The following is a 42958-nucleotide window of genomic DNA, read 5'->3' as shown; positions in this document are numbered from 1 at the left end:
GGTGAATCCGTCGCTGGGCAGGTAGTCGGCATAACGACGCGGCATGCCCTCCGCACCCAGCCAGTGCTGCACCAGGAAGGTGGTGTGGAAGCCGATGAAGGTGGTCCAGAAGTGCCACTTGCCGAGGCGCTCGTCCATCATGCGGCCGGTCATCTTCGGGAACCAGAAGTAGATACCGGCGTAGGTGGCGAACACGATGGTGCCGAAGAGCACGTAGTGGAAGTGCGCGACGACGAAGTACGAGTCGGTGACATGGAAGTCGAGCGGCGGGCTGGCCAGGATGACACCGGACAGACCACCGAACAGGAAGGTGACGATGAAGCCGATCGAGAACAGCATGGGCGTTTCGAAGGTCAGCTGGCCGCGCCACATGGTGCCGATCCAGTTGAAGAACTTCACGCCGGTCGGGACCGCGATCAGGAAGGTCATGAACGAGAAGTACGGCAGCAGTACGGCTCCGGTGGCGTACATGTGGTGCGCCCACACCGCGATCGACAGCGCCGCAATGCCCAGGGTCGCGTAGACGAGGGTGGTGTAACCGAAGATCGGCTTACGCGAGAAGACCGGGAAGATCTCGGACACGATGCCGAAGAACGGCAGCGCGATGATGTACACCTCGGGGTGGCCGAAGAACCAGAACAGGTGCTGGTAGAGCAGGATGCCGCCGGTGGCCGGATCGTAGATGTGGCCGCCGAGGTGGCGGTCGTAGGCCAGGCCGAACAGCGCGGCGGTCAGCAGCGGGAAGGCGAGCAGCACCAGAACACTGGTGACGGCGATGTTCCAGGTGAAGATCGGCATCCGGAACATGGTCATACCCGGCGCGCGCAGGCAGACGACGGTGGTCAGCATGTTGACGCCACCGAGGATGGTGCCCAGACCGGAAACCGCGAGGCCCAGGATCCACAGGTCGGTGCCGACACCCGGCGAGTGCAGGATGTCGGTCAGCGGCACATAGGCCGTCCAGCCGAAGTCCGCGGCACCACCGGGGGTGATGAAGCCCGCGGTCGCCATGGTCGCGCCGAATGCGTACAGCCAGTAGCTGAAGGCGTTCAGTCGCGGGAAGGCGACGTCGGGGGCGCCGATCTGCAGCGGCAGGATGATGTTGGCGAAGCCGAACACGATCGCGGTCGCGTAGAACAGCAGCATGATCGTGCCGTGCATGGTGAACAGCTGGTTGAACTGCTCGGGCGAGAGGAACTGCAGACCCGGGCGGGCCAGCTCACCACGCATCAGCAGGGCCATCAGACCACCGATGAGGAAGAACGCCATCGAGGTGGTCAGGTACATGACACCGAGGACCTTGGGGTCAGTGGTGGTGACCATCTTGACGATGAACGAGCCCTTCGGCCCGGTCCGAGCCGGATACGGCCGAGTCGCTTCCAACTGAGGGACTGGCTTTGGCTCTACGGCAGTCACTGATCCTCCTGAAAGGTGCCTTTAGGTCGCTCCGCAGGCTCCGCTGCTCGCATCCGTCCCACTACCGGGAGCAGACGAGGAGTTCGCTTGCGCTCTTGAGATCGTAAACCGTGCTGCCGCAGCATTCCGCACGGGTCCTACTCAGCGTCGTATTTCCCGGTTCGGGCGCCACTGCCTGCGCATCCGGCAATCATGAAATCGGCACCGCCCGAGCCGCTGCATCCGCGTGACCTGCCAGCAGTCACGACCGATGACTTTCCTGGGCGGCCGACGTCTCTACCGGTGACAGCGTTCCACCTGTGCTACCTCCAAGGAGACCGTTATGAGTACAGCATCGCGCAGCGATTCGATGAGGGGTGATGGTCGGGCGACGGGCGGGCCCGCACCGAAGATCGGCGACCCCTGCTGGGTCGATATCTATACCTCCGATCCCGATCGGGCCATCGATTTCTACGGCCAACTGTTCGGCTGGACCGCCGAGCGCGCGGGCGCGGAGTTCGGCGGCTATATCACCTTCCACAAGGACGGCAAGGCCGTCGCGGGCGGCATGGGCAAGACGGCCGACAGTGTCGAAGGCCCGGATCAATGGACCGTCTACCTCGCCTCGCCCGATGCCAAGGCCACCGCCGACGCGGCCACTGCACGCGGCGGCATGGTCGTGGTGCCGCCGATGGATGTCGGCGAACTCGGCGTGATGGCCGTGCTCGGCGATGTCGGCGGCGCGGGCGTCGGCATTTGGCAAGCGGGCCAATTCGCCGGTTTCGAAACCATCGGCATCGTCTCGGGCGGCACGTGGAGCGACCATGCGGGCAGCCCGTCCTGGTTCGAACTGCACACCCGCGACTACGCGGGCGCACTCGCCTTCTATCGCGAGGTGTTCGGCTGGAGCGATACCTTCACCATCTCCGACACCCCGGAGTTCCGCTACACCACCATTCACGCCACCAGCCCGATGCTCGGCGGTGTCATGGACGCCTCCGCCTTCCTGCCCGAGGGTGTACCGGCGGGTTGGACCATCTACTTCGGCGCCGACGATGTCGACGCGGCGGTTGCCAAGGTCGTCGAACTCGGCGGTACGGTGCTGTCCCCGCCGCAGGATTCCCCCTACGGGCGATCGGCTCAGGTCGCCGATCCCACCGGTGCTCGCTTCAGCATCGGCGGCAACAGCAAATGAGCTAGGACGACGACCGCGCGGAATCACCCACCCGACAGTGGGATTCCGCGTGGTCGCGGCCGCATATCCGGAGGTGGTCGGCGCGCCGTGGTGGCCTCGCGTCCCGGGACCCGCGGCACCCGGTACCCTCACCCGCATGCCGGTGAGCGCCCTTGTTCGCACCCGAAACCGCACCGCTAGCGACTGCTTGCAGGTCGCTCGAAACTGCGCTGCCTCCTCTCGATCCGGCACCGCCCGGCATCGCCGGCACCGGGGTACCGCGGTCGCCCTACTCTGCGCCGCACTGCTCGTCGCGGGCTGCAGTCAGCAGGACGACGCCAGCTCGATCGTGCGCACCACGACGAATATCGCGGGTGCGGGCGTGGTCGGGCTCGACCGCGACACCTCGCAGGCGTGCCCGTTGCCGAGCGCGCCCGATCCGTCGAACGGCAAGACCCGCACCGTCACCCACGCCGCGGGCACCTCGGAGGTGCCCGCCGATCCGCAGCGGGTTGTGGTGCTGTCCACCTCGGCACTCGACGCCACCTGCGCGGTCGGCCTGTGGGAGCGCGTCGTCGGCGCGGTGCCGATCGACGGACCGCGCCCGCAGCCCATGTATCTCGGTTACGGGGTGCTGAAGATTCCCGCGGTCGGTTCGGCCGCACAGCCCGATCTCGGGCAGATCGCCGCCCTGCATCCCGATCTGATCATCGGCGATACCTCCGCTGGCGCCAGCGGTTTCACCGCCCTGCAGGCGATCGCGCCTACCGTACTCGCCGATCCCGCCGGCAGCTGGCAGAGCGAATTCACCACGCTCGCAGCGGGTCTCGGCCGACGGGGGGCTGCGGCCACCGCACTGGACAACTACCGCGCGGAGGCTCGGGAAACGGGTAATGCGCTGGCCGCCAGCCAGAGTCAGGCCTCGGTGGTGCGCTTCACCGCGGACCAGATGCAGGTCCAGGGCAGTAACAGCTTCGCGGGCCAGGTGCTCGGCGACGTGGGCGTGCAGCGCCCGACCGCCCAGCGCGGCACCTCCTTCGATGTGACCGACAAAGACCTGATCAAGGTCGAGGGCGACATCATCTACGTCATCTTCGCTGGCGAGTCGGGCGAGCGGTACGGCAGGACGGTGCTGCGCGGCGATGCCTGGAAGGACCTCGGCGCCGCCACCGATAAGCGGGTGTTCGCGGTGGATGACACCGTCTGGCACGGTGACGGCCCGACGGCGGCCAGGGCCCTGCTCGCCGATCTGCGCGGCAGCCTCAACGGGTTCGTGACCGACTAATACGCACACCTTGGGTGGGGATTCACTCACCCTTGGAGTGCGCTGCTCAGCGCTTGGGTAGCTGTCGCCATCCCCTCCCGACAGCGAGATTAGAGAGGTACCGAGAGCGCCTACCTGCGAGGGGACACCCAATGAGCATCACACTGGTCGAATCGCCCGCCTACAACGTCATCCAGTTGCAGCCGCACCTGCGGAACGCGGCCGAGCTCGATCAGACTGCGGCCGCCACCAACTCCGGGGCACTGGCAGATGTCGAGATGGATCGCTGGGCGAACCGGCTGGCCCGAGTGCTGATCGCCCGTGGCGCCGCGGTGAACACACGGATCGCGCTGGCGGTCGACCCGCAGATCGAAGCGACGGTCGCCGCCTCCGCCGTGGTGAAGCTCGGCGCGACTCCGGCAGCGATGGCCGAGGACGCGGTCCCCGGCGCCTACCTCGGTATCACCACCAAGGCCCGTCGTCCCGAGCTCACCGATGCCATCGACTGGCTGATCCTGGACGACCGCTCGACACTGCAGCGCTACCTGGTCAGCTCCGATGCGCCGATCACCGACGCCGATCGGCTGACCGTCCGGAAGTCTGCCTGACCTGCCATTTCGCCTGCGCGCCCGAACCGGCGAAGTTCGGGCGCGCTGCGGCGTGAACGACGCGCCGGGGGGCGATAGCGCAACGAAACCACCTAGGAACCCGGGAACGCCGCCGATCGAACACAGTGTGATGAATACGCCTTCGGTCGGCCCGGCACCGGTCCAAAATGAACTTGCTACTACGCGACGGTCGGGACCAGCGGTGCACAACCGCGCCAGACGTCAGAACGCAGGTGTGCTTATGCAACAGCCATCGTCCTCGAACGGAAAAATAGGCACCGCACCGCCCGACAGCGCGTTCCCGCTGTCGGCGGCTCAGCGCGGCATCTGGTTCGCCCAGCACATCGCGGGCGATACGCCTATCTCGATCGCACAGTACGTCGAACTGATCGGCGAACTCGATCTCGACACGCTCGCCGCGGCCGCCCAGCAGACCGGGCGCGAATTCGGGACCGGATATGTCCGGCTGATCGATGTCGAAGGGCAGCCGTACCAGTTCGTCGACACCACCATTGTCGACGAATTCACCCTGGTCGACCTGCGCGATGAGCCCGATCCCGAGGCGGCGGCACATGCCTGGATGCGCGCGGAGTATTCCGCGCCGCTGGATCTGGCGCACGACCGATTGGTCGCGGTGGTCATGCTGCAACTGGCCGATGACCGCTGGTTCTGGTACTCGCGCATGCACCACATCGTGCTGGACGGTATGGGTGCGCTCGCCCTGGTACAGCGCACCGGCGAGATCTACAACGCCGCCATCGAGGGCCGCGAGGCGCCGCCCGCCAAGGCTGAGCCACTGCAGAAGATCGTCGACGTCGATCTGGCCTACCGCGGCTCGGACCGATTCGGCGCCGACCGCGAGTACTGGCGCGAGCATCTGGCCGGGATGGCCGACCCGGTCAATCTCGCGGGTCGCGAGGCCGATGTCGACGCGCCGCCGAGCCGGGTCTCGGGCGCACTGCCCACCGCGACGGCCGACTTGCTCGATGCCGTGGCGAAGGCGGTGGGCTCGAACGCCGCGCCGACCATCGTCGCCGCCTTCGGCGCCTATCTCGCCGCGCTGACCGGTGCGCCCGAAGTGGTACTCAGCCTGCCGGTTTCGGGACGCACCACGGCGGCGCTGCGCCGCTCCGGCGGCATGGTCGCCAATGTCGTTCCGATGCGTCTGCAGCTGTCGCCGACCACCACGGTCGGTGACGTGATCCGGGCGGCGCAGAGTGAGCTGACCGGGGCGCTGCGCCGGCAGCGTTACCGACAGGAGGACATCGTCCGTGATCTCGGCTGGTCGATGGACGAGGCGTCGTCGTTCGGTCCGGCCGTCAATTTGATGATGGTGGACACCAGGATTCAGCTCGGCTCGGTCACCGGACGACTGCACGTGCTGACATCCGGGTTGATCGATGACATCTTCGTCAACCTGTATCCGGGCGTGGGCGGCGAGAGCACCCACATCGATCTGCAGGGCAACGGAAACCTGTACAGCACAGACGAATTGGCGGCACATCACGCCCGCTTCCTGATGTTCCTGCACGCATTCCTCGCCGCCGGACCGGATGCGCCGCTGTATACCGTCCAGGTCGTCTCCCCGCAGGAGCAGGATCGGCTGGTGCCCGCGCGCGGACCCGAGGCGGTCGCGCCGCGCACCCTCCCCGAAATCATCGCGGCCGGTGCCGCACTCGACCCGGAGGCGGTGGCGCTGCGCTGCGGCGATACCGGCATGACCTACCGTCAGGTCGACGAGTACACCAACCGCCTGGCCCGCGTGCTGATCGCGGCGGGCGCCGGACCCGAACGCACCGTGGCGATTTCGATTCCGCGTTCGGCCGAATCCGTCCTCGCCACGCTCGCGGTGGCAAAATCCGGTGCGGCATTCGTCCCCATCGACCCGACCTATCCCGCCGACCGGATCGAGCATATGGTCGGCGACAGCGAGGTCGTTGCGGGCCTGACCGTGCACCCGGCGCGAAAGTCCCTGCCGGACCGCGTGCATTGGCTGCTGCTCGACGATGACGCGACAGCCGAAGCGGTGGACGCGCAGGATTCGGCGGCGATCACCGATGCCGAACGCCGCGGGCCGGTACACCTGGATCAGATCGCCTACATCATCTACACCTCCGGATCGACGGGACTGCCCAAGGGTGTGCTGGTGTCGCATCGCGGCCTGGCGAATCTGGTCACCGGTTCCGGTGCCGGATTCGGCGTCACCGCCGATTCGGTAGTGGCACACGCGGTTTCGCCGAGTTTCGATATTTCCGTCGAGGAGATCCTGGTCACCCTCGCCGCAGGTGCGTCGCTCGCCGTCGTGCCGCCGTCGGCGTATGCGGGCGAGGAGATGGCCGAAGTTCTGCGCGCGCATCGGGTCACCCATCTCAATGTCACCCCGACGGTGGTGAGATCCCTGGACCCGGCGACGCTGCCGGATCTGCACACGATCGTCGTCGGTGGTGACGCGTGTCCACCCGAGCTGGTGACCACCTGGTCCGGGCGGACGCTGTTGAACGGCTACGGGCCCACCGAAACCACCGTCACCGTGACCTTGAGCGGACCATTGCGCCCCGGCGGGCCGGTAACCATCGGCAGCATCGCTCTCGGCGTCACCGCTGTCGTGCTCGACCCGTGGTTGCGGCCGGTGGCCCGCGGCGCGGTCGGTGAGCTGTACCTGGGTGGCGCGGGCGTTGCGCGCGGCTATCACCAGCGCAATGGACTGACCGCCAGCCGTTTCGTCGCCAACCCGTACGCGCCGGGTGAGCGGATGTACCGCACCGGCGATCTGGTGCGGTGGACCGCAGACGACGAATTGGAGTACCAGGGCCGCAGCGACTTCCAGGTCAAGGTGCGCGGGTTCCGCATCGAACTCGGCGAGATCGATGCCGCGCTGCAACGGCAGCCCGATGTCGACTTCGCACTCACCATCGGCGCCGCGACCCCCGCCGGAGCGACCGCGCTGGTGGCATACGTGCTCGGCAAGCCCGGCACCGAGATTCACCCCGAGGCGCTCAAAGCCGCTGCCGGTGAAACGCTTCCGGCCTATATGGTCCCCTCGGTCATCATGGTGCTCGACAGCATTCCGCTGACACCGCTCGGCAAGGTGGACCGCAGGGCCCTGCCCGCACCGGATTTCAGTGTCCGAGCCGTTGTGAGCCGGGCGCCGTCGACGCCGCGTGAAGCGGCACTGGCCGACTTGTTCGCCGATGTCCTCGGACTCGATACGGTCGGTGTCGACGACAGCTTCTTCGCACTCGGCGGTGACAGCATCGTCTCCATCCAGCTGGTCTCGCGCGCGAAGGCTGCCGGGATCGGTTTCAGCGCACGAGATGTGTTCGAGCGCAAGACCGTTGCCGCGCTGGCCGCGATCGCGACCGACGTGCGCGCGCAGACGGTCAGCGAACTGCCCGGCGGCGGGGTCGGCACCGTGGAGCTCACGCCGATCGTGCACGCCATGGTGGAGCAGGGGCCGACCTGGAACCGCTTCGGTCAGGCCGTCTTGATCGGTCTCCCGGAGGGTTTCGGCCGCGACCAGCTCAGCGCCGCGGTCCAAGCGCTCATCGACCATCACGATGTGCTTCGCTCCACCCTGCGGCATACTGGGCAAGGCTGGGAATGGGTTGTCGCCGAGCGTGATTCGATAACTGCCGAGGACTTGATCGAGGTAGTTGCGGCCGACGCGGACTCCGACGACAGCTACGAGCGCGAATTACAACAGGCCGCAGATCTGCTCGATCCCGAGGCGGGTGTCGTCGCACGCTTCGTGCTGATCGAGCGGGCGGGGGCCGATCCACGGTGCTGGCTGGTGCTGCACCATCTGGTGACCGACGGCGTCTCCTGGCGAATCCTGCTGCCGGACCTGGCGATCGCGGCGGCGGGCGGCGCACTCGTGCCCGTCGGCACCTCCTTCCGGCGGTGGGCATACGGTCAGGCGGAACAGGCGGCCGAGCGGGTGGCCGAACTGCCACTGTGGCAGCAGATGCTGGCCACTCCGGATCCGGTCATCGGCTCGGCGGCGCTGGATCCCGCGGTCGACGTCGTCGCCACCATGGGCCAGTGCCGGACCATCGTCGACCCAGATATCGCCAACACGGTACTGGCCACTCTGCCCGACCAATTCCATTGCGGCGCGGACGATGTACTGCTCACCGGGCTCGCGCTCGCGGTGAGCCGCTGGCGCGATCGCAATACTGCGCTGCTCACCCTGGAAGGCCACGGCCGCTCCGAGACACTGCTGCCCGGCGCCGATATCGCCCGCACGGTCGGCTGGTTCACCAGCATCTACCCGGTGGCCATCGATGTGACCGGCATCGATCTCGACGACGCGTTCGCCGGTGGCAGCGCGGCGGGCACCGCGATCAAAACGATCAAGGAACAGCTGCGCGCGGTGCCGGATAAGGGCATCGGCTACGGCATGCTGCGCTATCAGCATCCGGAGTCCGCCGCCGCCCTCGCGGACACGCCGATCCCGCAGCTCAGCTTCAACTACCTCGGCCGTGCGCTCACCGGCGGGCACGCGGGGGCATGGCTGCCACAGCGTTTCGCGGCGACGCACAACGAGTCGGCGCCGCTGGCCGCGGTCGTCGATATCAATGCTGTGCTCACCGATGTCGGCCTGGAGGTCACCTGGGCCTATGCCTCGCGGCTGCTCGACGAGGCGGATGTCGGTCAACTCGCCGAGCTGTGGTCGCAGGCGCTGCGGGCGCTGGCGGCGCACGCCGGCTCGCCGGGCGCGGGCGGACGCACCCCGTCCGATTTCGACCTGGTCCCGGTGCAACAACAGCAGATCGAGAGCTGGGAGCGGGTCTACCCGAATCTTGCTGACGTCTGGCCGCTTTCGCCGCTGCAGTACGGTCTGCTCTTCCATGCGCTCTACGACACCGATACCGCCGACGGCTACACCGTCCAATCACTGCTCACGCTGGCGGGCACCGTCGATTCCGCCCGCCTGCGCAGTGCGGCACAGGCCTTGTTGGAACGGCATGAGAACCTGCGCGTCGCCTTCGTCGAAACCGACGACGGTCCGCGCCAGCTCGTGCTCACCGATGCCGAAATCCGCTGGCACGATATCGATCTCACCGATATCGCCGACGCCGACGAACGCGACCGCGAAGTCGACCGCCTCATCGCCCTCGATGCCCGCACCCGATTCGAACTCGACCGCCCACCGCTGATCCGCTTCACCCTCATCCGGACCGCGGCCGATACCTATCGGCTGGTCATGACCAATCACCATCTGCTGCTGGACGGCTGGTCGACGCCGCTGCTGGTGCGCGAACTGCTCACGCTCTACGTCACGTCGGGCGACACCTCGGTACTGCCGCCCGCGCACTCGTACCGGGAGTTCCTGGCGTGGCTCGATGAGCAGGACAATGCGGCCTCGCTCGCGGCCTGGACGCAATCGCTGGCCGGCGTGGATACCCCGACCCGCGCGGTCCCGACGCTGGCCGGGATCGAATCGACCGAGGCCGGAATGATCTCACGCGACCTGACCCGCGCCACGGTCGAGCGGCTGGAGACCACCGCACGCGAATCCGGCGCAACGGTGAATACGATGGTGCAGGCCGCCTGGGCAATGCTGCTGGCCATGTTGACCGGGCGCACGGATGTGGTGTTCGGCGGCACCGTATCCGGTAGGCCACCGGAGCTGCCCGGTGTCGAAGAGATGGTCGGGCTGTTCATCAATACGCTCCCGGTACGGGTCCAGCTCGATCCCGCGGAGAAGGTCGCCGACCTACTGACCCGCATCCAGGCCGAGCAAGCCCGCCTGCTGGACCACCAGCATGTGGGGCTGGCCGCCATCCACCGGGCCGTCGGCCTCGCCGAACTCTTCGACACGCTCACCGTATTCGAGTCGTATCCGATCGACCGGGAGGCGCTGTCGCAGGCGCTCGATATCGCGGGTATGCGGGTGCTCGATGTCGAGGGCACCGATGCGACGCCCTACCCGTTGGGCCTCATGGTCATTCCGCTGCGCGGCGCAGACGGGCACGACACGCTGCAAATCAAACTGAAATTCATGGCCGACCAGCTCGATATCACGGCGGCCCAACCACTGCTGGATCGCTTCATCCGGCTACTGACCCAACTCGCCGACAGCCCGAATGCCCTGGTCTCCCAACTGCAATACTGCGACGACGCCGAACTGGCCACCCTGCTACCGGTACGCGGCGCGGAATCGGTTCCGCCGCAGACACTTCCGGATATTCTGTCGGCGGGCGCGCGCATCGATCCCGATGCCATCGCGATCACCGCGGGCGATCTCACCATGAGCTATGGCGAACTCGATGCCTGGTCCAACCGCTTCGCCCGGGTACTGCTCGGCCGCGGTGTCGGCCGGGAGGTCTTCGTCATACTCGCACTTACCCGATCACTCGAATCCGTGGTGGCCGTCTGGGCGCTGGCCAAGTCCGGTGCGGCCTTCCTGCCGCTGGATCCGAGCTATCCGGTGGAGCGGATCGAGCACATGCTCACCGATTCGAAGGCCCCGATCGGGGTGACCGTCACGGCGACCGGTGAGACACTGCCCGGCACCATCGACTGGCTGCTGCTCGATGATCTGAACACGATTCGACGGGTCATGCTCGTCTCCGACGCACCCATTACCGACGAAGAGCGCGGGGGCCCCATCAATATCGACCAGACCGCCTACCTGATCTACACCTCGGGCTCCACCGGTAAGCCCAAGGCGGTCCTGGTCAGCCATCGTGGCCTCGCGAATATGGCTACCGCAGAACAAGAGGCCCTCGAACTCGATCCCGATATAAGTTCGCTGCAGGTCGCTTCGCCGAGTTTCGACGCATCGGTCATGGAGCTGCTGATAGCGCATTCGACGGGCGGCCGCCTGGTAGTAGCGCCACCGGATGTCTACGGCGGCAGCGATCTCGAACATTTGCTGCGCACCGAGCGGATCACCCACGCCGTGATCACGCCGTCAGCGCTGGCCACCATGGAACCGACCGATCTGGCCGACCTGCGGGTGCTAGGGGTCGGCGGCGAGGCCGCTGCACCCGAACTGATCGACCGGTGGGCGGTCGGGCGGCGGATGGTGAATCTATACGGCCCCACCGAATTCAGCGTCTGTGCGACCAGCCCGGCCGAACTGCTGCCGGGGAAACCGGTCACCATCGGCGGCCCGATCCGCGGCGCGTCCAATCTGGTGCTCGATACCTGGCTGCGCCCGGTACCGGTGGGCATCGCGGGTGAGCTGTACCTGGCCGGTCCGGCGCTGGCGCGTGGTTACTTCAATCGGTTCGAGATGACCGCGGCGCGCTTCATCGCGAATCCGTATGGCGCGGCCGGGGAAAGGATGTATCGAACCGGCGATATGGTCCGATGGGTCATCGGAGCCGACGACGCGCTGGAACTGGAGTACTTGGGCCGCAGCGACTTCCAGGTCAAGATCCGCGGGTTGCGCATCGAACTCGGCGAGATCGATGCCGTGCTCTCCCGTGACGAACAGGTCGAATACGCGGTGACCATCGGCCAGCCCGGACCGGCCGGCGCGACCGTACTGGTCTCCTATGTACTGCCCACCGAGGGGACCGAATTGGACGCCGAGCGGCTGCGTGACCAGGTGGCGACCGAACTGCCCGGCTATATGGTGCCCAGCCATCTCATCGTGCTCGACGAGATCCCGCTGACCCCGGTCGGCAAGCTGGATCGCAAAGCCCTGCCCGTGCCGGACTTCTCGGTCGCGCAACGACCGTATCTCGCCCCGCGCACACCCGTCGAACAGTCCGTTGCCGAGGTATTCGGCGATGTACTCGGCAATGAACGGGTGAGCGTCGACCAGTCGTTCTTCGAACTCGGCGGCAACTCGCTCAGCGCCACCAAAGTTGTCGCACGGATCAATTCGACCCTCGGCTCGACCATCGCGCTGCGCGATCTGTTCGACGCACCCACCGTCGCCCAACTGTCCGCGCGGGTGATCCCGGCCACCGACGGCAAACCGGGCCGGTTCGCCCTCGCACCCCGGATCAGGCCGGACCGAATTCCATTGTCCCCGGCCCAGCAACGCATGTGGGTGCTCAATCGGCTGGATCCGACCTCATCGGCGTACAACATCGCGGTTGCGCTGCGGCTCACCGGCCACCTGGATATCGACGCGATGCGCCGGGCGATGGCCGATGTGATCGGCCGGCACGAGAGTTTGCGCACGCTGTATCCCGTCGACGCCGAGGGACCACGTCAGGTGGTGGTCGGCGTGGAGGCGGCCGCGCCGACCATGCCGGTGCTCGAAGCCGAAGACGGCGCGCCACTGCGTGCTCGGATCAATGAGCTGGCTGGCACCGGATTCGATCTCGCCATCGAGCCGCCGGTGCGGGTCGGGCTGTTCCGGATCGTGGATCCGAGTTTTGCCGCCAGCGACGTGCTGGGGGCGGCGGCGCACTCCTCCGGCATCGCACCGGTCAGCTCGAGCCCGTCCGCTGGCGTCCCAGCGGTGTCATCGAGTCCGTCCTCGGGCCTGGCTCCGGTGGCCTCGAGCTACCCCGCGACGGATGCCTCGGTCGCGGTTTCCACTGGTGACGTGCACGTCGTTGTGCTCGTCGTACACCACATCAGCGCTGATGGCGCATCGATGGCGCCACTGGCCGCCGATCTGGTCACCGCGTACTCCGAGCGGGTCAGCGGGGACGAGACCGCCAGGGTGCCGCTCACGGTGCAATACGCCGATTTCGCCCTCTGGCATCGGGAACTGCTCGGCAGCGAGTCGGATCCGGAATCGCTGGCGGCACGACAGATCCGTTTCTGGACCGACACCCTCGCGGGTGCGCCGGATCTGCTGGAGCTGCCCGCCGACCGCCCGCGCCCGGCCGTGCAATCGATGCGCAGCTCCGACGTCGATTTCACGCTCGACGCGACATTGCACAGCGCCATTGTCGAATTCGCGGCCGCGAACAATGTCAGCGTATTCATGGTCGTACACGCCGCGCTCGCGGTGCTGCTCGCGCGGCTCGGCGGCACCGACGACGTGGTGATCGGAACGCCGGTCGCCGGTCGCGGTGCGCAAGCACTCGATGACCTCGTCGGCATGTTCGTCAATACGCTCGCGCTGCGCACCCCGGTCGATCCGGGGACCGGGTTCCGGCAGTTCCTCGCCACCGTGCGGGCCACGGATCTGGATGCGTTCGGCAATACCGATGTGCCCTTCGAGCGACTCGTCCAGGTGCTCAACCCCACCCGATCGACCGCACACCACCCGATATTCCAGGTGTCGCTGTCACTGCAGAACTTCGTCGAACCGGTTCTGGAACTGCCCGGATTGCGGTTCGAGGTCGAGGATTTCGATCGTGGTGCCTCACAGTTCGACCTGACCCTCGATTTGCGTGAGCGTTTCGGCGCCGACGGACCAGCCGGTGTCGACGGCGTAATGACTTATGCGACAGACCTTTTCAACGCGAGCACGATGGCGACCTTCGCCGCGCGATGGCGTCGCGTACTCGCCGCGGTCGTCTCGGATATCGATGTGCGTCTGGCCGATATCGATATCCTCGACGAATCCGAACGCGCACAGCTGGTTCCGGTGTGCGGCCCGGCAACCGCGGGGACGACGACGCTGGCCGAGGCACTCGCCGCATCCGCCACGTCGTACCCGGACCGCCCGGCAGTGGTCGCCGACGGTCGAACGACGACCTACCGGGAGCTCGATGCCCGGTCGAACCAGCTGGCCCGACTCCTGCTCGAGGCGGACACCGGCCCGGAAACCGTAGTGGCACTCGGTCTCCCGCGCTCTGCGGAACTGCTCACCGGCATGTGGGCCGCCGCGAAGGTCGGAGCGGCCTTCCTACCGGTAGATCCGAAACATCCGGTGGACCGCATCGACCATATGCTCACGGATTCGGGCGCGCGGGTCGGGCTCACCCTTTCCGCCTATCGGCCCCTGCTACCCGACAGCACCGAGTGGCTCGTCCTCGACGACACCGCACTCAGCACACGCCAGCAGGCGGCAAGTGCGGCGGCCCTGTCGACGAATTCGATCCGGCCCGATAGTCCGGCCTGGATGATCTACACTTCCGGATCGACCGGAACACCGAAGGGCGTCTCCGTCTCCCATCGCGGTATCGCCGATCTCATTGCCGCACAGCGGGATTCACTCGGTGTCGACGCGGACTCCCGGGTATTGCAGGTGGCCTCACCGAGTTTCGACGCATCGGTGTTCGAGGCGCTGATGGCCTTCGGGTCCGGTGGCGCGTCCGTGGTCGCACCGCCGGAGGTGTTCGGCGGCAGCCCACTCGCCGAGCTGATCGCCGCCGAACGGGTCACGCATATGGTGATCACGCCGTCGGCCTTGGCCACGATCGATCCCGCCGAGGTATCGAGTGTGCGGGTGCTCGCGGTGGCGGGCGAGGCGATCGGTGCCGAACTCGTCGAGCGCTGGTGCACCGACCGGACCATGGTGAACCTGTACGGTCCGACCGAATCCACCATCTGGGCAACGGGTTCCGCGGCACTGGTCGCGGGCACACCGGTCACCATCGGTGCGCCCATTCGCGGCGCCGCCGCACTGGTCCTCGACGACCGGCTGCGCCCGGTGCCCGTCGGCGTCGCGGGCGAGTTGTACCTGGCCGGACCCGCACTGGCCCGCTGCTATCACGCCCGGCCGAGCCTGACCGCGTCGCGATTCATCGCCAACCCCTTCGGCGGCCCCGGCGAACTCATGTACCGCACCGGCGATCTGGTGCGCTGGGCCCGCACCACGGGGCAGGCCTTGGAACTGGAGTACATCGGCCGCACCGACTTCCAGGTCAAGGTGCGCGGTCAGCGCATCGAACTGGGTGAGATCGACGCGGTGCTCGGGCATGCGGACGGGGTCGACTTCGCCGTGACGCTCGGCGTTCCCGGCCCCACCGGATCGACCGCGCTGGCGGCATACCTCGTCCGCAAGCCCGGTGTCGAACTCGATATCACGCAGGTGCGCGCGGTCGCCGCAGATGCCCTGCCCGCGTATATGGTGCCCGCCGCCTTCGTCGTGCTGGACGCCATCCCGCTCAACGCCGTCGGCAAACTCGACCGAAAGGCCCTGCCGGAACCCGAATTCGTCGTCGAGGAGACCGAATACCGCGCCCCCTCGACCGCGACCGAAGAGATCCTGGCGCGGATCTACGCCGAACTCCTCGACCGTGCCAAGGTCGGCGTCGATGATTCGTTCTTCGCGCTCGGCGGTGACAGCATTCTCGCGATCAAGCTGGTATCCCGTGCGAAGCTGCGCGGCATCCAGTGCACGCCACTGCAGGTTTTCGAGCATCGGACCGTGGCCGCGCTGGCCGCCGCCGTCGACGCCGCGGGCGCGCTCGTCCCGCTCGAGGAGCTGCCCGGCGGCGGTATCGGTGAACTGCCGCTCACCCCGAATGTGCGCTATCTGGTCGAGCGCGGCGGTAACTTCGACCGCTGCGCGCAGGCCACGGTGCTGGAACTTCCGGTCGGCATCGAACGCGGCCAACTGGTCGCCACCCTCACCGCCGTGGTCGACCGGCACGACATGCTGCGCTCACGGCTGTGGCAGGCCGAGGACGGCTGGCAGCTACAGGTGGACGAGCCCGGGTCGGTCGACGTCGACGCGCTGGTGCGGCGCATCGAATTCGATGCCGCCGCCGACTCGCTCGATCTGCGCGAATACACCGTGACCGAATTGGATGCCGCGGTGGATCGGCTCTCGCCAGCGAATGGCATTGTGCTGCAATGTGTCTGGCTCGATCCGGTCGGTGACGCCGGGGCCAGGACGAGATCGGGCCGATTGCTCGTCGTGGCGCACCGGATTGCCATCGACACCCCGTCGTGGCGAATTCTGGTGCAGGACTTGATCGCCGCATGGGCACAGGTGTCGGTCGGGAATACTCCGGTGCTGGCCGAGACCGGTACGTCGATGCGCCGGTGGTCGTATGCCCTCGTCGAGGACGCGCATACCGACCGACGCGTCGCCGAACTCGACCATTGGCACCGCGTGCTCACCGGTCCCGATCCGCTGGTCGGCGCCCGCGAACTCGATCCGGCGATCGATCGGGCACACACACTGCGCACGGTCGAACTCGAGGTCTCCGACGAAGTGACCGACGCGCTGCTCGCCACCCTGCCTCGGCTACTGCACGGCACCGGCACCGATATCTTGCTCACCACACTGGCCCTGGCACTGAATCGCTGGCGCGCACGCCAGAATGTCGACGAGCCGACGGCCTTGCTGCGCCTGACAGCCGATGGCCGACCACTGCGCGCGATCCCGGGCGCCGACCTCGGCCGCACGCTGGGCTGGGTCGCCCCTATCTATCCGGTGCGGCTGGATCTGACCGAGATCGATATCGATGACGCCTGCGCGGGTGGCGCGGCCATGGGCGCGGCGCTGCGCGCGGTCAAACATCAGCTGCTCGCGGTGCCGCACACGGGCATCGGCTTCGGCGAGCTGCGCTACCTCAATGACGCTGTGGCAGAAGGGCTTCCGCCCCGTCTGCCGGGCCGGATCGGCTTCGAATATCTGGGTCGGCATTCGGCTGGCGACATTCCGGCCGGACTCGAAGGGCTCGGCTGGTCGCCCACCGACGAATTCGGTGAGCTGCGCGCCGATGAGCACCCCGATGTCCCGGTCACGTCCGCGATCGATGTGACCGCCGTCGTCATCGACGATCGGTTGCACGCGAATCTCCGCTTCCCCGCAACACTCCTGAACCGCGCCGAGGTCGCCGAACTGGCCGCCCTATGGTCCGGTGCGCTCACTGCGGCAGCCCATTTCGCGCAGACCCCCGCGGCACAGCAGGCCGCCGCGGACGAAACAGCCGCTTTGGCGGCACAGGCCGCCGCGCGCGAAACCGCAACCGCACCAGCCGGACTCGGCCTCGGTGTACTCCTGCCGATCCGGCTCGGCGGCACCGATCCCGCGCTGTTCTGCATCCACTCCTCCTCCGGAATGTCATGGAGCTACCTGGGATTCGCGGAGCGGCTGCGCCCGGGTCGCCCGATCTACGGTCTGCAAGCACCGGATCTCGGTGGTGAGCCGTCGGCGCGCTCCATCGAGGAGTCCGCCGACCGCTACATTCGCGAAATCCGCGCCGTCCAGCCGACCGGGCCGTACCACCTGCTCGGCTGGTCCTTCGGCGGTCTCATCGCCCATGCGATGGCGGCGAAGCTGCAGGCAGCGGGTGAAAGCGTCGGAGTTGTTGCGCTATTGGACACCGATCACGCCGATATCGACAGCGACTCCATCGAACGGCTCTCGGCGGGCGCGTTCGTCAATACCTTCGGCTCGATCTTCGGTATCGATGATGTCCCCGCCGAGGCGACCGCGCAGGAAGCGGCCGACCTGATCGAGGCCCGACTGGGCATGGAGGTCATCGATGCCGAGATCATCGAGCGAATGGCCAATTCCTACAACGCATCCGCGCGCACCCGCACCGGATACCGCCGTCCGGTCTACGACGGCGACCTGCTGTATTTCAGCGCCACCGTCGACACCTCCGATATGGTCGGCCCGGACGGCTGGCGTCCCTATGCCACCGGCCGCGTCGTCAACCACGATATCGACGTCACCCACAATGAACTGACCTCACCCCAGGCGCTCGCGATCATCGCACGCGTTCTAGACGACCATTTGACAGCCACCACCACCGATTGAACTTCGTATTCGAATCAACCAAATTATCGGCGATCGCACGGAATTAGGATCAGTGCCTCATACCGTCTGCGACAGCCGCCGGACATCATTCGACGTCCACCGTGATCTGAAGAACCCACGCACAGCGCCCCCGACCCGTACTCGACGGATCGGGGGGCGACACGAAATCTATTGCGCTGTTGGGGATCCGAGCTCGCGCGCCAGTGCCCAGATGATCAAGACATCGATGGCGATGATCACCAGCGACCAGAACGGATACATCGGCGCGAACAGGAAGTTGTCCATCAGGCTGATCGAGGCCATCACGATACCCGCCCAATAACCCCAGGTCTGTCCGGACACGATGCCGATGCCCGCAACAAGGATCAGCACCGCGATCACCAGATGGACCCATCCCCACACCGAGACGTTCACCTGGAAGACCTGGTCTTCGGTCAATACGAACAACTCGCGCTTCGCGATCGCGGCGATGGCGGCCATCAGATGCAGCAAACCGGCGATCAGGATCAGAACGCCCGCGAAGATCGTCATGTCATTGAGCGCGGGTCCGGTCTTGGCCGGGCCGGGACTGGTCATAACACACACTCCTTCCGAAACGCGTGGTAATCAACCGCCACAAACTAACCCGCGACACGCCTGGAGCGAGGGATGACCTCGGCGGGTCACTTGCTGAGACTGACCTCCGGTTCGGGAGCCGCGGCAATGCGCGGCCGAGCCAGCGCGCCCGGCCACCAGATCCGATCACCGATATCCAATGTCAGCGCGGTGACCAGGATCGAACGCACGATCACCGTATCGAGCAGCACACCGACGGCGATGACAATGCCCATCTCGGCAAAGGTCACCACCGGCATGGTCGCGAACACCGCGAAGGTGCCAGCCAGCACCAGCCCGGCCGAGGTGATCACCCCGCCGGTGGCGGCAAGGCCGATGAGCGCACCCGCCTTGGTGCGATGTTTGGTCGCCTCCTCGTGCACCCGCGACATCAGGAAGATGTTGTAGTCGATGCCGAGCGCCACCAGGAAGACGAAGGTCAGCAGCGGCAGGCCGGCATCGGCGCCCTTGAATTCGGCCAGATCGAAGATCCAGTGGCTCAGCCCGAGCGCGGCGAGGTAGGACAGCACCACCGTTGCGGTGAGCAGAATCGGTGCGAGCACCGCGCGCAGCAGCACCATCAGGATCACCATCACGATGGCGAGCACAACCGGCACGATCACCCGATTATCGTGTGCCACAGCGTGTTTGATATCGAGCACAACCGCCGTCTGCCCGCCGACCTTGGACGCGGGATCAACCGCGTGCACCGCGGCACGCACCCGGTCGATGGTCGCGTCGGCGGCGCGACTGTCCGGCGGATCCGAGAGCGTGCCCTCCAGATAGACCAGATCGCCGGAGATGATCGGCCGCGACGGCGCGGTAATGCCGGGCGTCGATCCCAGCGCCGTTGCGACGGCATCGGCACGCGCGGCGGAGGCGATGACCATGACCGGCGTACCGGTGCCCGCGTCGAAATGCCGTTCCAGCACTTCGGTTCCGGTGACCGCAGCGGAGGAGCCGACGAACGCGTCCTTGTTCGCGATCCCGTTCGACTCCAACCCGATGGCGCCCAACGCGACTGCACCGAGCGCCAGTGCGGTGCCGATCCAGACCGTGCGCGGCCGCCGGGCGATCGCGAATCCGACACGCGCCCAGATACCGGATTCGGTCTCGTTGACGGTGCCGAAGTTCGGGTGGCGCGGCCAGAAGATCCACCGGTCGACGATCACCAGGAGCGCGGGCAGCAGCGTCAGCATCGCCAGCAGTGCGACCGCGATGCCGATCGCACACACCGGGCCGATGCCCTTGGTCGAATTCATCTCCGCCACCAGCAGAGCCAGCATCGAGACCATCACGGTGCAACCACTCGCCAGTACCGCTGGCCCGGCCCGGTGCAGTGCGACGGCCATGGCCTCATGCCTATCGGGATGGCGGCGCAGTTCCTCGCGATAGCGGGCCACCAGCAGCAGCGCATAGTCGGTGCCCGCGCCGAATACGAGCACGGTCAGAATGGCCTGGCTCTGCGCGTTGACCGTCAATCCCAACTTGGTCGCGCCGAATACCGCGGCCTGCGAAATCGCCAGTGCGAAGGCGACGGTGATCAGCGGCAACGCCCATAGCATCGGACCATAGGTGGCCAGCAGGATGACGATGACGACCGCGGCGGCGGCGTACAGCAGCAATCCATCGATACTCGCGAACACCTTGCCGAATTCGGCGGCGTATCCGGCCGGTCCGGTGGCGTAGAAGGACAATCCGTCGGGTCGCTCGCCCGCCGCGTCATTGATGGCGCCGACCACGTTGGTCAGGCGGCTCCAGCCGTCGGCCCCCATCGAGATCGGCACCAGAATCTCCAGTGCCTGACCGTCCTGCGACGGAATCGGGCCGAGCAGCTTATCGGCCACCACATGCTCGACCTGGCGGAACCGGGTGGCGTCGGCGCCGACCGCGAGCCGGTCGGCGTCGGTGATTCCACTCGGGCGCTCGTAGACCAGTACCACCGGAACCTGGTCGCTATTGCCGAATTTCTCGGCCAGCTTGTACGCCTGCGTGGATTCGGCGCTGTCCGGCAGCCAGGTGACGTTGTCGTTCTTCTGTGCGCCGGTGAGCTTTCCGGCGAAGGTGCCGAGTGCGAGCAGTGCGATGATCCAGACGCCGAGCACCACCCATTTGCTCCGGCGACCGCTCGGCACGCGCGCGAGTCTGCCGAGCAGATCGGTCATATCCGGATCGGTCGGTGCGGACATCGGGCCCCCTCGGTCACCACCCTGATCTTTGTTAGCAACCTGCAAGCGGGCGCTAGCGGCTGGCACCGATGCTACTGCCGGGTTCTGACATCCGCGAGCGAAAATGTGATGCTGCGCCCACTCCGCGGGCCAGCCGACCAGGTCCGGTCCGCAATGAAATTTCCTCAGCGACTACAGCAATCTCGGTGCTGACAACGGACCACGTTGTCCCTTAGGGGCCCGGCCCACGAAAGGCCGATCGGCAACCCATGGGCGACCACAATGGCAGCACCGGTATCGATGCGCGGATTTCGCGCCGCGTGCCGCACAATGGGTGCCGCACGCGGTGGTCGCCGGCGTTTCTGCGCCATAGCGATAACCGCCGCTGCGACACAAGGTGTTGTGCTGCATGGACTTGTCACCCCCAAGGAGTAGTGTTCAGGGGTAGGCAATTCCGTGACGGCAGCGTGCTCGGGAAGGGTGTGGAGGCAGGATGAAACTGATCGATCGGGTGTCGGCCATCAACTGGAATCGGGTGCCCGACGAGAAGGATGCCGAGGTCTGGGATCGCCTGACCGGCAACTTCTGGCTGCCCGAGAAGGTGCCGGTCTCCAACGATATTCCGTCGTGGAACACCCTCACTGCCGACGAGAAGCAATTGACCATGCGGGTCTTCACCGGCCTGACGCTGCTGGACACCATTCAGGGCACGGTCGGCGCGGTGAGCCTGATTCCGGATGCCGTGACGCCGCACGAGGAGGCGGTGCTCACCAATATCGCGTTCATGGAGTCGGTACACGCCAAGAGCTACAGCTCGATCTTCTCCACCCTGTGCTCCACCCGCGAGATCGATGACGCGTTCCGCTGGTCGGAGGAGAACCGAAACCTGCAGCGCAAGGCCGAGATCGTCCTCGAGTACTACCGCGGCGACGATCCGCTCAAGCGCAAGGTGGCCTCCACCCTGCTGGAGAGCTTCCTGTTCTACTCCGGCTTCTACCTGCCGATGTACTGGTCCTCGCGGGCCAAGCTCACCAACACAGCCGACCTGATCCGGCTGATCATCCGCGACGAGGCGGTGCACGGGTACTACATCGGCTACAAGTACCAGAAGGGTCTGGAGCTGCTGAGCCAGGCCGAACGCGACGACCTCAAGAACTACACCTTCGAGCTGCTTTTCGAGCTCTACGACAATGAGGTCGAATACACCCAGGACCTCTACGACGAGGTCGGCCTCACCGAGGACGTCAAGAAGTTCCTGCGCTACAACGCCAACAAGGCCCTGATGAACCTGGGCTACGAGGGCCTGTTCCCCAAGGACGAAACCGACGTCAACCCCGCCATCCTCTCGGCCCTGTCCCCCAACGCCGACGAGAACCACGACTTCTTCTCCGGCTCCGGCTCCAGCTATGTCATCGGCAAGGCCGTCAATACCGAAGACGAAGACTGGGAGTTCTGACACGGCGGTGCCATGAAATCCGGCTCGATCCACGGATCGAGCCGGATTTCTCGTATTCGCCTCAGATGCCGAGGACGATCTTGGCAGTGGTGAAGTAGATGATCAGACCGGTTGCGTCCACCAGCGTCGTGACCATGGGGGCGGAAACGACGGCCGGATCGATCCGGAAGCGCTTGGCCAGCAGGGGCATGGTGCCGCCGATGGTGGCGGCCCAGCCGCAGATGATGACCAGGGTGATGCCGACGACCAGGGCGGTGCCCGGGTCGACGAACAGTGCGCCGATGGCGACGCCCGCGGTGGCGAGCATGGTGCCGAGCACCAGACCGACCCGGCATTCGCGCCAGATCACCTTGAACAGGTCCGAACCGCGTACCTCGCCGACGGCGAGTGCGCGCACACAGGCGGTCGCCGCCTGGGCGCCCGCATTGCCACCCGCGCCGATGAGCAGCGGGATGAACAGTGCCAGATGCGCCGCCTGCTGCAGGGTGCCCTCGAAGAAATCGGTGACACTGACCGTCAAGGTGGCCGCGAACAGCAACAGCAGCAACCACAGCGCGCGGTAGCGGGCCAACTGGAAGACCTTGGCCGCCATGTAGTGGCCCTCCCACGGCGCGGAACCCGCCTGCTTGGCGACATCCTCGCTATCGGCAGCCTCGATGACCTCGACGGCGTCATCGATGGTGAGCAGCCCGACCAGCCGGTCCTCACTGTCGACGACCGGCAGGTTGATGACATTGGTCTCGCGCATCAGCCGCGCCGCCTGCTCCGCGGAATCGGTGGCGCGCACGAATGTGGGTTCGGTGACGACGAGATCGGAGACCATCGTGTCCGGACGACTCAGTACCAGTTCGCGCAACTCGACAATGCCGGTGAGGCGGCGACCGGAGTCGACGACGGGCAGCGTGTACACCGTCTCGGCATTGATGCCCTTGATCCGCACCGTCTGCAGCGCGTCGGGCACGCTCAAATTACGCGGCAGCGCAACGACTTCCGGCGTCATATAGAGCCCGACCGAGCCCTCCGGATAGCCGAGCAACGTCGCGGTCATCCGCCGTTCGCGCGCGCTCAGTCCGGCGAGCACCTTCTTGGCGACCTTGGCGGGCGCCTCGCGCAGCATCCTGGCCCGGTCGTCGGGGTCCATGCCCTCGACCAGCTCGCGGAAGCTCTGATCACGCAGACCCTCCAGAATCTGTTGCTGGTCAACGGGTTCGAGCTCCTCGAAGACGGCAAGCGCCAGATCCTTGTCGAGCAGACGGAAGGCAACGCCCGCTTGGACGGCGTCCATGCGTGCGAGTTCGTCCGCGATGACATGCGGCGAATGGTCGTCGAGCCAGTCGAGCGCGGCGTCGACACGATGGGTATCCGCGATGTCCTGCAGAGATGCGGACAGCGTCGGACGTGCTTCGATGAGATCGGTCTGTGACATGGGAGGTCCTCAGCACACGGCGAGTAAGCGAGTGAATCGAAAAACGAAGTCACACCGCGGGCACCGACCCCATGACCGCTAACCCGAGAAGCTACGGCTCCCGGATGCTAACGATTGCGCGAAGGGGCGGCGCCGCGCGGCCTTCGACTGGGAGGTTCGCTGCGCATGGCAACCCCACCTCCTAATCGCCGCCGCAGCACCGTCAGCACTGCAGATTTCTCGAATGCGCCACCCGAACGGGCTGGCCGCACAGCTTCCGCTTGAAGGATACATGCGATGGCGCTGGTGTTCACAGTCGAATCGGGTAAAGACCGACGACATCTCGTCCGGCTATGACCGTTGCCACTCCAGGGCGTCAGGGCGATAATGTCGCGCCGACAGCGCTCTCGACATCGGGCCACGTCGGCGTGTGCTCGATCCACTCCGGCACCGGTTCGGCTTGCACACCGAACAGATACAGATGCGGCACCAGATCGCGCAGCGCCAGATGCACCTCGAGGCGGTCGTCGATCATGTGCGTGATCCCCAATTCCGCGCAGTGGATCGCCTTGTCCGCCCGCTTGCGGCAGCACCGCACGCTCTCGCGCGCCACCCCGGTCCGCTGGTAGAACCCCTGATGATCGAGCCACTGCAGGGTGCGTTCCTGGACCCGGGGCCCACATTTGGAGATCACCCAGACCCGACCGTCGAACCGCTCGACCAGCCGCGCCAACACCTCGAATGCGCCATCGGTCGGCGGCGTGGCCAGTGCCTGTTCGATACCCCCTGAGAGAAAGACCGTATCCGCGCCCCCATCCGGCAGCGCGGCCCCCTGAATGACCCGACCGAAGTCCACTCCGAGTCGGGGTTGTCCATAACTATTCATCACTATTCCGATCCAGCTTGACCCGAATCGAGCTCACATGCCAGCGAATTGACGACCGAGTTGCGCGCATCCGGCGTAGAACCCTTGTCCGGGTGGCGCCGAGCCGGGAAGAGTGAACCGATTGCGACTAGGTTCGGTGCAAACACACGAAGGAGAGATCTGTGCGCTTCGGCATCTTCATTCCGCAGGGGTGGCGGCTCGATTTGGTCGGTATCGACCCGGCGGCGCAATGGGGGGTGATGCGCGATCTCGCCCAACGCGTCGATGCGGGCGATACCTGGGAGTCGCTGTGGGTGTACGACCACTTCCACACGGTGCCGGTGCCGACCGAGGAGGCGACCCACGAGGCGTGGACGCTGATGGCGGCATTCGCGGCCAGCACATCCCGCATTCGGCTCGGGCAGATGTGTACCGCGATCAGCTACCGCAATCCGGTGTATCTCGCCAAGGTTGCCGCGACGACGGATCTGATCTCGGGCGGCCGGGTCGAGATGGGCATCGGCGGTGGCTGGTACGAACACGAGTGGCGCGCTTACGGTTACGGTTTTCCGTCGGCGGGTGAGCGGCTCGGGCGGCTCGACGAGGGTGTGCAGATCTTCCGCCAGGCCTGGACCGACGGTAAGGCCACGCTGGACGGTAAGCACTACCAGGTCGACGGTGCCATAGTGCGGCCACTTCCATTGCAGGAGGGTGGGATTCCGCTATGGATCGCCGGTGGCGGTGAGAAGAAGACGCTGCGCATCGCGGCGAAGTACGCCAGCTACACCAACTTCAGTGGCGCACCGGAGGAATTCGCGCACAAGTCCGACATTCTGCGCGCGCACTGCGCCGATGTCGGCACCGATTTCGAGGCCATCGTGCGCTCCTCGAACTTCAACGCGGTCATCGCATCCACCGAAGCCGAAGTCGAGGAACGCCTTTCGGCACTCCAGGCGCGGTTGGCAACCGTAGTCGATGACAACCAGGCCAAGTCCTATGTCGACGGCATGTTCCGCACCTCTCCCGCCGTCGGCACCCCGGAACAGATCGTCGAGCGACTGTCCGCGGTCCGCCATCTCGGCCTGTCCTATGCCATCTTCAACTTCCCCGAAGCCGCCTATGACACCTCCGGCATCGAACTCTTCGAACGCGAAGTGGCCCCCGCCCTCCGCTGACCCCCGCCACCGCGGCGGGCGCCCCCTCGGCGCCCGCCGCTTTCGGTATGCGCCGCTGGCACACTCGGGCTACTTCCCCAGTGATAACCACGCGGCACGCGGTTATCACTGCGGCGGCACATCGCAGATCTGGACCAATTCCGTAGCGCGCGAACGTGTCACGAAAACCCCGCGGCCGGGCGGCAATGGCGATGGGCGCACATCACCGATGAGCGCACCCTCCTCCCGCGAGCCGCTCATGACCAATCCTTCGGAACCCAGCTCGCGCAACCTGTTGATCACCGGATCGTAGATGGCACGTCCGGCGCCACCGGTGCGCCGGGCCAGGATCAAATGGAACCCGAGATCTCTTGCCTGCGCGAGATAGTCGACCAGCGGCAGCAATGGATTGCTCACACTGGTGCCTACCATGTCGTAATCATCGACGATGATGAACAGCTCCGGTCCACTCCACCAACTGCGCTCGCGCAGTTGCTGTGGCGTGACGTCCGGTCCCGGGGTGCGGCGAGACAGGTACGCGATAAGTTCGGCGACCATGTCCGTCGCGGTCTGCGAGTTGGTCGAGTACCCCGCGAGATGGGCCTTCCCGACCGTACCGAGCATCGTCCGCCGAAAGTCGATCAGCCCAATTCTCGCTTGCTCGGGCGCGGCGTTCTCGGTCAGCCCCGCGACAATATTCCGCAGCATCGTCGTCTTGCCCGATTCGGAGTCGGCGAATACCAGAAAGTGCGGCTGGCTACGGAAGTCGAGGACCACCGGTCGCAGATCGGACTCGCGTAGGCCGATGATCACGCGATCCCGACTCTGCTCGATCGACAACACATCGGCGGTCGCGAGCACCTCGGCGCGCGTGATGTGCGCGGGCAGCAGCCGAATCTCGGGGGCACGGCGACCCGGGTATTCCGCGGCGATCTGTGCTGCGGCAGCGCGGATACCGGCAGGCACCGAGTCGAAGTCACTATTCGAGTCCAGTCGCGGCAGCGCCATCATGATGTGCTGGACACCGGCGGCCCCGAGAATCAAGCCGCGCCCCGACAGGTCGGGCACGAGGGCCGCGGCCTTCCTGCTGAGTTCGGACTCATTCGGATCATCGAGGCGCAGCTCGACCGGCATCCGGATCCGGTCCCGCACCGAAGGCCGGATATCGCGCCACTTGCCGGCCGCGAGAATCACATAGATACCGCACCGGAATCCCTGCGCAACAAGAGTATTCAGCTCATTATCCAGAGATTCGAACTGCCCGATCAATTCCCGCCAGCCGTCGACGACGAGGAACACATCACCGAGCCGATCACTCCACGAGTCATCCATCCGACGCAGTTCCGGCGGCAAGGAAACCTCCGCCGCCCAGCGACTGCGGAGTTCGTCGATCGACTCGACCTGTGCCGATGTGCAGATATCCGCGCGCTCACGCATCCGAGCCGCCAACTCGGCTACGGTGCGGCGGACCCGATCCGGATCCGACCTGTCTGCGATCGAACCCACATGCGGCAGCTCCGCGAGGTTCGTGAGTAATCCGCCACCGAAATCGAGGACATAGAACTGGGCCTGCTCGGGGGGTTGAGTCGCGCCGATCGCCAGCACTATGGTCGCCAACGCCCTGGACTTGCCGGACTTGCGGCCGCCGACCACCGCGACGTTCCCTTGATCCCCCACCGTGGGCATGGTCGTGAGCACATCTTGACGCTGCAAATAAGGATCATCGACGACGCCGACCGGTGCCGACGACCTCCCCTGGTGACTCCGGGTCGACAACAGTACGTCGATGGTTGTCGGCGCGGTCATTGGCGGCAGCCATACCGCACGTGCAGGTGGTGCAGCCCCGTGCAGTTGCGCAACCAGCGCCTCGAGCAGGGTGCGCTGAACCATGGCGCCGGTATCCTTGGCGAATTCGCCACGCTCCGGTCGCGACACGTACGCGGCTCGAATGCGAACCAACTCGGAGTGGTCATATTTCAAGTACGCATGTCCAGGCGTGCCCGGCAGGTGATAAGCATCCGGCACGCCCAACACCGCGCGCGATTCATTGGCCGAAAACGTCCGCAACGCGATCCGATAAGACATATGCGCCTCGAGCCCACCGAGCCGATATCCATCGAGTCGGTGCGTTGCGAGTAACAGATGCAGCCCCAACGAACGACCGAGTCGTCCGATCATGACCAACGCATCCGCGAATCCTGGCCGCTGCGAGAGGAGTTCGGCGAACTCGTCGACGATGATGAACAACAGAGGCAAGGGAGCGAGCTCAGCGCCCGCCGCACGGGCCGACTCGTATTCGCCGATGTTCACGAAATTCCCCAACGACTGCAGCAACTTCTGCCGCCACGCCACCTCACCCGCGATCGTCTCGACCAGACGATCGATCAGCGTAAGATCAGCCTCCAGATCGGGGACAATCGCCGAAACATGCGGCAGCCCAGCGAATCTGTCGAACGCATCGCCGCCTTTCGCGGAGATCAGCAGGAAGTTGAGCGCGTCGGGCGGGTGGTTGAGCGCAAGGCCAGCGACAATATTCTTCAGCAATGTCGACTTGCCCGAACCCGTGGCACCGACCACCAGACCGTGTGGACCCATACCGCCCTCCGCGGCCTGCTTCAGATCCAGCTCAACGGTTTCGCCGGTAGGCGTCACACCGATCGGAATACGCAGCCGCGCACGCGCGGCCCGCGGCCGCCATGCCACAGCGAGATCGACCCGGTCATTCGCATCCAGCCCGAACAGTTCAGCGAAGTCGACCTCACCCTCGAACGGCGAACGCCGCACCTGCGGACCTCGCGCGTCGGGCCACGCTCCGACGACTCGGCTCACCAATTCGCCGGCACCATCGGTCATCTCAACGACGCCTACCGAATCCTGTTGCAGCTCACGCAGATCCGGCATGGCGACGCGAAATGGTCGCTGTCCGTACAGCGCCCAGCCCGGCCCCTCCGGCAGCCGGGCGGCACGCTCGGGATTGAGTCGCGATTCCGCCGGGCGGTGCAGCCGCAGTTCGATATGTGCGGGCAGCAGATCGGCCAACCAGTCCGGTATTTCGGTCCAGTCGCGGGCCGTTGCGACCAGGTGCACACCGTACTCCGGACCCGCGCTCGCCACCTGTTTGATCCTGCTGTCCAGTTCCGCGATGTGCTCGCGGAAGTCGCCCCACCGATCGATCAGGAGAAAGACATCCGCGACCGGGCCTTCGGTCAGCACGGGCCGGGCGGCACGCAAACTGGCGGGTGAGTCGATATTGTTGTCCCGGTACAGCTTTTTGCGCCTGCGGATTTCCGCGGTGACCTTCTCCAACAGCACCAGAACCTGCTCGGGTTCGTCATCGCTCGCGACCCCGGCAAGGTGCGGTAGCGCACTCATCGAACCCAAGCGGTTGCTGGACTCCAGCGCGTAGACCTGCACTTCGTCCGGGGTATGCGTGAGCGCAAGCGATCCGGCGAGCGTGCGCAGCAGCGTGCTCTTCCCGGCTCCGGCGCGGCCGATAACCAGCAGATTTCCATCGGCCCCCGCCAGATCCAGCCAGACCGTCTCCCCCTCCGCACCGTCCACGCGCCGCTCCTGACCGATCGGCACCTTCAGTCGGCCTGTCCCCCACCAGTTCTCGGCACGCAGACCCGCCACCGGATCGCGTTCGAGCCGACCGAGCAGATCGCCGAGTTGAACTCGATCGCCCGCCTCGAGGATGCTGGAGTACTTCCGCCGCACCCGTGCGATGTACACCTCGTCCTTGAATACCCCGTAGTGATTCGGAGTCTGCCTGCTCGTGCGGGCGCGCACATCGGCGCTGGCATAGGTCCACAGATCGTGCGCTCCGATGAGTCCGCTGCCGTTATCGGCCAGGCCCGTGCCGATGCCCTTCACCAGCGCCGAGGTGAAGACCGACAGCGGCGCGGACTGATCCGTGCTCGCCCGTCCATCCTCGGCGGTCTCGATCGCGCTCGACGCGGTCAGCACGCAGATACCGTCTCCCGCAGCGAGTTCCCGACCGACATCATCGATATTCGGCGCGGACTTGACCACATCGGGACCGAGGAAGGCGCCGCTATAGCAGCAGTCCAGCAGAATGATCTTCGCCGCCGCGGCCGAATCCCTGATCAATTCCCGGATGAACGTCGAGGACACCGCCGTACTACTGATCAGTTGCGGGTCGGTATTGCTGGTCGCCAGATACAGGTTCTGCCTGGTTCGCAGGCCGTGACCGGAGAAGTAGAAGAGGATGACATCCTCCGGCTCGGCGCCGCGGAACAGCCGCTCGATACTGCGTTCGATCTCGGCCTTGGACTCGTTGATCAATAGCTCGGTCGGCCGGAAGCCGCCGATCTCCGGGTCGCGCAGCAACTCTCGCAACTGATCGGCATCGGTGACCGGCGCGTAGAGTCGAGGCAGACCCTCGAAGTGATAGGTGTCGTTGGCGACGAACAACGCCAACCGGCGTCCGGTCGGACTACTCATCGTCGAGCAGGTCGCGCAGCTGATCGACGATCTTGTCGACCTGCCCGTCGCTCGGCCGCGCGATGGTGACCTCCCGATCGCCATTCTTGACGGTGACCGAGGCGGCCCTGGTGCGGTCCAGGAATCTGATCACGATATCCCGTATCGCCCATGCCACGGTGCCGATCGCACCGCCGGAGGCGACCAGCTGGCCGATCTGCTCGAGCGACCCGGATTTCATGCCGTCGCCCGCGGGCGCCGTCGCACGTCGTACGACGAGGCCCCCGACCTCGCGCAGATCGGTCTGTAGCTCATCGGCGAGTTCATCGAGCCACTCGGCATCTCGTCGCCCGCCGGAATTGATCACCAGCACAACATCGGTCATGATCTGTCGCCCCTCCTATCGACCCACGCTCACCGTAGTCCGATAACTCTAGCCAGGAGGTATGCGACCCAAAAGCCGAGCGGGGCGGCCTCCCGATGGAGACCGCCCCGTTGGACGAAACAACTACAGCATGCAGCTCACGCAGCCCTCGACTTCGGTTCCCTCCAAAGCCATTTGGCGCAATCGGATGTAGTAGAGAGTCTTGATGCCCTTGCGCCAGGCGTAGATCTGGGCGCGGTTGAGGTCGCGGGTGGTCGCGGTGTCCTTGAAGAAGAGGGTCAGCGACAGGCCCTGGTCCACGTGCTGGGTAGCGGCAGCGTAGGTGTCGATGATCTTCTCGTAGCCGATTTCGTAGGCGTCCTCGTAGAACTCGAGGTTGTCGTTGGTGAGGTAGGGGGCCGGGTAGTAGACGCGGCCGATCTTGCCTTCCTTGCGGATCTCGATCTTCGACGCCACCGGGTGGATGGAACTGGTGGAGTGGTTGATGTAGGAGATCGAGCCGGTCGGCGGGACGGCCTGCAGGTTCTGGTTGTAGATACCGTGCTCCATGACCGCGGCCTTCAGCTCGAGCCAGTCGGCCTGGGTCGGAATGTGTACGCCCGCATCGGCGAACAGCTGCGCGACCCGATCGGTCTTCGGCTCCCACACCTGGTCGGTGTACTTGTCGAAGTACTCGCCAGAGGCGTACTTGGATTCGGGGAAGCCGCCGAAGTAGGTGCCGCGCTCCTTCGCGATCAGGTTCGAGGCCCGAATCGCGTGATACACCACGGTATAGAAGTAGATATTGGTGAAGTCGATACCCTCTTCGGACCCGTAGCGCACCCGCTCACGGGCCAGGTACCCGTGCAGATTCATCTGGCCGAGACCGATCGCGTGGGATTCGTTATTGCCCTGTTCGATCGACGGCACCGAGTAGATGTGGGTCTGATCCGAGACCGCGGTCAGTGCCCGGATCGCGGTATCGATGGTCCGCGCGAAATCGGGTGAATCCATCGTCTTGGCAATGTTGAGCGATCCGAGGTTGCACGAAATGTCCTTGCCCACCTTGGCATAGGTCAGATCGTCGTTGAACAGCGACGGCGTCGACACCTGCAGGATCTCCGAGCACAGATTCGAGTGGGTGATCTTGCCCGCGATCGGGTTGGCCCGGTTCACGGTGTCCTCGAACATGATGTACGGGTAGCCGGATTCGAACTGCAGTTCGGCGATGGTCTGGAAGAACTCGCGCGCCTTGATCTTCGACTTGCGGATCCGCTTGTCGTCGACCATCTCGTAGTACTTCTCGGTGACATTGATATCGGCGAACGGCACGCCGTAGATGCGCTCCACGTCGTACGGCGAGAAGAGGTACATATCCTCGTTCTTCTTCGCCAGCTCGAAGGTGATGTCCGGGATGACCACCCCCAGCGAGAGCGTCTTGATGCGGATCTTCTCATCCGCGTTCTCCCGCTTGGTATCCAGGAACCGGTAGATATCCGGATGGTGCGCGTGCAGATACACCGCACCCGCACCCTGCCGCGCGCCGAGCTGGTTGGCGTAGGAGAACGAATCCTCGAGCAGCTTCATGATCGGGATGACACCCGAGCTCTGGTTCTCGATCTTCTTGATCGGAGCGCCGTGCTCGCGAATATTGCTGAGCAGCAATGCGACACCGCCACCGCGCTTGGACAGCTGCAGGGCGGAGTTGATGGAGCGCCCGATGGACTCCATATTGTCCTCGATGCGCAGCAGGAAGCACGACACCGGTTCGCCGCGCTGCTTCTTGCCCGAGTTGAGGAAGGTCGGGGTGGCGGGTTGGAAACGGCCGTCGATGATTTCGTCGACCAATCGGCCCGCGAGCACCTCGTCACCCGCGGCCAGCGTCAGCGCGACCATGACCACGCGGTCCTCGAACCGCTCCAGGTAGCGCTTACCGTCGAAGGTCTTGAGCGTGTAGGAGGTGTAGTACTTGAACGCGCCGAGGAAGGTGGGGAACCGGAACTTCTTGGCGTAGGCCTGCTGGAACAGCGTCTTGATGAACCCGCGGCTGTACTGCTCGAGAACCTCTGCCTCGTAATAGTTCTCGTCGACCAGGTAGTCCAGCTTCTCCTCGAGATTGTGGAAGAAGACGGTGTTCTGGTTGACGTGCTGCAGGAAGTACTGGTGCGCCGCCTCGCGGTCCTTGTCGAACTGGATCTTGCCGTCGGCGCCGTACAGGTTCAGCATCGCGTTGAGGGCGTGATAGTCCATGACCTCGCCCGCATCGGCGGAACGGACCGGTGGCTGCTCTAAGCGAGCCGTTTTGCCGGTCGGTGCTGTCGTTGCTGTTGCCAAAACAATCCCAATCCCTCGCGGACGCGTTCGACGTCCTCAGCGGTTCCCATGAGTTCGAAGCGATACAGGTAAGGCACCCCACACTTTCGTGAAATCACCTCGCCCGCATAGCAATAGGTATCGCCGAAGTTCGTGTTTCCCGCCGCCACGACACCGCGCAGCAGTGCGCGGTTATGCGGATCGTTGAGGAACTTGGCGACCTGTCGCGGCACGAAATCCTTATCGGATCTATGTCCCCCCAGGACGTGCCGACCGCCCCCGTAGGTGGGGACGATCAGCACGTAGGGTTCGTCTACGCGCAGTGAGTCAGCGGTGTGCAGTGGTATGCGAGTCGCCGGGAGCCCCAGCTTCTCGACGAAGCGATGCGTATTCTCCGAGGCGCTGGAGAAGTAGACCAGCGCCGTTCCTTCGGACATGGTCACCTCCCCTTCCCATCGGATGCACCGGAAAGCTGGAAGCGATCAGGCCGCCACGGTTGCGAGCGACTTGATGCGGTCGGGCCGGAAGCCGGACCAGTGATCCTCACCGGCGACGACGACCGGCGCCTGCAGGTAACCCAGTGCCATGACGTAGTCACGCGCCTCGTCGTTCTCGGAGATGTCGATGACTTCGTAGTCCACCCCGGCCTTGTCGAGCGCCTTGTAGGTGGCATTGCATTGGACGCAAGCGGGCTTGGTGTACACGGTGATGGTCATTGAGTCCCTCTCTCCTATGCCTGATCCACAGCCTGTGATCCGTATGCTGATCGTTCGAGCGACCTGCAATCAGTCGCTAGCGATGCATGATCCGACCTACACTGCGCAAATTCCTGGATCGGTTCCGAAACCGCTGCTCAGCCGCTCGTGGCCGAGGCCGATCTCATTCCGTCTTCCAGCACTCAAGACACTACACCTAGTGGCCGACAGATTCATACAACACGACATGTTGCGAGTCACAACGGTGAAATTCCCAAGCGGTAAGTACCTGGACGCTCGATACGCAACCCGACACAACAGTGGCGCAGATCACAATTTCGCACCATAGCGCCCTCCCAGCAAACTTCTTTCGGCGAACGAAAAAGGGCCGCCCCCGGACTCCGCGAACGGAGCGGGGGCGGCCCTTCCAGCGGGACCCGACACTCAGGCGGACACCAGTTCGCCGGTCGCCTCGACGAGTTCGTGGACGGTCGCGCCGAGCTGGGTCAGCGCCTCGGCATCATCGCGCGGATGCGCCTGCGCGAACCGGTCACCGAATCCGGCGAAGTGCAGGTGCGCATCCTCGACCACGCGTGCGCCCGCGACGCCGAGCGCCTTGACCACGTCGCCGTGCGCCCACTTGGCCGCGTTCTGGCTGATCGAACCGCTCACCACCGCGACCGGCCGATCCTTGAGCGCACCAACGCCGTACGGCCGCGAGGCCCAGTCGATGGCGTTCTTGAGTACGGCCGGAATGCTGCCGTTGTATTCGGGCGTGACCAGCAGCAGTCCGTCGGAGACGGCGACCGCATCGCGCAGCGCCTGCGCAGCGGCGGGTACCGAGCCGGGCACGTCGAGATCCTCGTTGTAGAACGGGATATCGGCAAGGCCCTCGTAGATGGTGATCTCGACGCCCTCGGGCGCGGTCTGCACCGCAGCCTCGGCGAGCTGGCGGTTGATCGACGCGGCACGGAGGCTGCCAACGAGAGTGAGGATCCGGGTCTGACTCATGACGACTCCTGGTGTACTGGATGTGGTGTCCGAACTTCTGCCTACACTAACCGGACCATGGTCCGATTCCATTCCCGGAGAACCGCGAGAGGCCTGTGAGCTACAGCACATCCATGCCGGACGACATGATGCCCGAGCGTCCGCTGCTCGGCGTCGGTGCGCCCCTGCCCGTCAATACCGAACGCGCGGACGCGGCGCGCAACCGCCAGCTACTGCTGGACGCGGCACAACAGCTGGTGCGTGAACAAGGCGTGGACAGCCTCACGATGGACGCGCTGGCCAAGCGGGCCGGTGTCGGCAAGGGCACCGTCTTCCGCCGGTTCGGCAGCAGGTCGGGACTGCTGCGCGCGCTCTTGGACCACGCCGAGCGAAAGTTCCAGGAAGAGTTCATGTTCGGACCGCCGCCGCTGGGGCCGGGCGCGGAGCCGGTGGATCGGCTGGTCGCCTTCGGCCGGGCCCGACTACTCGATATCGAGGTCGCTGGCGAACTGCACCGCGCCGCGGAAATCGGCGAGGCGAACCAGCGCTATACCGGCCCGCCCTACGGCCTGCTCCGCGCCCACGTGACGATGCTGCTGCGGGCGGCGCGGGTGGACGGCGATGTGGTGCTGATCGCCGATGGGCTGCTGGGGCTGCTCGGCGCCGCGCTGGTGATGCATCAGATGCATGTGCTCGGCTACGACCGGTGTCGGATCGGCGACAACTGGGAGGCCTTCGTTCGACGGGTTGTCATTCCGTCGCGCCCAGTAGAGTGAGGCGCCATGGGGAACCTGCGTGAACAGATCATCGCCGAGTTGGGCGTCCAGTCGAATATCGAACCGAAGGTCGAGGTGCGGCGGCGGATCGATTTCCTCAAGGACTATCTGAGCGCAAGTCCCGCCCGGGGTTTCGTGCTCGGCATCAGCGGCGGCCAGGACAGCGCGCTGACCGGCCGACTGTGCCAGCTCGCCGCCGCGGAACTGCGCGCCGACGGTGCCGATGCCACCTTCATTGCGGTGCGACTGCCCTACGGTGTGCAGGCCGATGAGGCCGACGCCCGGATCGCACTGCGGTTCATCCAGCCCGACCGCTCGGTGGTGGTGAATATCCGCCCCGGCGCCAATGCCGTTGCCGCCGAGGTGGCCTCGGCATTGCAGGTGGACAAGCTGCGCGATTTCGTGCGCGGCAATGTCAAGGCCCGCGAACGCATGGTGACCCAGTACGCCATCGCCGGCCAGGAGAATATGCTCGTCGTCGGCACCGACCATGCCGCGGAGGCGGTCACCGGCTTCTTCACCAAATTCGGTGACGGCGGCGTCGACATCACCCCGCTGACCGGACTCACCAAGCGCCAGGGCGCGGCCCTGCTGCAGGAACTCGGCGCACCGGCGAGCATCTGGTCGAAGGTCCCCACTGCCGACCTCGAGGACGACCGCCCGGCACTGCCCGACGAGGAGGCGCTCGGCCTGCGCTACACCGAAATCGATGACTACCTCGAGGGCAAGGACGTCACGCCCGAGGTCGCCACGAAGCTCGAGACGATCTTCCGCAACACCAGGCACAAGCGCACCGTCCCGGTCACCCCGCTCGATACCTGGTGGCGCTGAACCCGTTAGCGGCCGAGCCTATTTCTGATCCGCTTCCTCGATCAGTCTGCGATGCAGTTCCGTGGTCATCTGGTGAATGGCCTTCGTCAGCTCCAGATCGCTCTTGAGCTGTAACTCCTGTTCGGTGAAGTCGTGGTCGGCCTTGATCTGCTGGAACTGCGCCTGCCGGTTCTGGCCGATCATCACGAAGGTCGACAGGAAGATCGCTTCCAACGAGACGACCAGCGTGAGGGTCGGCCACGGACTGCGCTCCAACCACAGCATCCAGACCGCGAACAGCACCGCATGGATGTAGACGAACTGCATCGACCCGGCGAATCTGGTGATCTGATCGGCGAGCCGGAGCTGGAAGCTGGCCGTCCGCATCTCCTGCTGTTTCAGGAGCGCGGGATGCAGCGACAACTTCGGCGGCTTGATCATGGGGTCGGCCTTCCTCCGGGGAGAGCAACGAAATGCGTTGGCGCGCCGATGCTAACGCGCCGACGTTGGTCGGATGGTGATTGCGGGCTGTCAACGAGCTGCCGGATGACCAGGTCGGCGGCGCGGACAGCTAGGAACGAGAGGATCAGCCGCCTGCGAAGGGCGGGAGGACGTCGACGCGGGGGGTCAAGGCGACCGACGGGTCGCGGGTGAGTTCGTCGCCGACCAGGTAGGCGCAGACGCGGAGCATCTTGTCGAGGTCGGGACCGTACGAGGCGGCCAGTGTGCTGCGCAGATCGGCGACCGTGGCATCGGCCGGGAATTCGAGGATTTCCCGATCCTTGCCGACGGCGTCGGCGATCGCGGCGAAGTAGCGGATCTCAACCACCGATGGCTCCCATCGTGCGTTCCGGGGGGACGAAACCCTCGGCGTCGATACCGTGACCCGCCCACTTGTTCCACATGGCGCCGCGCCAGATGGTGGCGATCTCATCGTCGTCGGCGCCGGTGCGCAGTGCTCGGCGCACGTCGAATTCCTCATCGCTGAACAGACAGGACCGCAGCATGCCATCGGCGGTGAGCCGGGTTCGGTCGCAGGTATCGCAGAACTTGCGGGTCACCGTGGCGATGATGCCGACCGTCGCCGGACCGCCGTCGACGAGCCATTTCTCCGCCGGGGCCGACGGATCGGACCGGCCCGCCTCGGTGAGTGTGAAGCGAGTGCCGAGGACATCGAGCAATTCGGCCGCGGTCACCATGTTGGCGCGCGCCCATTCATGATCGGCGTCCAGCGGCATTTCCTCGATGAACCGCAGTTCGCAGTCCTCGTCGAGACACCAGCGCAGCAGATCCGGTGCACCGGCGAGGGTGTCGCGCATCAGCACCGCGTTGATCTTCATCGGCGCCAGCCCGGCATCCCGGGCCGCGCGGATGCCCGCGAGGACCGAATCCAGTCGATCGCGGCGGGTCAGGCGGGCGAAGCCGAGCCGGTCCACGGTATCCAGTGAGACATTCACGCGGCTGAGCCCGGCGGCCGCGAGCGCGTGGGCCCGATGGGCGAGTCCGACACCATTGGTCGTCATGGCCAGTGGGATCTCGGGCACCCGCTGATGGCAACCGGCGATGATCCGCTCGAGATCGCGGCGCATCAGCGGCTCGCCGCCGGTGAACCTGACCTCGCGGACCCCCAGCTCCCGCACGGCCAGCGCGACCAGTCGCACGATTTCCTCGACGGTCAGCAGTTCGTGCTGTGGGATTGCGGGCAGCCCCTCTTCGGGCATGCAGTAGGTGCAACGCAGTGAGCATTTCTCGGTGATCGATATGCGCAGATCGCGTGCGGTCCGCCCGAACCGATCCACCAGATACGGCGTGTCGGGGCGTCCGTCGAGTGAGGGCACCCTGGACCGTACGGCGGGAATCCCCATCTCGACCAGCGTCACACGTCCATTATGACCGGTCCGTACGCCATGCCCATGGGCGGACCGCACCATACTGGCCTCACAAACTCCGAGTTCACCAGGTGAGCGTTCGTGCGAAACGACGAGAGAACTCGCTACCGATCGGCGATTAGGCTGGCCGCATGACCTCGCGCCCCACCACCTCCGGTGGCCACCGACCGAGCCGCGCCGCGGCCCGGTCCGCCGACGCGTACCGCGACACCATCGAAGCGCTGCTGCGACCACTGGCCACGCGGCCGGTCGAATCCGTCGCGGTGCCCGCGGCGCTGGGCCGACAGCTGGCCGAGGACATCCACGCGCCGGTGGACCTGCCGGTATTCCGCAACTCCGCGATGGACGGATACGCGGTGCGCGCCGAATCGGTGGTGCTCACTCCGGTAACCCTGCCGCTGGCCGGTGTGGTCGCAGCGGGCGCCGCCGGGCAGACACCATTGCCGCCCGGCACCGCGATGAAGGTGATGACCGGTGCACCGATTCCGCCCGGCGCCGATTGTGTGGTGCCGGTCGAGGATGTGCACAGCGATGGCGCGACGGTGACCGTCGAGCGGGGCCGCACCGCAGGCGAATTCGTGCGCGAACCGGGCACCGATGTGCGCACCGGCGAATTGCTGGCGCGGGCGGGCACGACCCTCGCGCCACGCCATATCGCCGCGCTCGCCGCGGTCGGGCTCGCGACGGTGCCGGTATGCCAGCCGATTCGCGCGGCGGTGATCACCACCGGTGACGAACTCGTCTCCGCCGGAACACCATTGCGCCCCGGCCAGATCTACAACTCCAACGGCATCGCTCTCGCGGCCGCGCTGACCGCGAACGGCGTCACCGTCGTCTCGGTCGAACACAGCACCGACGATCCGGAGCGATTTCGCGCATTGCTATCCGCCGCAACGGAATCCGCCGATATCGTCTTCACCTCCGGCGGGGTCTCCAAGGGCGACTTCGAGGTGGTCAAGGATGTGCTCGGGCCGATGGGCGGGGAATTCGGCTCGGTCGCGGTGCAACCCGGTGGGCCGCAGGGCCGCACCGTCGTCGACGGTGTGCCGGTGCTGAGCTTTCCCGGAAACCCGGTGAGCACCATGGTGTCCTTCGAGGTGTTCGCCCGGCCGATACTGCGCCGCCTGGCCGGTCTGCCCGAGGTGGAGGTCTACCAGGTGCCACTGCGCAATGCGGTGCGCTCGCCCGAGGGACGACGTCAATTCCTGCGCGGACGGCTCGTCCGCGATGACGACGCCGCGCCCGGCCTGCACCGGAATCCGGAAGCTGTCGAGGTCGTCTCCGGGCCGGGTTCACATCTCATCGCGGGCATGGCCTGGGCAGATGTGCTGATCGATGTGCCAGCGGCGGTCACCGCGCTGCCGGTCGGCGCGCCTGTGCGAGTGTGGTTGCTATGAGTGAGTTGTCCCATGTCGACCGGGAAGGTCGCGCCCGCATGGTCGATGTGAGCGCGAAGTCCGACACCACCCGGATCGCGGTCGCGGCCGGTGAGCTGCGGACCACCGCCGAGGTGATCGCGCTGGTGCGGGCCGACGATATGCCGAAGGCCGATGTGCTCGCCACCGCCCGGATCGCCGGTATCGCGGGTGCGAAGAAGACCTCCGAACTGATTCCGCTGTGCCATCAGCTGGCGCTGTCGTCGGTGAAGGTCGAATTCGGCTTCACCGACACCGCCATCACGATCCAGGCGAGGGCGAAGACAAAGGGCCCCACCGGCGTCGAGATGGAGGCGCTCACCGCGGTCGCGGTGGCGGGACTCACGCTGCACGATATGGTCAAGGCGGTCGACCCGGCCGCGACTCTCGACGGTATCCGACTGCTCACCAAAGAGGGTGGCAAACACGGACACTGGGAACGCCCCGAGGAACCGGCCCCAGCGACCCCCGTTTCGCTGCTCGACAATGAACCGGCCGCCACCGAAGCCGCGGAAGACGCTGCGGCGGTGGATATCTCGGAAGGCGAGCGCTCGGCGGTGGTGTTGGTCGCCTCCACCGGTGCCGCGGTCGGCACCCGCGTGGACACCACCGGCCCGGTACTCGCGCAATGGCTCGGCGGACTTGGCTTCTCGGTGCGAGGACCGCTGGTATACGCCGATGCCGAGATCGATATCGGCCTCGCCGACGCGTTGCGCTTCGCGCCGTCGCTGGTGATCAGCACCGGCGGCACCGGCGCCTCCCCCACCGATGCCACTCCCGAGGCAACACTCGCGGTGCTCGATCGCGAATTGCCCGGTGTCGCAGAGGCGATTCGGCAGCGCGGCACCGCGAAATTCCCACTGGCCGCGCTCAGTCGCGGCGTCGCCGGGCTGGCGGGCCGATCGGTGATCGTGAATCTGCCCGGCTCCCCCGGCGGGGTCAAAGACGGCATGGCGGTGCTGGAGCCGCTACTGGATCATCTGCTCGCGCAAGTAGCAGGAGGCGGCAACCATGACCACAAGTGAATTCGCGGCCGTACGCCTGGCGGGTATCAGCGATCAGCCGCTGGACCCGGCGGTGGTGGAGGCCGCGGTGACCGGGCCGGAATACGGCGCGGTCGTGGTGTTCACCGGCAAGGTGCGCGATCACGATGGCGGACAGGCGGTTTCCGCGTTGGAGTATTCCGCGCATCCGGATGCCGAACGATTTCTGCGCAATTGCTGCGCCGCACTCGCCGAACGCTCCGGACTGCCGGTCGCGGCCGTCCACCGAGTCGGTCAGCTGACCGTCGGTGACCTCGCGATCGTCGTCGCGGTCGCCGCACCGCATCGCGCCGAAGCCTTCACCACCTGTGCAGAATTGGTGGATCGGATCAAACACGAAGTGCCGATCTGGAAGCGCCAATTGTTCGCCGACGGTCTCTCCGAATGGGTCAACGCCTGCGGGTAAAGGGTCATTGCCAATGTTCAACCTGGTCATGAGCGCCGGGCGGGTTGCCCGAAACAACGTTGTGACGCGAATTCACTGACGATTCAATACCCGCGGGATAGCGTTCTCCCCGCAGAAGATTCGTCGATCCGCAGCAGGAGGGGCGCATTGGGCCGCTCCCGCCACCGCCGCCCTTGACGACCGCATGGCCGGATCGGGTCGCCGCCGCCGTCACCGACGCACTGGCCGAGGGTGCGGTATCGCTGGATCGGGTAGCCCACCGACTCGCCACCAGCCCGCGCACGCTGCACCGCAGGCTGCTGGAGGCAGGTACCACCTGGCGATCGGAATTGGAGCGGGCGCGCAATGCCCGCCTGGCACAGGCGAATGTGGATGGGCCACTGAGCCGAACGCGCCAGGCCGAACTACTGGGGTATTCGGATGCGGGGTCGATGCGGCGGGCAGCTCGCCGACGGTCCATGACCCAGCCCATGCACCGATCGGACCTCCCGGCCTGATCCGCCGCACCCCCGCGCCGCACCCCGTGCCGGCACCGGATGCGGTCACACCTTCAGGAAGGTTGCCGCGATACGCCAGAATGTCGCATCCTCGATGACACGAAAATCCCAGCTGTCGACGATATCTCGGGTTGCGGCGACAACGGCGGCCACATCGAAATCATCACGGTGGCGGTGCCCTTGGCCTCTAACGCGGCGACCACGTACGCCGTCGCGCTCTCCCAGGTCTCTGACACGGAACTCTCCAATCGGTCGTAGAGACAAATACGGTCGATCACGGTTCGGGCGCCGAACCGACACCGCGCGCAGCAGTTTGCTACGTTGCGCATATGCCACGCGCGGCGGGACAATGTGTCAGTTTTATGTATGCGCCATTGCCGCGCCAAGTACCGAACGCGCCAGCTTCGAGCAGAACGCGCCAACTTTGTCGACACGCCAACGCCGTCGAGCTGTCGCTGTTCGCTGTGGCGTCAGTGCGGTGTGTAACGCCAGATGCCGAGCATGGCAGCGGGATCCAGTGGTTCGGCGTTGGTATGCACAGTGTCGTGCAGCCGTCGCAGCGCCGCATCGGCGGGTAGACCCGCACCGATCAATACCAACTGCGTCGTGCGCGATTCGCCGCGCGACCAGGAGTCCGGTTCGAAGATAATGTGGCGGCCGACCATATGCAGCACGAACTTCCGGCGTTCGGCCGCGACACCGAAGGCGGCAAAACCCTTGGCGCGGAACAAGCCCGGCGGCGGGTCCTCCAGGAATTCGACCAGGCGCCGCGGATCCAATTCCCGCTCGCTGGTGAAGGACACGCTGGTGTAGTCGTCGTGCAAATGCCGGTGCCCGGTGTGGTCGTGCTGGTGGTCGTGTTCGTCGAGCAGTTCGTCGAAGCTCAATTGTTCGGCGACCCTGGGTATTTCGCGCAGCGGTTCGTCGAACAGCAGGCCCGGGTCGATGCGTCCGTGAGTGGTCGCATACACCGGAACCGGCCCGATCAGCTCGGTGATCTCCTGCCGCAATAGCTCCAGCCGATCCCGTGGTACCCGATCGGCCTTGTTCAGCACCACCAGATCCGCCAGTCGCAGATGCGTGGCGAGTTCGGGATGGCACCTGCGCGTGTCCGGGAACTGTTCGGCATCCACCACCTCGACCAATCCGCCATAGCGGATGCGCGGATTCTCGGTGCCGACCACCATCCGGATCAGATTGCGCGGTTCGGCCAGACCACTGGCTTCCACCACGATCACATCGATTTTGGCGCGCGGCTGCGCCAGCTTGGTGAACAACTCGTCGAGTTCGCCGACATCGACCGCACAGCAGACACACCCGTTGCCCAACGACACCATGGCGTCGAGCTGCCCGGCCACCAGCATGGCATCGATATTGATGGCCCCGAAGTCATTGACCACCACACCGATCCGCGTACCGCGGTTATTGCGCAGCAGATGGTTGAGCAGCGTCGTTTTCCCGGATCCCAGGAACCCGGCGACGATCAGAACAGGAATCCGCTCGGCCACCCGGACGAGTCTATTGGCGGCTGTGTTCTCGGCCGCGCGGGCGCGGCGTGTTCGCGGCCCCCCTGTGTCTCGCGTCCGAGCCGTCGCCCCACGTAAAGCGCCTGGTGCCCCAGGCGTTGCTACCACAGCTATCGATGT

General features: G+C 65.8%; 27 protein-coding genes. 12 read left to right on the top strand and 15 right to left on the bottom strand.

Annotated elements, in window-relative coordinates; genetic code table 11:
- On the bottom strand, positions 1–1416 hold a 1416-nt coding region (locus ACWEO2_RS41365; RefSeq protein WP_354960507.1), incomplete at its 3' end, for a cbb3-type cytochrome c oxidase subunit I.
- Between the two features lie 349 nt (positions 1417–1765).
- Between ACWEO2_RS41365 and ACWEO2_RS41360 the strand changes: the two genes are divergently transcribed.
- The 4 genes from ACWEO2_RS41360 (at position 1766) to ACWEO2_RS41345 (ending at position 18029) form a co-directional block, all read left to right on the top strand.
- Positions 1766–2590 (top strand): VOC family protein, encoded by an 825-nt coding sequence (locus tag ACWEO2_RS41360; RefSeq protein ID WP_452410371.1) that lies wholly within the window; start codon positions 1766–1768, stop codon positions 2588–2590.
- A 49-nt stretch (positions 2591–2639) separates the two neighbouring features.
- Positions 2640–3854, top strand: coding sequence for an ABC transporter substrate-binding protein (locus ACWEO2_RS41355; protein WP_452410369.1), 1215 nt, complete (start codon positions 2640–2642; stop codon positions 3852–3854).
- Between the two features lie 131 nt (positions 3855–3985).
- Complete coding sequence (locus tag ACWEO2_RS41350) at positions 3986–4441, top strand: AMP-binding protein (protein ID WP_452410368.1); 456 nt, start codon at positions 3986–3988, stop codon at positions 4439–4441.
- Between the two features lie 241 nt (positions 4442–4682).
- Positions 4683–18029 carry an amino acid adenylation domain-containing protein gene (locus ACWEO2_RS41345; protein WP_452410367.1) on the top strand — a complete coding sequence of 4449 codons (13347 nt, stop codon included), beginning with the start codon at positions 4683–4685 and terminating at the stop codon, positions 18027–18029.
- A 168-nt stretch (positions 18030–18197) separates the two neighbouring features.
- On the opposite strand, the gene ACWEO2_RS41340 is transcribed toward ACWEO2_RS41345, so the two are convergent.
- On the bottom strand, positions 18198–18605 hold the full coding sequence (locus tag ACWEO2_RS41340) for a DUF7144 family membrane protein (RefSeq protein WP_452410366.1): 408 nt from the start codon (positions 18603–18605) through the stop codon (positions 18198–18200).
- An 86-nt stretch (positions 18606–18691) separates the two neighbouring features.
- Positions 18692–20812, bottom strand: coding sequence for an MMPL family transporter (locus ACWEO2_RS41335; RefSeq protein ID WP_452410365.1), 2121 nt, complete (start codon positions 20810–20812; stop codon positions 18692–18694).
- A 472-nt stretch (positions 20813–21284) separates the two neighbouring features.
- Between ACWEO2_RS41335 and nrdF the strand changes: the two genes are divergently transcribed.
- The gene (gene nrdF, locus ACWEO2_RS41330) at positions 21285–22247 is read left to right on the top strand and encodes a class 1b ribonucleoside-diphosphate reductase subunit beta (protein WP_355189681.1); all 963 of its coding nucleotides are present in this window, start codon (positions 21285–21287) and stop codon (positions 22245–22247) included.
- A 61-nt stretch (positions 22248–22308) separates the two neighbouring features.
- Here the strand turns inward: nrdF and mgtE are convergent, their stop codons facing one another.
- Both mgtE and ACWEO2_RS41320 read right to left on the bottom strand, forming a co-directional pair.
- Positions 22309–23673 (bottom strand): magnesium transporter, encoded by a 1365-nt coding sequence (gene mgtE, locus ACWEO2_RS41325; protein WP_355189645.1) that lies wholly within the window; start codon positions 23671–23673, stop codon positions 22309–22311.
- Between the two features lie 355 nt (positions 23674–24028).
- A complete protein-coding gene (locus ACWEO2_RS41320; RefSeq protein ID WP_452410370.1) occupies positions 24029–24538 on the bottom strand; it encodes a hypothetical protein in 510 nt (169 codons plus the stop codon).
- Positions 24539–24699: 161 nt separating this feature from the next.
- On the opposite strand from ACWEO2_RS41320, the gene ACWEO2_RS41315 reads away from it, so the two are divergent.
- Positions 24700–25692, top strand: coding sequence for an LLM class F420-dependent oxidoreductase (locus tag ACWEO2_RS41315; protein WP_452410364.1), 993 nt, complete (start codon positions 24700–24702; stop codon positions 25690–25692).
- Positions 25693–25797: 105 nt separating this feature from the next.
- On the opposite strand, the gene eccCb is transcribed toward ACWEO2_RS41315, so the two are convergent.
- From eccCb to ACWEO2_RS41285, 6 genes are all read right to left on the bottom strand, one after another.
- Positions 25798–30135 (bottom strand): type VII secretion protein EccCb, encoded by a 4338-nt coding sequence (gene eccCb, locus ACWEO2_RS41310; protein WP_452410363.1) that lies wholly within the window; start codon positions 30133–30135, stop codon positions 25798–25800.
- Positions 30128–30499 carry an effector-associated constant component EACC1 gene (locus ACWEO2_RS41305; protein ID WP_452410362.1) on the bottom strand — a complete coding sequence of 124 codons (372 nt, stop codon included), beginning with the start codon at positions 30497–30499 and terminating at the stop codon, positions 30128–30130. Before ACWEO2_RS41305 ends, eccCb begins: the two co-directional genes overlap by 8 nt.
- A gap of 123 nt (positions 30500–30622) precedes the next feature.
- Positions 30623–32728 (bottom strand): class 1b ribonucleoside-diphosphate reductase subunit alpha, encoded by a 2106-nt coding sequence (gene nrdE / locus ACWEO2_RS41300; RefSeq protein WP_452410361.1) that lies wholly within the window; start codon positions 32726–32728, stop codon positions 30623–30625.
- 38 nt (positions 32729–32766) lie between these two features.
- A complete protein-coding gene (nrdI, locus tag ACWEO2_RS41295) occupies positions 32767–33228 on the bottom strand; it encodes a class Ib ribonucleoside-diphosphate reductase assembly flavoprotein NrdI (protein WP_354960959.1) in 462 nt (153 codons plus the stop codon).
- Between the two features lie 45 nt (positions 33229–33273).
- The gene (locus tag ACWEO2_RS41290; RefSeq protein ID WP_040693941.1) at positions 33274–33507 is read right to left on the bottom strand and encodes a redoxin NrdH; all 234 of its coding nucleotides are present in this window, start codon (positions 33505–33507) and stop codon (positions 33274–33276) included.
- A 423-nt stretch (positions 33508–33930) separates the two neighbouring features.
- The gene (locus ACWEO2_RS41285) at positions 33931–34497 is read right to left on the bottom strand and encodes an NAD(P)H-dependent oxidoreductase (protein WP_452410360.1); all 567 of its coding nucleotides are present in this window, start codon (positions 34495–34497) and stop codon (positions 33931–33933) included.
- A gap of 113 nt (positions 34498–34610) precedes the next feature.
- Here ACWEO2_RS41285 and ACWEO2_RS41280 point away from each other — a divergent pair, with 113 nt between their 5' ends.
- The gene (locus tag ACWEO2_RS41280) at positions 34611–35252 is read left to right on the top strand and encodes a TetR/AcrR family transcriptional regulator (RefSeq protein WP_452410359.1); all 642 of its coding nucleotides are present in this window, start codon (positions 34611–34613) and stop codon (positions 35250–35252) included.
- A gap of 6 nt (positions 35253–35258) precedes the next feature.
- Positions 35259–36083, top strand: a complete 825-nt coding sequence (gene nadE / locus ACWEO2_RS41275) for an ammonia-dependent NAD(+) synthetase (protein WP_452410358.1) — start codon at positions 35259–35261, stop codon at positions 36081–36083.
- 18 nt (positions 36084–36101) lie between these two features.
- On the opposite strand, the gene ACWEO2_RS41270 is transcribed toward nadE, so the two are convergent.
- The 3 genes from ACWEO2_RS41270 to moaA form a co-directional block, all read right to left on the bottom strand.
- Complete coding sequence (locus tag ACWEO2_RS41270) at positions 36102–36503, bottom strand: DUF1003 domain-containing protein (protein WP_452410357.1); 402 nt, start codon at positions 36501–36503, stop codon at positions 36102–36104.
- Positions 36504–36648: 145 nt separating this feature from the next.
- Positions 36649–36891: a MoaD/ThiS family protein gene (locus tag ACWEO2_RS41265; RefSeq protein WP_354960955.1), complete on the bottom strand. Its 243-nt coding sequence runs from the start codon at positions 36889–36891 to the stop codon at positions 36649–36651.
- Positions 36884–37942: a GTP 3',8-cyclase MoaA gene (gene moaA / locus ACWEO2_RS41260; protein WP_452410356.1), complete on the bottom strand. Its 1059-nt coding sequence runs from the start codon at positions 37940–37942 to the stop codon at positions 36884–36886. Before moaA ends, ACWEO2_RS41265 begins: the two co-directional genes overlap by 8 nt.
- A gap of 140 nt (positions 37943–38082) precedes the next feature.
- On the opposite strand from moaA, the gene ACWEO2_RS41255 reads away from it, so the two are divergent.
- The 4 genes from ACWEO2_RS41255 (at position 38083) to ACWEO2_RS41240 (ending at position 41312) form a co-directional block, all read left to right on the top strand.
- Positions 38083–39348 (top strand): molybdopterin molybdotransferase MoeA, encoded by a 1266-nt coding sequence (locus ACWEO2_RS41255; RefSeq protein WP_452410355.1) that lies wholly within the window; start codon positions 38083–38085, stop codon positions 39346–39348.
- On the top strand, positions 39345–40391 hold the full coding sequence (gene moaCB, locus ACWEO2_RS41250) for a bifunctional molybdenum cofactor biosynthesis protein MoaC/MoaB (RefSeq protein ID WP_452410354.1): 1047 nt from the start codon (positions 39345–39347) through the stop codon (positions 40389–40391). The genes ACWEO2_RS41255 and moaCB overlap by 4 nt, the downstream gene beginning before the upstream one ends.
- The gene (locus tag ACWEO2_RS41245; protein WP_355189659.1) at positions 40378–40815 is read left to right on the top strand and encodes a molybdenum cofactor biosynthesis protein MoaE; all 438 of its coding nucleotides are present in this window, start codon (positions 40378–40380) and stop codon (positions 40813–40815) included. Before moaCB ends, ACWEO2_RS41245 begins: the two co-directional genes overlap by 14 nt.
- Positions 40816–40988: 173 nt before the next feature.
- A complete protein-coding gene (locus ACWEO2_RS41240) occupies positions 40989–41312 on the top strand; it encodes a hypothetical protein (protein ID WP_452410353.1) in 324 nt (107 codons plus the stop codon).
- A gap of 470 nt (positions 41313–41782) precedes the next feature.
- On the opposite strand, the gene ACWEO2_RS41235 is transcribed toward ACWEO2_RS41240, so the two are convergent.
- On the bottom strand, positions 41783–42820 hold the full coding sequence (locus ACWEO2_RS41235; protein WP_452410352.1) for a CobW family GTP-binding protein: 1038 nt from the start codon (positions 42818–42820) through the stop codon (positions 41783–41785).
- Positions 42821–42958: the final 138 nt, after the last annotated feature.

The sequence above is a fragment of the Nocardia sp. NPDC004278 genome (assembly GCF_053602975.1).
This window is presented reverse-complemented; position numbering and strand designations above follow the sequence as displayed.

What these genes read in the sequence shown, in the direction of transcription:
- ACWEO2_RS41360 (WP_452410371.1), top strand. Translation starts at nt 1,766, where the DNA reads ATGAGGGGTGATGGTCGGGCGACGGGCGGGCCCGCACCGAAGATCGGC.
- ACWEO2_RS41350 (WP_452410368.1), top strand. Translation starts at nt 3,986, where the DNA reads ATGAGCATCACACTGGTCGAATCGCCCGCCTACAACGTCATCCAGTTG.
- ACWEO2_RS41345 (WP_452410367.1), top strand. Translation starts at nt 4,683, where the DNA reads ATGCAACAGCCATCGTCCTCGAACGGAAAAATAGGCACCGCACCGCCC.
- ACWEO2_RS41340 (WP_452410366.1), bottom strand. Translation starts at nt 18,605, where the DNA reads ATGACCAGTCCCGGCCCGGCCAAGACCGGACCCGCGCTCAATGACATG.
- ACWEO2_RS41335 (WP_452410365.1), bottom strand. Translation starts at nt 20,812, where the DNA reads ATGTCCGCACCGACCGATCCGGATATGACCGATCTGCTCGGCAGACTC.
- nrdF (WP_355189681.1), top strand. Translation starts at nt 21,285, where the DNA reads ATGAAACTGATCGATCGGGTGTCGGCCATCAACTGGAATCGGGTGCCC.
- mgtE (WP_355189645.1), bottom strand. Translation starts at nt 23,673, where the DNA reads ATGTCACAGACCGATCTCATCGAAGCACGTCCGACGCTGTCCGCATCT.
- ACWEO2_RS41320 (WP_452410370.1), bottom strand. Translation starts at nt 24,538, where the DNA reads ATGAATAGTTATGGACAACCCCGACTCGGAGTGGACTTCGGTCGGGTC.
- eccCb (WP_452410363.1), bottom strand. Translation starts at nt 30,135, where the DNA reads ATGAGTAGTCCGACCGGACGCCGGTTGGCGTTGTTCGTCGCCAACGAC.
- ACWEO2_RS41305 (WP_452410362.1), bottom strand. Translation starts at nt 30,499, where the DNA reads ATGACCGATGTTGTGCTGGTGATCAATTCCGGCGGGCGACGAGATGCC.
- nrdE (WP_452410361.1), bottom strand. Translation starts at nt 32,728, where the DNA reads ATGGACTATCACGCCCTCAACGCGATGCTGAACCTGTACGGCGCCGAC.
- nrdI (WP_354960959.1), bottom strand. Translation starts at nt 33,228, where the DNA reads ATGTCCGAAGGAACGGCGCTGGTCTACTTCTCCAGCGCCTCGGAGAAT.
- ACWEO2_RS41290 (WP_040693941.1), bottom strand. Translation starts at nt 33,507, where the DNA reads ATGACCATCACCGTGTACACCAAGCCCGCTTGCGTCCAATGCAATGCC.
- ACWEO2_RS41285 (WP_452410360.1), bottom strand. Translation starts at nt 34,497, where the DNA reads ATGAGTCAGACCCGGATCCTCACTCTCGTTGGCAGCCTCCGTGCCGCG.
- ACWEO2_RS41280 (WP_452410359.1), top strand. Translation starts at nt 34,611, where the DNA reads ATGCCGGACGACATGATGCCCGAGCGTCCGCTGCTCGGCGTCGGTGCG.
- nadE (WP_452410358.1), top strand. Translation starts at nt 35,259, where the DNA reads ATGGGGAACCTGCGTGAACAGATCATCGCCGAGTTGGGCGTCCAGTCG.
- ACWEO2_RS41270 (WP_452410357.1), bottom strand. Translation starts at nt 36,503, where the DNA reads ATGATCAAGCCGCCGAAGTTGTCGCTGCATCCCGCGCTCCTGAAACAG.
- ACWEO2_RS41255 (WP_452410355.1), top strand. Translation starts at nt 38,083, where the DNA reads ATGACCTCGCGCCCCACCACCTCCGGTGGCCACCGACCGAGCCGCGCC.
- moaCB (WP_452410354.1), top strand. Translation starts at nt 39,345, where the DNA reads ATGAGTGAGTTGTCCCATGTCGACCGGGAAGGTCGCGCCCGCATGGTC.
- ACWEO2_RS41245 (WP_355189659.1), top strand. Translation starts at nt 40,378, where the DNA reads ATGACCACAAGTGAATTCGCGGCCGTACGCCTGGCGGGTATCAGCGAT.